Origin of the sequence: Lonepinella koalarum (genome assembly GCF_004565475.1) — a bacterium.
GTDB lineage: Bacteria > Pseudomonadota > Gammaproteobacteria > Enterobacterales > Pasteurellaceae > Lonepinella > Lonepinella koalarum.
The window spans coordinates 1-57671 of the sequence record NZ_SRHX01000012.1; the positions used below are offsets into that span (position 1 = coordinate 1).

General features: G+C 39.6%; 47 protein-coding genes and 1 other RNA gene (1 of these 48 running past the window's edge). 25 read left to right on the forward strand and 23 right to left on the reverse strand.

Annotation, left to right across the window (positions count from 1 at the left end; genetic code table 11):
* The 6 genes from E0709_RS11175 to pssA form a co-directional block, all read right to left on the reverse strand.
* Positions 1 to 7430, reverse strand: a 7430-nt coding sequence (locus E0709_RS11175; RefSeq protein ID WP_135107936.1) for a beta strand repeat-containing protein, incomplete at its 3' end; no start/stop codon positions are given.
* Between the two features lie 291 nt (positions 7431 to 7721).
* The gene (locus tag E0709_RS11180; RefSeq protein ID WP_132302601.1) at positions 7722 to 8996 is read right to left on the reverse strand and encodes a heme biosynthesis protein HemY; all 1275 of its coding nucleotides are present in this window, start codon (positions 8994 to 8996) and stop codon (positions 7722 to 7724) included.
* Between the two features lie 11 nt (positions 8997 to 9007).
* Positions 9008 to 10495, reverse strand: a complete 1488-nt coding sequence (locus E0709_RS11185) for a uroporphyrinogen-III C-methyltransferase (RefSeq protein ID WP_132302685.1) — start codon at positions 10493 to 10495, stop codon at positions 9008 to 9010.
* Between the two features lie 40 nt (positions 10496 to 10535).
* Positions 10536 to 11297 carry a uroporphyrinogen-III synthase gene (locus E0709_RS11190; RefSeq protein ID WP_132302600.1) on the reverse strand — a complete coding sequence of 254 codons (762 nt, stop codon included), beginning with the start codon at positions 11295 to 11297 and terminating at the stop codon, positions 10536 to 10538.
* Between the two features lie 5 nt (positions 11298 to 11302).
* Positions 11303 to 12241 carry a hydroxymethylbilane synthase gene (hemC, locus tag E0709_RS11195; RefSeq protein WP_132302599.1) on the reverse strand — a complete coding sequence of 313 codons (939 nt, stop codon included), beginning with the start codon at positions 12239 to 12241 and terminating at the stop codon, positions 11303 to 11305.
* A complete protein-coding gene (gene pssA, locus E0709_RS11200; protein WP_132302598.1) occupies positions 12241 to 13599 on the reverse strand; it encodes a CDP-diacylglycerol--serine O-phosphatidyltransferase in 1359 nt (452 codons plus the stop codon). Before pssA ends, hemC begins: the two co-directional genes overlap by 1 nt.
* Before the next feature lie 121 nt (positions 13600 to 13720).
* Here pssA and E0709_RS11205 point away from each other — a divergent pair, with 121 nt between their 5' ends.
* The gene (locus tag E0709_RS11205; protein WP_132302597.1) at positions 13721 to 14683 is read left to right on the forward strand and encodes a TrmH family RNA methyltransferase; all 963 of its coding nucleotides are present in this window, start codon (positions 13721 to 13723) and stop codon (positions 14681 to 14683) included.
* 117 nt (positions 14684 to 14800) lie between these two features.
* Here the strand turns inward: E0709_RS11205 and E0709_RS11210 are convergent, their stop codons facing one another.
* Entirely contained in the window at positions 14801 to 15061 is a 261-nt protein-coding gene (locus E0709_RS11210) for a YfhL family 4Fe-4S dicluster ferredoxin (RefSeq protein ID WP_132302596.1), read from the reverse strand.
* Positions 15062 to 15128: 67 nt separating this feature from the next.
* Here E0709_RS11210 and E0709_RS11215 point away from each other — a divergent pair, with 67 nt between their 5' ends.
* From E0709_RS11215 to E0709_RS11230, 4 genes are all read left to right on the forward strand, one after another.
* Positions 15129 to 15872: a ribonuclease T2 family protein gene (locus tag E0709_RS11215; RefSeq protein ID WP_132302595.1), complete on the forward strand. Its 744-nt coding sequence runs from the start codon at positions 15129 to 15131 to the stop codon at positions 15870 to 15872.
* Positions 15873 to 15975: 103 nt separating this feature from the next.
* Positions 15976 to 17151, forward strand: a complete 1176-nt coding sequence (locus E0709_RS11220; RefSeq protein ID WP_132302594.1) for a phosphoglycerate kinase — start codon at positions 15976 to 15978, stop codon at positions 17149 to 17151.
* 77 nt (positions 17152 to 17228) lie between these two features.
* Complete coding sequence (gene fbaA, locus E0709_RS11225; protein WP_132302593.1) at positions 17229 to 18305, forward strand: class II fructose-bisphosphate aldolase; 1077 nt, start codon at positions 17229 to 17231, stop codon at positions 18303 to 18305.
* Between the two features lie 187 nt (positions 18306 to 18492).
* On the forward strand, positions 18493 to 19743 hold the full coding sequence (locus tag E0709_RS11230; RefSeq protein WP_132302592.1) for an O-antigen ligase family protein: 1251 nt from the start codon (positions 18493 to 18495) through the stop codon (positions 19741 to 19743).
* Positions 19744 to 19772: 29 nt separating this feature from the next.
* Here the strand turns inward: E0709_RS11230 and E0709_RS11235 are convergent, their stop codons facing one another.
* From E0709_RS11235 to E0709_RS11275, 9 genes are all read right to left on the reverse strand, one after another.
* Positions 19773 to 20132 (reverse strand): diacylglycerol kinase, encoded by a 360-nt coding sequence (locus tag E0709_RS11235; RefSeq protein ID WP_132302591.1) that lies wholly within the window; start codon positions 20130 to 20132, stop codon positions 19773 to 19775.
* A gap of 15 nt (positions 20133 to 20147) precedes the next feature.
* Positions 20148 to 22379 (reverse strand): GTP diphosphokinase, encoded by a 2232-nt coding sequence (gene relA, locus E0709_RS11240; protein ID WP_132302590.1) that lies wholly within the window; start codon positions 22377 to 22379, stop codon positions 20148 to 20150.
* A gap of 14 nt (positions 22380 to 22393) precedes the next feature.
* Positions 22394 to 23707, reverse strand: coding sequence for a 23S rRNA (uracil(1939)-C(5))-methyltransferase RlmD (gene rlmD / locus E0709_RS11245; protein WP_132302589.1), 1314 nt, complete (start codon positions 23705 to 23707; stop codon positions 22394 to 22396).
* 9 nt (positions 23708 to 23716) lie between these two features.
* Complete coding sequence (recO, locus tag E0709_RS11250) at positions 23717 to 24430, reverse strand: DNA repair protein RecO (RefSeq protein WP_165867238.1); 714 nt, start codon at positions 24428 to 24430, stop codon at positions 23717 to 23719.
* A 141-nt stretch (positions 24431 to 24571) separates the two neighbouring features.
* Positions 24572 to 25090, reverse strand: coding sequence for a ferredoxin-type protein NapF (gene napF, locus E0709_RS11255; protein WP_132302588.1), 519 nt, complete (start codon positions 25088 to 25090; stop codon positions 24572 to 24574).
* 21 nt (positions 25091 to 25111) lie between these two features.
* A complete protein-coding gene (gene dmsD, locus E0709_RS11260) occupies positions 25112 to 25732 on the reverse strand; it encodes a Tat proofreading chaperone DmsD (RefSeq protein WP_132302587.1) in 621 nt (206 codons plus the stop codon).
* A 49-nt stretch (positions 25733 to 25781) separates the two neighbouring features.
* Complete coding sequence (locus E0709_RS11265) at positions 25782 to 26615, reverse strand: DmsC/YnfH family molybdoenzyme membrane anchor subunit (RefSeq protein ID WP_132302586.1); 834 nt, start codon at positions 26613 to 26615, stop codon at positions 25782 to 25784.
* Position 26616: 1 nt separating this feature from the next.
* Positions 26617 to 27234, reverse strand: coding sequence for a DMSO/selenate family reductase complex B subunit (locus E0709_RS11270; RefSeq protein WP_132302585.1), 618 nt, complete (start codon positions 27232 to 27234; stop codon positions 26617 to 26619).
* An 8-nt stretch (positions 27235 to 27242) separates the two neighbouring features.
* Positions 27243 to 29678: a DMSO/selenate family reductase complex A subunit gene (locus E0709_RS11275; protein WP_132302584.1), complete on the reverse strand. Its 2436-nt coding sequence runs from the start codon at positions 29676 to 29678 to the stop codon at positions 27243 to 27245.
* Positions 29679 to 30053: 375 nt separating this feature from the next.
* Here E0709_RS11275 and rsmE point away from each other — a divergent pair, with 375 nt between their 5' ends.
* The 6 genes from rsmE to glyS all read left to right on the forward strand — a co-directional run bounded on the left by rsmE (position 30054) and on the right by glyS (position 35471).
* Positions 30054 to 30785, forward strand: a complete 732-nt coding sequence (gene rsmE / locus E0709_RS11280) for a 16S rRNA (uracil(1498)-N(3))-methyltransferase (protein WP_132302583.1) — start codon at positions 30054 to 30056, stop codon at positions 30783 to 30785.
* Positions 30786 to 30852: 67 nt separating this feature from the next.
* Positions 30853 to 31761, forward strand: coding sequence for a glycine--tRNA ligase subunit alpha (gene glyQ, locus E0709_RS11285; RefSeq protein ID WP_132302582.1), 909 nt, complete (start codon positions 30853 to 30855; stop codon positions 31759 to 31761).
* A 70-nt stretch (positions 31762 to 31831) separates the two neighbouring features.
* On the forward strand, positions 31832 to 32854 hold the full coding sequence (locus E0709_RS11290) for a PDDEXK nuclease domain-containing protein (RefSeq protein WP_132302581.1): 1023 nt from the start codon (positions 31832 to 31834) through the stop codon (positions 32852 to 32854).
* Positions 32855 to 32906: 52 nt separating this feature from the next.
* A complete protein-coding gene (locus E0709_RS11295; protein ID WP_132302580.1) occupies positions 32907 to 33089 on the forward strand; it encodes a hypothetical protein in 183 nt (60 codons plus the stop codon).
* Positions 33082 to 33330, forward strand: a complete 249-nt coding sequence (locus E0709_RS11300; protein WP_243640872.1) for a type II toxin-antitoxin system RelE/ParE family toxin — start codon at positions 33082 to 33084, stop codon at positions 33328 to 33330. The genes E0709_RS11295 and E0709_RS11300 overlap by 8 nt, the downstream gene beginning before the upstream one ends.
* 74 nt (positions 33331 to 33404) lie before the next feature.
* Complete coding sequence (glyS, locus tag E0709_RS11305) at positions 33405 to 35471, forward strand: glycine--tRNA ligase subunit beta (RefSeq protein ID WP_132302579.1); 2067 nt, start codon at positions 33405 to 33407, stop codon at positions 35469 to 35471.
* Between the two features lie 65 nt (positions 35472 to 35536).
* Here glyS and pepP read toward each other — a convergent pair whose 3' ends face one another.
* On the reverse strand, positions 35537 to 36901 hold the full coding sequence (gene pepP / locus E0709_RS11310) for a Xaa-Pro aminopeptidase (RefSeq protein ID WP_132302578.1): 1365 nt from the start codon (positions 36899 to 36901) through the stop codon (positions 35537 to 35539).
* A gap of 9 nt (positions 36902 to 36910) precedes the next feature.
* Complete coding sequence (locus tag E0709_RS11315; RefSeq protein WP_132302577.1) at positions 36911 to 37456, reverse strand: YecA/YgfB family protein; 546 nt, start codon at positions 37454 to 37456, stop codon at positions 36911 to 36913.
* A 102-nt stretch (positions 37457 to 37558) separates the two neighbouring features.
* Here E0709_RS11315 and E0709_RS11320 point away from each other — a divergent pair, with 102 nt between their 5' ends.
* The 3 genes from E0709_RS11320 to E0709_RS11330 all read left to right on the forward strand — a co-directional run bounded on the left by E0709_RS11320 (position 37559) and on the right by E0709_RS11330 (position 38762).
* Positions 37559 to 37882: a cell division protein ZapA gene (locus E0709_RS11320; RefSeq protein ID WP_132302576.1), complete on the forward strand. Its 324-nt coding sequence runs from the start codon at positions 37559 to 37561 to the stop codon at positions 37880 to 37882.
* 67 nt (positions 37883 to 37949) lie between these two features.
* Positions 37950 to 38160, forward strand: a non-coding RNA gene (gene ssrS / locus E0709_RS11325) — 6S RNA.
* 20 nt (positions 38161 to 38180) lie between these two features.
* On the forward strand, positions 38181 to 38762 hold the full coding sequence (locus E0709_RS11330) for a 5-formyltetrahydrofolate cyclo-ligase (RefSeq protein ID WP_132302575.1): 582 nt from the start codon (positions 38181 to 38183) through the stop codon (positions 38760 to 38762).
* 3 nt (positions 38763 to 38765) lie between these two features.
* Here E0709_RS11330 and E0709_RS11335 read toward each other — a convergent pair whose 3' ends face one another.
* On the reverse strand, positions 38766 to 39665 hold the full coding sequence (locus tag E0709_RS11335; RefSeq protein WP_132302574.1) for a LysR family transcriptional regulator: 900 nt from the start codon (positions 39663 to 39665) through the stop codon (positions 38766 to 38768).
* A gap of 237 nt (positions 39666 to 39902) precedes the next feature.
* Here E0709_RS11335 and E0709_RS11340 point away from each other — a divergent pair, with 237 nt between their 5' ends.
* The 4 genes from E0709_RS11340 (at position 39903) to E0709_RS11355 (ending at position 44052) form a co-directional block, all read left to right on the forward strand.
* Entirely contained in the window at positions 39903 to 40898 is a 996-nt protein-coding gene (locus tag E0709_RS11340) for an enoyl-CoA hydratase/isomerase family protein (RefSeq protein ID WP_132302573.1), read from the forward strand.
* Positions 40899 to 41014: 116 nt separating this feature from the next.
* Positions 41015 to 42301, forward strand: a complete 1287-nt coding sequence (locus E0709_RS11345; protein WP_132302572.1) for an MFS transporter — start codon at positions 41015 to 41017, stop codon at positions 42299 to 42301.
* Positions 42302 to 42375: 74 nt separating this feature from the next.
* Positions 42376 to 43554, forward strand: coding sequence for an acetyl-CoA C-acetyltransferase (locus tag E0709_RS11350; RefSeq protein WP_132302571.1), 1179 nt, complete (start codon positions 42376 to 42378; stop codon positions 43552 to 43554).
* A 57-nt stretch (positions 43555 to 43611) separates the two neighbouring features.
* A complete protein-coding gene (locus E0709_RS11355) occupies positions 43612 to 44052 on the forward strand; it encodes a DUF2750 domain-containing protein (protein WP_132302570.1) in 441 nt (146 codons plus the stop codon).
* Between the two features lie 82 nt (positions 44053 to 44134).
* Here E0709_RS11355 and E0709_RS11360 read toward each other — a convergent pair whose 3' ends face one another.
* Positions 44135 to 45058 (reverse strand): LysR family transcriptional regulator, encoded by a 924-nt coding sequence (locus E0709_RS11360; RefSeq protein ID WP_132302569.1) that lies wholly within the window; start codon positions 45056 to 45058, stop codon positions 44135 to 44137.
* Between the two features lie 143 nt (positions 45059 to 45201).
* On the opposite strand from E0709_RS11360, the gene E0709_RS11365 reads away from it, so the two are divergent.
* The 6 genes from E0709_RS11365 (at position 45202) to E0709_RS11390 (ending at position 50381) form a co-directional block, all read left to right on the forward strand.
* Positions 45202 to 45957 carry an SDR family NAD(P)-dependent oxidoreductase gene (locus tag E0709_RS11365; protein WP_132302568.1) on the forward strand — a complete coding sequence of 252 codons (756 nt, stop codon included), beginning with the start codon at positions 45202 to 45204 and terminating at the stop codon, positions 45955 to 45957.
* Between the two features lie 132 nt (positions 45958 to 46089).
* Positions 46090 to 46914, forward strand: a complete 825-nt coding sequence (locus tag E0709_RS11370; protein ID WP_132302567.1) for a beta-keto acid cleavage family enzyme — start codon at positions 46090 to 46092, stop codon at positions 46912 to 46914.
* Positions 46915 to 46943: 29 nt separating this feature from the next.
* Positions 46944 to 47861 carry a SphA family protein gene (locus E0709_RS11375; RefSeq protein WP_132302566.1) on the forward strand — a complete coding sequence of 306 codons (918 nt, stop codon included), beginning with the start codon at positions 46944 to 46946 and terminating at the stop codon, positions 47859 to 47861.
* A 42-nt stretch (positions 47862 to 47903) separates the two neighbouring features.
* The gene (locus tag E0709_RS11380) at positions 47904 to 48566 is read left to right on the forward strand and encodes a CoA transferase subunit A (RefSeq protein ID WP_132302565.1); all 663 of its coding nucleotides are present in this window, start codon (positions 47904 to 47906) and stop codon (positions 48564 to 48566) included.
* A gap of 3 nt (positions 48567 to 48569) precedes the next feature.
* Complete coding sequence (locus tag E0709_RS11385) at positions 48570 to 49199, forward strand: 3-oxoacid CoA-transferase subunit B (RefSeq protein WP_207905254.1); 630 nt, start codon at positions 48570 to 48572, stop codon at positions 49197 to 49199.
* Positions 49200 to 49217: 18 nt separating this feature from the next.
* Positions 49218 to 50381, forward strand: a complete 1164-nt coding sequence (locus tag E0709_RS11390) for a thiolase family protein (RefSeq protein WP_132302563.1) — start codon at positions 49218 to 49220, stop codon at positions 50379 to 50381.
* 52 nt (positions 50382 to 50433) lie between these two features.
* Here E0709_RS11390 and torA read toward each other — a convergent pair whose 3' ends face one another.
* The 3 genes from torA to uvrA form a co-directional block, all read right to left on the reverse strand.
* Positions 50434 to 52917 carry a trimethylamine-N-oxide reductase TorA gene (gene torA / locus E0709_RS11395; protein WP_132302562.1) on the reverse strand — a complete coding sequence of 828 codons (2484 nt, stop codon included), beginning with the start codon at positions 52915 to 52917 and terminating at the stop codon, positions 50434 to 50436.
* 10 nt (positions 52918 to 52927) lie between these two features.
* On the reverse strand, positions 52928 to 54049 hold the full coding sequence (locus E0709_RS11400) for a NapC/NirT family cytochrome c (protein WP_132302561.1): 1122 nt from the start codon (positions 54047 to 54049) through the stop codon (positions 52928 to 52930).
* A 261-nt stretch (positions 54050 to 54310) separates the two neighbouring features.
* A complete protein-coding gene (gene uvrA / locus E0709_RS11405) occupies positions 54311 to 57142 on the reverse strand; it encodes an excinuclease ABC subunit UvrA (RefSeq protein WP_132302560.1) in 2832 nt (943 codons plus the stop codon).
* A gap of 149 nt (positions 57143 to 57291) precedes the next feature.
* On the opposite strand from uvrA, the gene E0709_RS11410 reads away from it, so the two are divergent.
* A protein-coding gene (locus E0709_RS11410) for a single-stranded DNA-binding protein (protein ID WP_132302559.1) crosses the window boundary here: on the forward strand, positions 57292 to 57671 show its 5' portion. The gene runs 139 nt beyond the window's last position; 380 of the gene's 519 nt are visible here — the first part of the coding sequence; its start codon is at positions 57292 to 57294; the stop codon falls past the right edge of the window.

The following is a 57671-nucleotide window of genomic DNA, read 5'->3' on the forward strand; positions in this document are numbered from 1 at the left end:
CTGCCGTTAATCGCATCTGTACTGGTGGCGGAAATATCCCCCGCCGCCACGCCGGTGACTTTCGTATTTGCCGCATCAATACCGTTTTTAGTAACACTTGGTCCGCCCACAATGGTTAAGCCATTATTGCTTACGCTGGTATTACCCACCGTTAAACCGTCATTATTAACACTCGTATTACCTATTGTCACCGAACCATTCGCCCCTAAATCAAGTTCGTTGGCTAAATCAAATGTAACGCTACCATTGTTATTAATGATATTGATATTGCCATCGGTATTGGTTAAGGCAACCGTTGCATTTGGTTTCACGGTCGAAGTGTTTGTGCCGTCAGTCAACGTCCAACCAGCGTTAGCCGTAGTATTAACTGCATTTAATTGGTTCATATTTACCGCATCGGTATCTGCGATACCGGCACTCACATTGGTAATTTTATTATCACCGTTGTTTAAACCGGTTTCGGTTAAGCTCACAGTATTTGTACCATTGGTAATGGTTACACCGTCTTTGTTAATTACGGTTTTATCCGTGTCACTGGTACCAAAGGTTGCACTATTCAGATCAGTTAGATCTTTCGCCATTTTAATTACTAACGCCTTATCTACCACATCAACACGTAAATTTTGATCAGTGACATTGGCACTTTGCGATAAATTACCTTTAATGGTTAAGGTTTCATTGAGTTTCTTACCTACGGTAACGTTGGTATCATCACCCGTGAAGAATAAACCATCATTTAAGGTTGCCACGGTCTGATTATCGTAGACAATACGGGTTATATTGGTGCCGTCAATACCATTGGTACCGTTAACCACGGTAATATTGGCACTTGCTCCGTCTTTGCCGGTTAAGCCGATCGTACCATTAGCGCCGTCTAAGCCGATAGTGCCGTTAGTCCCCGCTTCACCTTTTAGGGTGATAGTGGTGGCAGTTAAGTTAGACGCTAAAGTAAAGTTTACCGTTGAGCCGGTATGTGTAACATTAATATTGTTATCACCATTGAATGTCACTGTACTGTTTGGTGCCACATTAGCAACCGTTGCATTGCCACTGGTATTTAAGTTCCAACCCGCGCTGGCTGTGGCATTCACTGCATTTAACTGATTTAAGTTTACGGCATCGGTACCGTTTGTACCATTTGCCACGTTGGTAATATTATTACCACCATTATTTAAACCGGTTTCGGTTAAACTTACGGTATTTGTGCCATTGGTAATGGTCACGCCGTCTTTGTTAATTACGGTTTTATCTGTGTCACTGGTACCAAAGGTTGCACTGGTTAAGTTAGTGAGATTTTGTGCTAATTTAATCACTAAATTACCACTCTCACTATCCACGCGGATGTTTTCTGCCGTTGCCGCAGATTCATTCGCTAGGCTGCCTTTAATCGTTAATGTTTCACCGAGTTTTTTAGCAATGGTATCACCTTGGTTACCCGCAAATTTTAAACCATCATTTAAGGTCGCCACGGTCTGATTATCATAAACAATACGGGTTATATTGGTGCCGTCAATACCATTGGTACCATTAACCACGGTAATATTGGCACTTGCTCCGTCTTTGCCGGTTAAGCCGATCGTACCATTAGCGCCGTCTAAGCCGATAGTGCCGTTAGTCCCCGCTTCACCTTTTAGGGTGATAGTGGTGGCAGTTAAGTTAGATGCTAAAGTAAAGTTTACTGTTGAGCCGGTATGCGTCACATTAATATTGTTATCACCATTGAACGTCACTGTACTGTTTGGTGCCACATTAGCAACGGTCGCATTGCCACTGGTATTTAAGTTCCAACCCGCACTGGCTGTGGCATTTACTGCATTTAACTGATTTAAGTTTACGGCATCGGTACCGTTTGTACCATTTGCTACATTGGTAATTGTGTGATTACCCGCATTAATACCAGATTTAGTAATACTTGGACCGTTCTTAATCGTTAACCCTGTACTATTTAACAAGGTATCCCCAATAGTCACGCTACCGCCACTACTTAAATCTAAGGTGTTATTTAAATTAACTTTGATTTGGTTACCGCTTACAGTGGTATTTATATTACTGTTACCACCGATAATATCAAAGTGGGCTTGTGTTTGATTAACGGTAACATTGGTTCCTGTATTATCTGCACCAACGGTAAAGCTTTGTAAAGCTGAATCGGCATTTTTCAACGAATCCTTGGTCACTTGAGAAAGATCTAAAGCATAATTGGTATTTTGACCAGAAGTCGTAGAAGTTACCGTAATAGCGTCAGTTGTGCTATTTACGCTGGTAGTTTTTTCAGAGTCATTAATCGCTTTGGCGACTTGTTCAGCAGTGGCAAAATAATCACCAACTGTTGGAGCATCAACCTTGCCAGTCGTCGAATTAACAGTTAAATCTGATTTATTCACAGAATATTTGACAGTTGATGTCGTACCAGTCAAATCAACTGTTGCAGTGGTACCTGTTCCATTGGCAAAACTCACATTGTCGTTATTTTTTACTTGGTCTTTTTGAGTACCATTTTCTTGAATATTCCAATAGGTATTATCAGATGCGGTAGAAATGGTAGCATTTAATTGGCTCATATTAACCGCATCTGTATCTGCGACACCCGCACTCACATTAGTGATTTTCTTATTACCGGCATCAATACCTGCTGTAGTGACATTTGGACCACCCGTAATCGTTAAACCACTACCATTAATAACAGTATTACCACCAAATGTTGCCGAGGTAAATGTTGGCGTCATGGATGTGGCAATCGAAATATTTTGACCGTTTTGGGTGATATTAATGTTTTGCCCCGCATCAATAGTGACGGTATCGCCCATCTTAACATTCGTGGTGGTATTATTAGAAACGTTACCCCCTTGCGATTGGGAAGTCTTGATGTTCCAACCTTTGTTTACGGTAGTATTGGCATTATTGGCAGTATTGTTTGCCGCATTCGCTATAGTGTTAGTTGCATATAACTGTGATCCATTCACTGCATCAGTTGACGTTGAACTAACTGTACCATTGGCGACATTAATAATTTTATTATTACCATTATCCAAACCAGTATCAGTTAAACTCACATTAGCTTTACCGCTATTAGTAATGGTTATACCATCTTTATTGATCACTGTTTTATCTGAATCGGTACCAAATGTTGCACTGGTTAAATTGGTTAACTCTTTGGCTAATCTCACTTCCATTGAGTTATCATCTGTTACGATAACACCAATATTTTTATCTGCTTTAGTCGTTAATTTAGAGGCATCCCCCCCCCCCCCCGTAATATCAATCGCTTGATTTGAACTGAGAGAAATAACATTAGCATCTCCCGCTGCTGGAGAATCTGGGTTAGTAATAACGGAGTTATCACCGCCGAAACGTAATGGACGCGTTAAGGTATATAATTGACTTCCATTAATCGCATCAGTACTGGTACTACTCACTAAGCCTGCTGCTACATTTTGAATGCGGCGCTCATTACCTACCGAACCCACTGTTACGACGCCTGTTGGTGTAGCCCCTGCGAAAGTATAGGTTATACCGTCATCACTAGTAATACTATCATAGGATTCCATCCCTTTAGTGCTGGCACTCACTGCCACATAAGCAGAAGCGTTACCTAAATAAACCGAATTCTGTTGGGTTGCCGTGACATTATTACCTAAAATAAAGTAATCTGACCCAGCTGTATTAAGAGTATTATTAGCACCGATAATTGAAGAATCCGTAATTGCCACATCTTCTTCAGTGGTTGTGGTTGTTGATGTGGCATCATCAATTTGTGCCACCGTATTATGATGACCGTAAATAAATAAACCACTTAAATCTGCGGCGAGTTTTTCACTGCTACTAATGGTATTGCCATAACCGGTCACATAAATATCTTTTAAGATATTCACTGGATCCTCACCACTTGGCGTTGGCGTCGTCACATTACCGATTTCATTGGCATTACCCACAACCCGAATATTCTCTATTGATTTACTGACAAGATTACTATTACCAAAAATACCACTGGCATTCGCCGAAACCACACTATTCGTATTACCGAGTGAATAAGTACCCGTCCCACCAATCACACCAGCATAGCCAATCCCCCCCGAACTTTCACCTGTTACTCGTTGATTTGTACCCAAGGCAATGGAATTAGTACCAGAAGCTTGTGCGGATGTACCGATAGCATTAGAAGATGCCCCTGTTGCAGATGCTTGTGTACCAATAGCGTTAGAAGATGCCCCACCTGCATATGCTTCACTACCAAAGGCATTACTTTGTACGCCAGCAGCAGTCGCACGATCACCGATTGCATTTGCTTTATTGGCAGAAGACGTCGCACGATAACCAAGAGCAATCGCGCGATCAACCGGTTCATTGGTTTTTGTTGAACTCGCCGCTAAACTACCGATAGCAATAGAGTTATTACCTTCACTATTTGCGCCCGCACCAACCGCTAATCCATATTTATAATTTTGATTCTTATTATTCACATTAGTTTGGCTAGATTGTGGTACACCATCATCAAGTTCCACTGAACCTTGATAAAATGTACCCATTGCTATAGAACCTGTACCATATGCACTCGCATCATTACCAATAGCAACGCTTCGTTCACCAAGTGCGGCCACCCCTTGACCGACAGCCATAGATAGAGAACCTATTGCTTTGTTGTTGTCATAGTTACCTAACTGCGAACCATCATCATTTACGCTGAAGTAATGAACCTTATTATCAGTCACAATTTGATTAACTTGGGCTAAATTAACCGCATCAGTACCTGCTGTAGCAGCGGCAACATTGTGAATTGCAGTTCCTTTGCCAGTATCATTCTTTAAGGTTACACTTGCATCTGAACTAACATCTGGACTGGTTATTGCATCATAATTAATACCTGATGTAGCAGTAATCGCAAGATCATTAATATCGGCATTTACTTTCTTATAAACCTCATCAGATGTCTGTTTCAATTGAGCAACTGTCACTGCATCTTGATCATCTACACCATCAGCCACATTCACAACACGACGTAAAAGATTAGCATCCGAATCACCTACAGAAACCACTAAATGAGACGTGTTTCCCGTAAGATAACCACCACCTGGCTTATCCTTTGCCACAGAATTCGCTCCCAATGCAACACTATTAGCCTCCGCCATTGCACTGTAACCAATAGCCACACCGTCAGCTCCTGTTGCTTGAGAATTAAGCCCCACTGCAACAGATTGTTTTGCACTGGCATTCGCCAAATACCCGATGGCAACGGCATCATTGCCGGCTTTAGTTTGCGAACCCACGGCGGTGGCACGTTGAATTGCGGTGGCAGAACCATAAGAGTTGGCATTACTACCGATAGCGATATTCTCACCTAAAGTTTCATTTGCATTCGCAATATTTTTCCCCGCCGAAGTCCCTAACGCCACATTGTTTTTACCAACCACACCGGAACCTGCATCAAAACCAATGCCAATATTTGATTGACCTATTACACTTTGACCAGAATTTTCACCAATATTAATATGAGAACCTTTAGTCCCCGTCTCATCTAAAGGTTGCCCTTGACCTGCTTGTAAACCAATAGAAATTGTTTTCGATGTTGCTTGTGCACTATCACCAATCGCAATGCTACTTGCCGTAGAAGCAACAGAATTAACACCAACCGCAACGCTATTTGCCGCAGAAGCAGCTGAATTAGAACCAACCGCAACGGCATTGGCTCCACTTGCTTTTGACATTGAGCCAATAGCAACCGTATTTTCCTCTGAAGCGACTGCGGTATAACCAACCGCAACAGCTTTAGTTGCATTTTCTGCCACCACCGCTTGGTCGCCAATGGCTAATGATGAGCTTGCATTTTTTGCAACTGTTGTGTGATTACCAATCGCAATGGCATTATCACTCGCAATCGTTTGCGCCGATGTCCCTACGGCAATACTATTACTGGTAATAACTAGCGTTTCATCATTATTAGATGTTAACGCATTTTTACCCATAGCAATATTGTTATTACCACGCCCTGTGGCATTATCACCAATGGCAATGGAACTTTTTCCATCACCAATAACAACTTCTGAACCACCACCATAAGCAATGTCACCCAATGGATTGGTACCTACGCGGGAATCACTCCCTATCGCGATCCCTTGTTCAGCACTATTTTCAACTTTTGCACTTTCCCCGACAGCAACGGAATCATTTGCTCTAGCACTGGTATTAGCCCCTGCTGCGACAGCATCATTGCCCGTTGCCCAGGCGTTATAACCCATTGCTGTGGCATTTGTATGTGTGGCAGTCGCATTATTACCGATGGCTGTCGCACTTGTCTGATTTGCAATCGCATTATTACCGACGGCTGTCGCATTTGTCTGATCTGCAAGCGCATTATTGCCGACGGCTACCGATTGATCCCCTGCAGCGATTGCACGAGGACCCGCGGCTAAAGCATCCATACCCGTTGCTTGAGCATCATCCGCTGTAGAATTTACACGGAAATATTTAATCCCAGAATAGATAGTAGTTAAACCAAGAGTATCAACAGACGTATTTAAAGTATTAAATGAAGTATTTAAGTTGTCAAATAATGCCTTATTAGCGATAACCGTGGTATTTAATTCGTTAAGTTCGGTTTTATCTGCTTTTGTGTTGTTTAAATTAGTAACTGTGGTATTTAAGTTAGTCACATTCGTGGTTAAATTATTTAAATCCGTTTGGCTAGCTTTTGTTGCTACAGTAGCAGTTAATGTATCTACAGTTGTTTGATCCGCTTTAGAATTAACCGTTGTAGTTAACGCATCTACTGTCGTTTGATCCGCTTTAGAATTAACCGTTGTGGTTAACGCATCTACTGTCGTTTGATCCGCTTTAGTGTTAACCGTTGTAGTTAACGCATCTACTGTCGTTTGATCCGCTTTAGAATCAACCGTTGTGGTTAACGCATCTACTGTCGTTTGATCCGCTTTAGTGTTAACCGTTGTAGTTAACGCATCTACTGTCGTTTGATCCGCTTTAGAATCAACCATTGTGGTTAACGCATCTACTGTCGTTTGATCCGCTTTAGAATCAACCGTTGTGCTTAGCGTATCTACTGTCGTTTGATCCGCTTTATTAGAAATATCCGTCTCTAAAGTAGAAATCTGAGTTGAAATATCCGAGCCATTAATTGTTAATGAATTGGTTGTAATACCACCATTAAATGTGGCTGTACCGGTAAAAGTTGAAGTTCCTGATACAGTAAGATTATCGGCATTGACATCATCTGCTATAGCAGAAAATGGTGACATGAATAAAACCGTTAATGTCGCTAATTTAAAAGGTAAACCGAGTTGGGTTGTTCTATCGGTTATGGATGAAACTGGTGTAGCCTTTTTAATGGAGTTGGTTTTTCCTCTTGAGCTGGCTAATTCAGAGACTGCAATAAAAGCATTCGCCACTTGGCTCCAAATGACTTTATAAATATGGTTCATGGTAGTGATACCTAAATGTACGTAATCTCATACTTTCAAGACTTATCCTACAACCATGTTGGGTAATTCCGAATCTTACAAGTGTTACTATTTTGTTGATTACAAGAGAGATTAGTCTTCACTAAGCTTTCTAAATGCTGAATGAATGAAAAAGACACCCACTTATTGTGGAGAATGACATTGAACCATGTCAATGTCAATTATCTTTACATAAATTTACATAGGCTTAACCCCGTATTAATACGGGGTTAAGCCTAATATAATATTTGTGATAACTCGATTAGTATTGTGCTAATTTTTAGCCGGTTCCAACAACAATCGATCGGCGTTTTCCGTTGTTTTCAGCGCAACCGTATCTATTGCCATGGCGGATTTTAGCACTTCATCACGTAATTGTTTCGCTCGCTCCTGCTCGCCGACTTGTTCGAAGACATAGGTCGCCATGGTAATATCATTCGGCTCCAGTTGGTCTTTATGCGCCACCACTTTTTTAAACACGTCCGCTGCATTGTCAAACTCCGCATTACGCACATATAAATAGCCTAAGGCACGATAAGCACAACAAGCGCCACTTTCTTCACTATTTTTTACCCGTTTTTGTAATAGCTTAATCAGCTTACTGCTATCGCTGGCTTGTAAACGCGTAATTTGCGCATACAAGGCAGAATTAAGATCACTCTCCAAGGCTAATTTTTTCAAGGTTTCCACGCTCAAATCATAAGCCGATTCATGGTCGTTACAATCAATTAAACGTTGAATTAAACCGATACGCACATAGTGGTCATTATGGCGTTTACGGGGTTGATCTTGCCACCACGCGAGTAAACCATCAGCGCCCTCTTCATTCATGATTTCGTCTAACAAGCCATTTGCCACATCGCGTTGCAGTGCGGTGAATTGTGGTGAAGAATACATATTTGTGCTTTCAATCACCGGCAAGATTTGATCCAATGCTTCATAAGCTTCGGATTGTTGATAAATCTCCACGGCGAGTTTTAATACTTCTGGATTTCTGTTATCCATCACTAATAAACTGTCCACCGAACTGCGCGCGGCGGGCAATTTGTGCTGTAATAACAAAATTCGAGTACGAGCTAATTCTACGGCTAAATTATCTGAACCTGCTAATTGGGTAGCTTCCATTAGGTATTTATTGGCATTGAAATCATCACCGTGTTGTTGAGCGGCTTCAGCTGCCTTGATAAAATTAAGGATCGGTTCATCAGAATGTTTGGCATTTTTAGCAATTAATTTTTCCGCTTTGGAATAATTGCCTTCATCCATTTTAATCAAGCCTTGTAAGGTTTGTTTTTGCGCTTTCACACGTTTACGACGTGAAAACCAGCCATAAGTGCTGTTGCTCAAACGGAAGAATTTTCGCACCAGCCATTCAATCACATAAACCACCGCCATGGCGATGACGAAAAATACCACTAAGGTCACCAGTGATAATTCATAATTGGTATTGACTGTTTGAATCAACACATAGCCTTGTTTGCCGGCTAAATAAGGACCTGCAATTAAGCCTGCCAGTAATACAAGCATTAGGAATAAAATTCTAAACATTGTATTGCTCCTTATTGTTGTTCTGTGTTAGCCGGTTTTGCACCATTATCTGCATCTGCGGGTGTTTCGGTCATGCTTTCTGCTGCATTACTTTCTACTGCTTCTACTGCGTTATTTTCTTCCGCCGATTTTATTTCTTCCACCGCCACTTGATTGGATTCAGTCAAGGTTTTATCCGCTGAAATCTCAATTTTTTGTACTTCTTGTGGTGTTTTATTGAGTAATTTATCCAACGCATTCAAACTGTTTAATTGATTTGGCACTTCAATATAAATAGATTGTTCTGCTAATTCATCCAGCGATTTTAAGAATGCGGTAGCCGTTTCCGAATTAGTATCAAAATAACTTCTAATCCATGCGGCAACGGTTTCAAGGGACTGTTTATACAATTCATTTTGTTGCCGTGGCACCGCTAAAATGGCAATTTGTAACCGTAAGCGAATATTTTCACGTAAGTAAATATCTTGATTCGGTGCCAATAAGGCTTGAGTGGCATTTTCCGAACGTGGGGTAATGCGAATAAAATGATTCATGAATGATATGGCACTTTTCTGAATATTTTTCTCCCAATCATTCACGTCATCGGACACTTTAGTCTCTTGATTTTGTTCATCGCCAAAATTCACGTTAGCAATCACTAATTCATCCACATTATTTGCCAACTGTGATAAACGTTGCATAATCGCATTTTGATCCACGCGATTGACTGAAAGCAATTGCTTTAAATCTTGGTTAATTGTGGCACGAATTAATTTAACTTGTGGCTCATCGACCTTAGTTAATACCTCATCTGCCACTTTTAATAATGAAATACTGGTATCAATATCGTTATCCAATACGAGTTTACGTAACGCATTGGTGAGTAAAAAATCGGCTTCACTCAGTAGCCACTCACTTGGTTGTGCATTATTTGCTTTCGCCAGCTTGTTCACTTCTGCCTTTAAGTTTGTATAAGCAGTATCTTGTGCAGACAAGTTTTGTGCTAGGCTGGCAAGTTTTTGATCATGCGCGTTTAAGCCAGCCAGTAACTGCTCAATTTGCGCCCGTTCTTGTGCAAAGTTTGGCATTTCCAGCGGGGTATTACTTGTATTCGCCACATGCGCTACACTATTGGAAATTTTTTGTTCAAGTGCGGTGATTTTTTGGTTAATTTTATCCACTTCCAGTTGACCGAAATAATATCCCGCGCCGCCAAGTCCTAATGCCACTAATAAAGCGAATACACCTAATGCGGAACTGCCTTTTTTTATCACCACGGTTTCGGTTTGTTGTGGTTTAATTTTTTCCGGTTCGGTGTGTTGCGGCTCGGTTTTAACACGGTCTTTAGCCGACTCTACCTTGGATGTTTCGACTTTTGCAGAATCTAACGTCGGCTCAACATTGACTTGTTTGCCTGCCTTGTCAGTGATGTTTTTCTTCACTTCACCAGCATCTGTCCCCACCGTTTTCCCCTCAGTTGTCCCCGTAGCGCCTTGGTTCTGAACGCCATCAGATTGCATTTCTTTTTTATTACTCATACCAACTCTCTCTCGCTTAAAATTAAGATGTTAATAACCTGCTTGCTAATGTCTCGACCAAAGTGGCATTATCTGCTTTCGGTGCAATAATAATATTTTCTTTTTGCCAACCCACTGCCACCGCTAAATTCGCAATACGGCGACTAATGGTAACCAATTGACAACCTTTTAACCAAGTTTGTTCTCTTACTGGCACAAAGTCAACCAACGCATTTAAAATTTCCGCACTGGTGACTAAAACACAGTTAATGCCAGCACGTTTCCATAAATCAATTTGCTCGTCATTATTATAGTCTATTGGCAAGCGTTGATAACATTCTAGCACATTTATTGTCGCACCACGTAATTTTGCTTGTGCTGCAAAATGCTCACGCCCGCCATTGCCGCGTAAAATCAGGATGTTTTTATCCTCTAAATCTTGCATTAAGGCTAAATTTAACACTCCCTCGCTGTTTTCTTGTTGAAATGGATAATGTACAGTAATTCCGCATTGGCTTGCCAAATATTCCGCAGTGCCTTGCCCCACAGCAAAATAATCAATATCTTCTCGCCATTGAAAGCCGGTGGCTAATAAGGTTTCTACGGCAAAATTCACCGCACTTTTGGAGACACAAAAAATATAATCACCCGATTTTAACTGGTTAATTTTATTCGGTAATTGATTGAGCTCTCGTCCGGCAGAAATGGAAAAAAACGGTAAATGAATATTGGCTATGCCAACTTTATTCAGCCTCTCCGCTAATTGTTTGCCCGCTTGATCTGGGCGCGTAATTAACACTGCCATAACGCTTAATCCTGATAAATTTCCGCTAAGATTTTATCTGCCCCTTGCGCCAATAATTGCTCAGCAATTTGTCGCCCTAAAACTTCCGCATTTTGCACCGCACTTTTGCCTTCGGCGCGGATAATTTGCGAACCGTCTAATGAACCTACCAACGTTCGTAAATAGAGTTCATTTTGTTGTATTACGGCAAAGCCAGCAATCGGCACCTGACAACCACCTTGTAAATGGCTATTCATCGCTCGTTCAGCCAGTACGCACGCGGTGGTGTCTGCATCGGCAAGCGGCGCAAGTAATTGTTGTACACGTTGATCATCCACTCGGCATTCAATCCCAACCGCCCCTTGTCCTGCTGCGGGTAAGCAATCGGATACATCAATAAAAGAGGCAATACGTTGTTCTAATCCTAAACGGATTAATCCTGCGGAGGCTAATATAATTGCCGCATAATCGCCATTGTCTAACTTGCTTAAACGCGTTCCCACATTGCCACGCAAGGATTGAATTTGCAAATCGGGGTGTAAATGCTTTAATTGGCACTGACGGCGTAAACTGGATGTGCCAACTATCGCACCCTGTGGCAATTCAGCCAAATTTTTATAATGATTTGACACAAAGGCATCACGTGGATCTTCACGCTGGCAAATCACACTTAAACCTAAACCAGTCGGAAATTGCATCGGCACATCTTTCATAGAATGCACGGCAATATCCGCTTCGCCATTTAACAATGCATGTTCTAATTCTTTGACAAACAAACCTTTTCCACCGATTTTAGCTAATGGTGTGTCTAAAATCACATCCCCTTTGGTCATCATTTTAACCAGTTCAATGGTTAACTCAGGATAAAGGGCTTGCAAGCGATGTTTAACATAATTGGCTTGCCATAATGCCAGTGGGCTTTGTCTGGTGGCAATTTTTAAGCTGTTATTCTTACTATGCGACATTATAAAATCATCTTAATTAATTTATCCGCTTTAATACGAGCAAAACGTTTTAATAAGCGTTGCACTGGCTCCGGATAGTGTTCCATGGTGTCGAGTTCCGAATAATGTTTTACGATTGTGGTATATCGACGAATTTCACTTAATTCTTGTTGTATTTTCGGTTGTAGTTGCTGCTTGGGATCAGAAATAAACAACCCATTTTCAGCATCTAACCGCCATGCGCGTGGATTTAAGTTATTGCCGGTTAATAACATATATTTTTTATCTACCCAAATACCTTTTAGGTGATAACTATGATCTTGATCTTTCCATAAACGAACGGTCAAATGTCCATTATTAATTTCATGTTCGAATTTTTTACAGAAAGCACGTAAATTTTTCTCATATAAATAAGGCAATCCACCCGCCATTTTAAAGGGTTCTGATGGCGGAATATAAAAATCGTTGGCGGTTTTATCACCGACAATAATTTCGATCTGTTTACCATCATTTAACAGATCACGAATCTTAATTTGCAATGTGCGTGGAAAGTTAAAATACGGCGTGCAGATGATCAGTTTTTGTTCGACCAGCACAAATAAATCTTGGATGGTGCGGTTTAATAAATTATCTCTCGCCCCTAAACCGAATAAAGGCGAAATTAATAAATTATCCTGAAATTGCACCGCACTTTCTAACTGATAGTTTGCATAAGCAATTAAATAACGACGAAAAGACTTAATCTGATGCTTAATTTCTTTAGTTTTTGGACGCTGTTTATCATCTAGTGGTAAAACCACATTAGGATCACTTAAATATTGTTGGATAAATCGCACGAAACTATCAGCTAACCGTGGATTTTTAATTTTTTGATAGCGGTCATAGCGATATTTTTCTTGCTGATATAAATAGACATTGTTGATACTCGCACCACTGTAAAGCACCGTATCATCAAATACGAAACCTTTAATATGTAGCACACCAAACACTTCTCGGCTATTAATCGGTACCCCAAAGAACATGGGATCATTGTGGTGTAACGCTCGCTGTTTTGCATACCAATCCGCATTCGTGGTGCTTTCTTCCGCACCAATTAAATTACGTTGTGCGCGATGCCAATCAATTAAGATTTTAACATCTAAATCTGGATTGTTCGCTTTAGCTTGATAAATTTCCGCCAAAATTTCTTCGCCAGCTTCATCAAATTGCCAGTAAAGTGCGGTGAAATAAATGCGTATTTTAGCATGACGGATCAATTCAATAATGGCTTGTTTAAATGCTTTCGGACCTGAAATAAATTCAATATCATCCGCAACTTGTGGCACATAGTTCATTTTCTCAAGATGTTGTTTTGCTCTTTTTAGTCGATTAATAAACATAATATTTCTTTATATTACTCAGCATTATTCTGGTAGTTTACAATATTTATGAATGAATAGGGTAGAAAAAAGCATTTTTTTGCTATAATAGCCCGAATCTTCCTTTATTAGTGACTACATTATGAACAAATCTAAATCTTCCAATTTCAGTAAACCTATTTTTTCACCACTTTCTGATCAAAAACGTTTTTCTGATCGCCGTTCAAGCCAGACAAAACGCCCAAGTTATCGCCAACCTGCATCAGAACCACACCTCACTGAAACGACTTTAGGTGGGGTAAAAGTCGTCGTCAAGTCCAGTCGCATAAGTGATAAGCCCAACAAGAAAAAAACCGGTGCGTTATCACCAAGAGCGCCAGAAAAAATCAAGAAAAATCGTGCGGAAGAAATGAAAATCTTCGGTGAAAATGCTTGTTTGAGTTTATTTGAGCAACGACCAGAAAGCATTGTTCGTGTATGGGCGACGGTGGAAGTGGCACATAGAATTGGAGAGATGTTGAGTTATTTAGCCACCAATAAAAAAGTCTATCACGTGGTGGATCGTGAAGAATTAGAGCTTGTCAGTGGTTCAGAACACCATGGTGGTATCTGTATGTTAGTCAAAAAGCCACGCATATTTACGCTTGCTGGTTATGTGGATTTACCCCGTAAAGCCGATTGTTTAATCATGTTAGACGGTGTAGCGAATAATCCACAAAATCTCGGCGGCATTTTGCGTACTTGTGCCTTTTATGGCGTGAAAGGCATTGTTACTAGCCAACCAGATATGTTACTCAACGCCAATACCGCACGCGTTGCTGAGGGCGGTTTGGAATATGTACATATTTTACAATCCCATGATGGTGAAACTGCATTACAGCAATTACGCCAAGCTGGTTATCAAATTGTGCATATTAGCCATGAAAAACAAGTACAGAGCATTAATAGCCTACAATTACAAGATAAAGTGGTGTTTGTGTTAGCCAACGGCTGGGCGACAAAAGAAGATGCTAAGGTCAATTTAAGTTTAGCCAATCCGTTAAAAAGTGGCTTAAATGTGGCTGTAGCTACTGGGGTGTTGTTGGTAAAATGGGTAGGAAGATAGCGATGCCCCGCACTGGCGTACAGGGTTAAGCATGGTAACGATGCTCCGCATCTTGTGTTGCCTAGCTACGGAATAGCGTTATATTCGTCACCTCGTAGGCGAGTATGGGGGTAGTTATTATAATTTATCGGCGTGATGAATTAATACAAAGCGTTCCCAAAGTTCTTCTTGGCTTTCTATGTGGTCGGGATCGAGAATAATACATTTGGTGATCGGGCAAACTTTTTGGCAGGTTGGGGTATCATAATGTCCGACACATTCGGTGCAAAGGTTTGGATCAATTTCATAAATATCATCACCAATAGAGATCGCATCATTCGGACATTCCGGCAGACACATATCGCAATTTGTGCATTTATCCGTGATGAGTAACGCCATAACAATCTCGTGAGTGAACTAAAGTTGGCGATTATATAGAATTTTAATAACAATTTAAAGGTTAAAAATGACACAAAAACAGCAGAAACAACTTGTTCAACTCATTATTGTCGCTATCGGCTTGCTTATTTATTTTGCCATAAACTGGTTTAGCCGTGATGTTCAACACCAACCAACTCAACCGACCACCACAAAACAAGCTCAAAAACAAAATAATAGCAATGTAAAGGTGAATAAAAGTGCGGTGAATTTTGATTATGATTTTGTCATGTCTAACGATCCTATCGGATCCAATAAAAATGCCAACACTGATTATTATATGCTTGCATTATCTTGGTCGCCTGCATTCTGTCATAACCAACAAGAAAAATATGGCAAAAACCTACCTCAGTCTGCTCTTATGCAATGTGGCACACAACAAAAATATGGTTGGGTAATTCATGGGTTATGGCCACAAAATGCGAACGCTCAAAGTACGATTGATCATCCAAGATTTTGTCAAGGGGATTTGCCAGCAGTAGATTATACCATTATGCAAAAATACTTAGCGGAAAGTCCCAGCCTGAATTTACTCCAAGGCGAATGGGAAAAACACGGTGCCTGTGCCTTTGATTCGGCGGAACAATATTTTAAAAAACAACAAGATTTATACCGCAGTTTAGTGTTACCCACAGAACAAATGAACAAAAAAGAGTTGTTTCGTTGGATAAAACAGCATAATCCTGCCTTAAAAAATGCCTATTTAGGGGCAAGCCGTACTGAATTGTTCATTTGTTATGATTTAACATGGCAAGTGATAGATTGCAAATAACTCACAATAATTTGATCTAAAGCAGTTACAATAGCGAAAAGATCTCGTTATAATAGGATAGATTTACCGTTTTATATTATTTTTAACACAAGAAGGAAAAATTATGTCAGTAATCAAAATGACCGACCTTGATTTAGCAGGTAAACGTCTTTTTATTCGTGCGGATTTAAACGTACCTGTCAAAGATGGTAAAGTAACTTCTGATGCTCGTATTCGTGCCACTATTCCTACCTTAAAATTAGCCTTAGAAAAAGGGGCGAAAGTCATGGTCACTTCTCACTTAGGTCGTCCGACCGAAGGTGAAGCATGCCAACCAGAAGATTCATTACAACCTGTAGTTGATTACTTAAACAAGGTTTTAGATGTACCTGTTCGTTTAGTAACCGATTATTTAAATGGCGTTGATGTTAAAGAAAATGAAATCGTGGTGCTTGAAAATGTACGTGTTAATAAAGGCGAGAAGAAAAACGATCCTGAATTAGGTAAAAAATACGCCGCACTTTGTGATGTATTTGTAATGGATGCGTTTGGTACTGCTCACCGTGCGCAAGCATCCACTTATGGTGTGGCAGAATATGCACCGGTAGCTTGTGCTGGTCCATTACTAGCAGCAGAATTAGATGCCTTAGGTAAAGCGTTAAAAGAACCTCAACGCCCAATGTTGGCAATCGTTGGAGGTTCAAAAGTCTCCACTAAATTAACCGTGTTAGATAGCCTTTCAAAAATCGCTGACCAAATCATTGTTGGTGGTGGTATCGCCAATACCTTTATCGCAGCTGAAGGTAAAGCAGTCGGTAAATCCCTTTACGAAGAAGATTTAATCCCTGAAGCTCAACGTTTAGCTAAACAAACCAAAATCCCTGTACCCGTAGATGTACGTGTCGGTACAGAATTCTCTGAAACCGCACCAGCGACTGAAAAATCAGTTGATGATGTAAAAGCTGACGAATCTATTTTCGATATTGGTGACAAAACCGCTGAACAATTAGCACAAATCATCAAAGCATCAAAAACTATTCTTTGGAATGGTCCTGTTGGTGTGTTTGAATTCCCTAACTTCCGTAAAGGGACTGAAGTGATTTCCAATGCGATTGCTGAAGCCACTGCAAACGGAGCATTCTCCATTGCGGGGGGCGGTGATACGCTTGCGGCGATCGATTTATTCGGTATTAAAGATAAAATTTCTTATATCTCAACTGGTGGCGGTGCTTTCTTGGAATTCGTTGAAGGCAAAGTGTTACCAGCGGTTGAAATTTTAGAGAAACGTGCGAACGGTTAATTCATATTCACGGTAATGGGCGTATGCAATACGCCCCTACAAAAACTTGATTTTAAATTTAAAGAAGGAAAAACAACATGGCATTATTAGATATCGTAAAACCGGGCGTTGTGACTGGTGATGATGTTCAAAAAGTATTCGCTTACGCAAAAGAACATAACTTCGCTATTCCTGCGGTAAACTGTGTAGGTTCAGACAGTGTAAATGCAGTATTAGAAACCGCGGCTCGTGTCAAAGCCCCTGTTATTGTGCAATTTTCAAATGGCGGTGCAGCGTTCTATGCAGGTAAAGGTATCAAACCAACTAGCGGTACTCGCCCTGATGTATTAGGTGCTATTGCTGGTGCGAAACATGTTCATTCGCTTGCCAAAGAATATGGTGTACCAGTGATTCTTCACACTGACCACTGCGCAAAAAAATTGTTACCTTGGATTGACGGTTTATTAGATGCAGGTGAAAAACACTTTGCTGAAACAGGTAAACCATTATTCTCATCTCACATGATCGATTTATCCGAAGAACCTATTGCAGAAAATATGGAAATCTGTAAACAATACCTTACTCGCATGGATAAACTAGGCATGACCTTAGAAATTGAAATCGGTATTACGGGTGGTGAAGAAGATGGCGTTGACAACAGCGATGTTGATGAATCACGTTTATACACTCAACCAGAAGATGTGTTATTCGTTTACGACAGCTTAAACCCAGTTAGCCCACGTTTTACTGTGGCGGCTGCTTTTGGTAACGTACATGGCGTTTATAAACCGGGTAATGTAAAATTAAAACCATCTATTTTAGGTGCATCACAAGATTTCGTAGAAAAAGAACGTAATCTACCGAAAAAACCAATTAACTTCGTATTCCACGGTGGTTCAGGTTCAAGCCGTGAAGAAATCCGTGAAGCGATCGGTTACGGTGCCATCAAAATGAACATTGACACTGATACTCAATGGGCGGCGTGGGACGGTATTTTACAATTCTATAAAGCCAACGAAGCCTATCTTCAAGGTCAATTAGGTAACCCAGAAGGTCCAGATTCACCAAACAAAAAATACTACGACCCTCGTGTTTGGTTACGTAAATTAGAAGAATCAATGTCTAAACGCTTAGAACAATCTTTTGAAGATTTAAACTGCGTGAATGTATTATAATTGTTTAAAGTAAGTTAAAATATCACCGTACTTTTTCTTATTTGGGAAAAGTGCGGTTTTTTATGCCCTGCACTGGCGTACAGGGCTAGGCATGGTGACGATGCTCCGCATCTTAATAAACTGACAAGCCACAGCGTGGCGTAATATGCTTAACCCCGTACGCAAGTACGGGGGGAAAATCGGAAAAATGACAATATTAACTTTTATCAAACAAAATAAAATGCTTGCCTTAACCAACTCTGCGGTTGGGCTTTATTTTTTAATTACCTTACTATTTAAAGGCTCACATAATATCGGCTTTGCGTTGTTAGTCGCCACAGGAATTATTTTTGCCATTTATCATGTTGTAAAAAAACAGCCTGTTGATTTTATTCCACAAGATAAATGGATAACGACCAGCTTTGTATTTTATGTTTTAGTATTTTTGTTATCACTATTGGTTAATGGTGGCAAAATGAGTGAACTGGATAATCCAAGCCGCGCTTTATTAGTTTTACCCCTCATCTTATTATTTATTAAATATCCCCCTAGATTGACTGTTTTGTTAGTTTGTATTCCTATTGGTGCAGTGATTGCTGGCATTGTGGCATTAATTCATCGCTTTGTGTTGCATTATATCAGAGCATTTGAACACCAAATGCAGATTCAAGCCGGTGATATTGCCATGTCATTAGGTATGTTTAGCTTTGCTATTGCCTTATATTTTGCTTATAAAAAACAAACAAAATTGACCGCACTTTGCTTTATTGCTTCATTATGCGGTATTTTAGCCAGTTTACTTTCTACCGCTCGTGGCGGTTGGGTTGGTGTACCTTTTATTTTAGGCATGATCTTTTGGGTTTATCGTAAACAGCTATCGAAAAAAGTCGTCGGGATAGTTTCCACGGTGTTAGTGGTATTAATTGCCGTAGCCGTAATGATTCCACAAACCCGAATTACACAACGTCTTCAACAAATGGAACGAGATATTTCCGTTTATGTCGATAAAAATAACGCGGGCACTTCCCTCGGGGCTAGATTTGAGATGTGGAAAAGTGCAGTGTTAATGGCGAAAGAAAAACCCTTATTAGGTTGGGGAGCCGAAGGAAGTAATCAACAACGTAAAGAACAAGCGAAACAAAAATTAGTCCATCCTGTGGTAGGGAATTTTACCCACACCCATAATCAATATTTAGATGATCTTTCTAAGCGTGGTATTTTAGGATTATTCGCATTGTTCGGTGTTTTATTTGTGCCACTTGGTTATTTCTGGAAAAACATGGCATCACAACATGCTACGATAAAATTAACCGCACTTTTAGGCTCAATTCATATTATTTCAGTGATGTTTTACTGTTTAAGCCAAGGATTTCTTGCGCATAACTCGGGGACGATCTTTTATTTTCTTGTGACTATCATTTTTTATGGCACATTAAAACAGCAAATAAAACAAGCCTAACATTACGGCGGATAACTCTCCGCCTAATTTTAGCCCAAAATCATCAACGCCCACACGATGACAAAATTCACCATTGCCATAAACACCGCGGCAGATCCTTGATCTTTGGCTCTGCCTGATAATTCATGGCGTTCGGAACCAATGCGATCAACCGCACATTCCACCGCACTATTCAGCAATTCTGCCACCAATACGATTAAATATGCACCAAGCATTAAAGCAATCTCAAATTTATCTTTACCCAGCCCAAAAGCAAGGGGAACAATAAAAATCCCTAAAAACAATTCGTGGCGAAAAGCGGCTTCATTTTTCACCGCACTTTTTAAACCTTGCAAGGAATAGCGAGTAGAATTCATTAAATGGGTCAACCCCGTAGTTTTGTCTGTCATTTTTATTTTCTTTGTTTAAATCCGTTTAACATCAATTACATCATCCAGTTGAGCTAGACGAGCTAAGACTTTGCTTAACATTTCCACATTGCCTAATTCCAATTCAAGATCAATGGTTGCTACTTGACGTTTTCGGTCGGTACGACTTGAAACGCCACTGACGTTAATTTTATCATTGGCTAATACAGTGGTAATATCACGCAACAAGCCATTGCGATCACTGGCAAGCAATCGCACATTAATACTAAATGAACCTGAAAGTTCCGTTCCCCAACTGGTTTCAATCACACGTTCTTGATTTGCCATGCGTAATTTTTTGAGCTGCTCACAGTCGGCACGATGAATGGAAATACCACGCCCTTGCGTAATATAACCGACAATTTCATCACCCGGAATCGGTTGACAACAACGAGCAATATGGTGCATCAAATTGCCAACCCCATTAACCACCACATAGCCTTGTTTTTCCGATTTTTGGTTAGCATTAACCGTACTTTTTTGGCTGCTCTTTTGGCTAACATGGCGTAAAATTTCTTCATCCGCTTGCTCTGCCGTTGGCTTGATTAATTTGCTTTGCAAGAAATTAATCAACTGATGCAATTTAATATCACCACTACCTAAACCATTATATAAATCATCAATTTGTTTTAAATTATAACGTGGCAAGGCATACTGTTCCGCTTGTTTAAGGGTAAGATTTAAGCGGCTCAGTTCTGCCTCCAACATTTCTTTACCGAGTGGAATATTTTTATCCCGATCGAGTTTCTTAAACCACGCGGTAATTTTTGAGCGTGCCTTTGGCGTATGCGTGAAACCTGAATTTGGATTGAGCCAATCTCGGCTTGGATTTGGATTTTTTTGGGTGATAATTTCGATCTGATCGCCCATTTGTAGCTGATACGTAAACGGCACAATACGACCTGCTACTTTCGCGCCAATACAACGATGCCCTACATCACTGTGAATCGCATAAGCAAAATCCAGTGGGGTTGAACCTGTTGGCAAATCCACCACTTCACCTTTTGGGGTGAACACATACACACGGTCATCAAACACTTGTGTCCGCATTTCATCCAGTATTTCACCACTATTGGCAATATCTGATTGCCACGCTAACAATTTACGCAACCACGATATTTTTTCTTCGTAAGCGGAGATTGAACCTGTGGTACCTTCTTTATATTTCCAGTGCGCAGCTACGCCTAATTCCGCATCATTGTGCATTTGGCGGGTACGAATTTGTACTTCGATTGGCTTATCACCCTCACCCAACACAACCGTATGAATGGATTGATAACCATTCGGTTTAGGATTGGCAATATAATCATCAAACTGCTCTGCTAAATGCTGATAATGGGTATGCACAATACCAAGTGCGGTGTAACAATCCTGTAAATTTGGAACCAAAATTCGCACCGCCCTAATATCATACAATCCTTCAAATGCTAGATGTTTTTTCTGCATTTTGCGCCAAATACTGTAAATATGTTTCGGTCGTCCATACACATCTACACAATCAATAGCTTCGTGTAAATAACCCAACAGTTGATTGACAAAATCTTGAATATATCGCTCGCGGTCTAAACGGCGTTCAGCTAATTTATGTGCAATAATCCGATATTGTTCTGACTGTAAATTACGGAAACAATAATCTTCCAACTCCCATTTTAACTGACCAATTCCCAAACGATTGGCAAGGGGAGCATAAATATTGCTACATTCTTTGGCAGCGGCAATTTTTTCCGCTTTTGAATAGCGTTTATCTGCATCACGCAAATAAGTAATCCGTTCCGCTAATTTGATGATCACACAACGGAAATCGTCCACCATTGCCAACAGCATACGGCGGATATTGTCGATTTGTAGATTATTATTGGACTGGTTGGCGTTCAGTTGGCGAATATTATTCATTTCCAACACACCTTTGACTAGCTTACTAATTTTGCTGCCAAAATCTTCTTTTACTTGATCTATGGTGACAATCTTGGCATGCACCACAGGGAATAACATGGCGGCGAGTAAAGTATCCCCATCCATATTCAGACCATGTAGAATTTCCACCATTTCGACTCCGTCACGCAAATACCAATGACTATTTAAGAAAAGCAGCTCGGCATTCGCTCTTGCATATTGCCATGCCTTAGTGAGATCCTGTTCGATTTGTTCAGGTAAATCCAAGTTTTCACACCAATGGTGAATATTGAAATCTTTTGGATTTAACAAGTGAGAACCACGCACAGCAACCATAGTTTTTCCTTTCCTTATTTTTTCTCAAACAGCGAAATACTTTCTAAATGTCCCGTATGGGGAAACATATCAATCATTGCGACCTTGCTTAGGCGATAACCTGCGTTTAGTAAACTTTCCGCATCACGCACTAATGTGGCAGGATTACACGAAATATACAAAATCTTATCTGCTTGCAACTGACAAATGCTTTCAATCGCAAAAGCCGCACCACTACGGGGTGGATCGAGCAAAATTTTATTGAACGGTGTTTTCGCCCAATGTTGACTTAAAAACGGCTGATCCAAATCCCCTTGCTCAAATTCGACATTACAACAGCCATTTTGTTCCGCATTTTTGCGAGCTTTCACGACCATTTCTGCAACCCCTTCCACCCCCACTACTTTTCGTACCAACTGACTTATCGGTAAAGTGAAATTACCCATTCCGCAGAATAAATCTAGCACGTAATCAGTTTTGTTCAACGCCAACCAATGCAACGCCGTTGCCACCATCTGCTGGTTTAATAAGCGATTAATTTGAATAAAATCCCGAATATCAAACTGGAGCAACAAATCGCCAATTTGATAATAAGGTATCTCGCCACAAAGTTGTTGAATTTGCTGATCATCTTGAACAAACAACATCAATTTTTCCTGTTCCGCAAAATTTAACAGCAAACTGCGGTCTTTTTCACTCAAGTTTTTACTATAACGTAGTAACATGGCTATACCATTGTCTGCTAAAGTTAATTCAATATGCCCGAGTAATTTGGGTTGAGAAAATTGACGTAATAATGTGAGAAGTTTCGGCAATAAGTGATCCAGTGCTGGTTCAAGTACATCACATTGCTGAATATTCACTATTTGCGATGAGCTTTTTTGCCGAAAGCCGATGTCAAGCTGCTTAGTTTTGGGATTTACGTTCACACTCAACCGCACCCGACGACGATATTGCCAGCCGTCACCGACAATCATCGGCATAAACATAATGCCCTGCGGTTGCAATTTTTCTAAACGAGAAAACAACGCCTGTTGTTTAGCCAGCCTTTGCATGTCAAGCGGAATATGTTGACTCTGACAACCACCACAAGCCTGATACACTGCACACTGTGGTGCTTGCCGCCGTGAATTGGTATGTAAAATCTTCTTCGCGACCGCTCGCCCATATTGACGTTTTTCTTCTATAATTTCCGCTTGCACGGTTTCATTTGGCAACGCATTTTCTACAAACCACGTCTTACCATTCACTTTACCCACACCCAATCCCTGATAATCCAAGGATTGAATGGTCAATTCAAAGTGCGGTGTTTTTTTCGCTTTTTTTTCTGGGGTGTAAAATAATGCCATGCTGTTAAGTTATTTTAAATATAAAATATTTTGGCTAAACAATTCCCGACTTTTCAAAGGATTATTGCCAAGATAGGGTTTCAACGCCATTCGAGTAAATCGTTTCGCCGCTTTCAGTACATCTGCATCGGTAAATTCCAACGCCTGAAATGCTAATAAATCTCGTCCATAAAAGGTTTGGTTATTCTTTATCAAGGATGCAATAAAACCCTTTTCTTGCCGATATTGATAGGTCATTGCTACATCAATAGGTAAGCCAGATCCCGCACAATGTCCAAAATCTACGCCATAACCTAAAATTTGCAACAACTGAAATTCAAAGGTTCGCAACGCAGGTTCAACATTCTCGGCTTGAGCCAACATCATTAAACATTGCAAATAATATTGGAATAATAAGGGATTAGGTGTTTCCTGTTCAATCACCCGACAAAGTAGTTCATTCACATAGAAGCCACTAAACAACGCCGTTTGTTGCAACGGCAAGGCAATCGCCGCAGGCTCGGCTTTAGTCAAAGTTTTCAATTCCCCCTTGCCCGCCCAGCGTAACAACAGCGGTGTAAAAGGTTGCAATACACCTTTCCACGCTGACTGTTTCCGTCTTGCCCCTTTCGCCAACACCGTTAACCGTCCCGTTTCTTCAGTAAATAAATCCACTAACAAACTGGTTTCACTATACGCTCGGCGGTGTAAAACAAAGCCACGTTGCCAATTTTCGATGATCAAATCTCCCGATAAAAAAGTCACTCCATTTTAGCAGATCCTACAGAAAATTCATTGTAGTTTTTTTATCGCTAAGCAGCAAAGTTAGGGATCATTATGGTTAATGATTTTTGCCAACTGGACGACGGCTTATTTTATGATGCGTTACATACCTAACCGAATTGCATTCATAAAACAAGCTGACTGACATTCGCCACAGCCATTGCAACGGTTGTCATCAATGGTTAAATCAGGAGTAATTGCCTGTTGCGGGCAAGATAGTTGGCAGGTGGTGCAGGCTTGTTGTTGCTTTAATAAGCAGTCTGCATTGAAAACAGGGCGTAAGCCTGTATCTGCTTTAAAAGAGATATGTAATGCATTAGTCGGACAATGCTTGGCACATTCCCCACAGAAGGAACAACTGGTATAGCTTAAATCTAATACGGCTTTTTGATTTGCTACGGAAATTAGCCCTAAAGAACAGGCTGTTACACATTCACCACAACCGGTGCAAGCTGTCAAGAAAAGACTTTCTTTGGCTGCAAAAGGAGGACGAGCTATCGTCCGTTTGTTTGGCTGATCATTTTTTTCGATGGCATGCCACATGCTACGCAGCAGTCCGCGACGAGAAATCTGTTGGTGCGAAAGATAAGCCTGATAATAGCGTTGGTCTTTTGTTTGCATAATGATTATCCGCCAAAAGTTTTAAAAAAATAACCGCACTTTATTTGTCGTTAAACCAAGCTGCTGTTGCCAATAAGATAAAGTTTGCTGGCAAAGCTGAGCAACACCTTGATAGAAAAGAGAATCAGAGCTCGCCAGCAATTCAAAATAACGTGTTGACCAAGGCAATAAATGCTCAGTTAAATATTCTGCCAATAATTCGGGTTGTTGCTCTGCCAAGTAAGCTGTCAACATAAGCATTAAGCCAATGTGATCTTCGGGTTCTTCTGATGGCGCAATAAAGTTTATTCGATGCTGCCGCAAAAATTGACGTAATGTTAATAAAGATGAACCAAAAATCACCGCTTCAGGATCGAGATATACCGATCCCCATGGTGGAGCAAGCAACGTATTTGGACCAATAAATAACATCTGATATTGTTGCACTAACTCTTCTTCAGTGCGTTGTAAGCCTTGTTCAATATGGCTTACACTCGTTGAATTTGCTGTCACGCCGGTGGCTGGTTGCCATTCTTTCGCCCAATCAGCTTGTTGAAAAAAGGCCAAAATTGACCGCACTTTTGCATCATCAGGTGAATAATAAAGCAATGCACCGAGCATTTTACTGGCAATATTAATTTGCGTTAACAATTCTGTTTGCATAAAGTTATCCCACACCACCCACTAGAGAGCGGGTGGTGAATATTAAAAACTAACCACCCACTGCCATACCTGCAGTCATATGTAAGCTATAAAAAATAATCCGTCCGATCATTTCCGCTACCAATACGATGACAGCAGATAAATACCAATGCATGGTATTTTTGCCAACATACAGCAAACCACCACCAATAGCCAACAAACTGAATCGGCTGATTTGCCAAACCGCATAATGTGGCACTAACGCGGTTGCTTGCTGTACCGACGTGGTTATATGATTTAATTCCATGCCTTGATAAATCGCGACGATCATTGCTAAAAAGACAGCAAACAGATAAAGTTTCGGTGAGTAACGTAATACATAGCTTTTGTGTGGATTAGGTTGCCATAATGCATAACCTAAAGCACAACCACCAATGACAATAGTCAAGTAAAACTGCCAAGAAGTGAGTGAACTATTCCAAGTTGGTACCGTATCAATATGATAGACATTATTCATCATATACATAAACACCAACCCGCAAAGTGCGGTTAAAATTCGCAAAAATCTATCCATCGGTTCAGATAGCTTATTCAGTAAACTGAGCAACCAATAAATACCGGCAAAAGCAAAAAATACCGCACCACTGGCAATTTCATTGCTCAGCATGGATTCACCCACTCGGTTAAGGCTGTTAAATGCGCGTATTGGTGTGCCTAAATGAAGAATGGAAGCAATAAAACCGATGCCTAATAAGATCAATAAAACCAATAAGGCTTTATTTAAATATCGGCGACTAGATTGACTTTGGTTATTGGCAATCACACAAAAAATCAACCAAGCGCCTACCACACTTTGAGCGAGCACCGTAAAGATTACTAAGGGTAATTCGTGTAATCCGTTCATGTTACACCTCCCGTGGATTAGCTAAAAAGCCTGTTCGGTCACCCGTTAAACGCGCATTTTTATTGACTTTGATGACCAAATTAGGGTGCGTCAATTCAGCCGGTGGTAATGGCGCAATCGCCGCTTGATTGCCATATTTGGCACGTAATTCATCAATCGGCGCAAAATCCAATGCCCGCAACGGACAGGCCTCAACACAAATCGGTTTATAGCCGGCTTTAATGCGAGAATAACAGCCATCACATTTCGTCATATGCCCTTTTTTAGCATCAAATTGCGGTGCATCATAGGGGCATGCCATATGACAATAACGACAACCAATGCAAGTTTCTTCATCAACGATAACAAAACCGTCTGCATTTTTGTGCATAGCGCCCGTTGGACAAACTTTAGTACAAGCAGGATCACTACAATGATTGCAGGAAATAGACATATAATAAGCAAACACATCTTGATGCCAACAGCCATCATTATCTTGGGTCCAATTTCCTCCAGCATATTCATAAATACGACGGAAATTGACATCTGTGTCTAAATCTTTGTAATCTTTGCAAGCCAGTTCGCAAGTTTTACAACCTGTGCAACGCTCTGAATCAAAATAAAAACCATATTGTTGCATAACTCCCCCTAAATTTTCGCAATTTGTACCAGATTAGAATGTTGTGGATTACCTTTTGCTAGTGGTGATGGACGTTGTGTGGTAAGCACATTGATACAACCGGAATGATCGACGCGATTGTTATCAGGGGCATACCAAGCACCTTCTCCTAATGCCACCACACCGGGGATAATTCTCGGGGTCACTTTAGCATTAATATGTATTTCACCACGATCATTAAAAATACGAATTAAATCACCATTTTTAACACCACGAGATTGTGCATCAATTGGGTTAATCCAGATTTCTTGTGGATTAGCAGATTTTAAAACATCTACATTACCATAAGTGGAATGGGTTCGAGCCTTGTAATGAAATCCACTTAGTTGTAACGGATATTTTTCCATTAATGGATCACCATAATGCTCGAAGCTATCCACGTGAATAGGCAAAGGATGAATGACTTCATCTTTTGCCAACTTCCACGTTTGGGCGATTTCAGCAAGGCGTTCAGAATAAATTTCGATTTTTCCAGACGGTGTTTGTAATGGATTTTGTTCAGGATCTTCTCGAAAATCTTTATAGGCAATTTTAAAACCATTTGGATCGACTTTCTTGAAAATACCTTGTTGACGAAATTCTGCGAAAGTAGGCAATTCGGGGAGATTTTCCCGAGATTGCTGATAAAGATGTCTTAACCATTCTTCTTGTGTTCGCCCTTCGGTAAATTGTTGTTTAACGCCTAATTTCTCAGCTAACGCACTGAGCATATCGTAAAGATTACGACATTCAAAAGATGGCTTAACCACTTGATCTGCAAAAATAACGTAATTCATATTAGCCACATAGGCATCTAAACAAAAATCCATTTGTTCTGACGTCATACAGTCTGGCAATAAAATATCACTATACTTGGCAGTAGATGTCATGTGATTGTCAATGGTAATAATTAACTCACACTTGGATTCATCTTGTAAAATATCGTGCGTACGGTTAATTTGCGAATGTTGGTTAATTAAACAATTACTAGCATAATTCCAGATCACTTTGATCGGAGCAGACAATTTTTCTACACCACGAATGCCGTCTGTGGTAGCGGTCATTTCAGTTCCCCGTATGATGGCATCTGTCCACAAAAACATCGGGATACTCGCTTCAATGGGATTGGTTAAAGTTGGCATTCTCACAAATGGTACACCATAAGCACTTTCTCTTGCCCCAGTATTTCCGCCACTGATCCCCACATTACCCGTTAAAATTGGCAACATCGCGATTGCTCGAGAGATTATTTCTCCATTGCTACGGCGTTGCGGTCCCCAACCTTGCGCAATATAAGCGGGTTTAGTTTGACCAATTTCACGTGCAAGTTTAACAATGCGATCTGCCGGAATTCCCGTAATTTTGGCTGCCCAATCAGGGGTTTTAGCAATACCGTCATCACTTTGCCCTAAAATATAGGCTTTGTAATGGCTATTAGAAGCGGCAGATTTAGGGAGTGTTTTCTCGTCATAGCCTACGCAATATTTATCTAAGAAAGGCTGATCAACCATATTTTCAGTGATTAATACATAAGCCAAAGCAGAGACAAGTGCGGCATCCGTGCCGGGCCGAATTGGAATCCATTCATCTTCTCGTCCTGCCCCTGTATCGGTATAACGCGGATCGATAATAATCATCTTCGCTTTAGATTTTTCTCTGGCTTGTTCAATACAATAGGTTAAACCACCGCCACTCATACGAGTTTCACTCGGATTATTACCAAATAACACCACAAGTTTGGTATTTTCAATATCGGCTAACCCATTACCTAACACCCAACCACCACCATAGGTATAATCTAATCCTACAGCAATTTGTGCCGTACTATAATCGCCATAATGATTTAAATAGCCACCGATACAGTTCATTAAGCGAGCAATCAATGTCGAACCGGGAGGCCAAGACTTAGTTACGGTTCCCCCCAATGTGCCAGTACCATAATTTAAATAGATACTTTCGTTACCATATTCAGCAATATTTTTTTGCAAAGATTGAGCAATTTCAGTTAAAGCTTGGTCCCAAGAAATACGTTTAAATTTTCCTTCACCGCGTTTCCCTATACGTTTCATCGGATATTTTAATCGATCGGGATTATACACGCGTCTTCGCATTGAACGCCCACGTAAACAGGCTCTGACTTGATGATCTAAATTATAGGTTTCCGTACCAGTATTGTCTGTTTCAACATAGATAATTTGATTATCTTTGACATGCATACGCAAAGGGCAACGGCTACCGCAGTTCACCGTGCATGCACTCCATACAATTTTTTCTTCACTTTGCGTAGATTGAACATCTTTGGCTTGAGTAGTAAAAGGAATGGATAACCCACTGGTTGCTGCCAACGCAGTTAATCCGCTGGCTTTCACAAAATCACGCCGCTTTATTTGTGGCAAATTTTGCCCTGCTAATTTTGTTATGTCCATATTGTTTGTCCTAATAGATATAAAGGTAGATAAGTAAGATAAAAATAAAAACGTTATAAAAAGTAACGTTATTCTAAATATGGCATAATAGAACAATAAATGTTCTGATCTAGATCAATAAAATTGTGATATTTTATAATAAAATCATAATGTTAACCTTATTAATAATCGTTATCCTTTATATGTTATTTTTTTATTACAATATTTTTAATTTCAGTTAAAAATGCGGTGTATAATGTTAAAAATTTTTTCTCCACTTATATCATTGATTGCTTAAACTTCGTTTTATCCACTCCAGCAATCTTGAAAAAACCTTGTTTTTTTTCACCGCACTTTGCTTTATCATAATCATCACTTTTTTAATTTTGAAATATTATGAGAATACCCAGAATTTATCACCCCGCCCCCTTAGAAAACCAAACCACTTGTCAACTCAGCGAAGATGCTGCCAATCACGTTGGGCGAGTATTGCGTATGCAAGTGGGCGAAAAATTAGAGCTATTTGATGGTTCAAATTATATTTATTCCGCTCAAATTACCGAAAGCAACAAAAAAGCGGTAGTGGTAGAACTTTTAGATCGTCAACTTGATAACCGAGAAAGCCCATTGAACATTCATTTAGGGCAAGTGATCTCTCGTGGCGAACGGATGGAATTTACCATTCAGAAGTCGGTAGAATTGGGGGTAAATGTGATTACACCCTTGTGGTCAGAGCGTTGTGGGGTGAAATTGGATGCGGAGAGGATGACGAAAAAAATTCAGCAGTGGCAGAAAATTGCTATTGCTGCTTGTGAACAATGTGGACGGAATGTGGTGCCTGAAATTCGTCCAATGATGAAGTTGCAAGATTGGTGTGCGGAGCAAGATGGGGCGTTAAAGCTCAATCTGCACCCAAGAGCGAAGTATTCCATTAAGACCTTGCCTGACATTCCTGCGGCTGGCGTACGGTTGTTGATTGGATCAGAGGGCGGTTTATCGCCCCAAGAAATCAGTCAAACCGAACAACAAGGCTTTACCGACATTTTGCTAGGCAAGCGAGTGTTACGTACGGAAACCGCGGCGTTGACCGCCATTACCGCATTACAAGTGTGTTTTGGTGATTTATAACCGTTTTATCTTCATCAATTTTCCCGTATAATGCGGTGCAAATTTTCATTATTTTTTGAGATAACTTATGACAACAACTTTTAACGTAAAAACATTCCAAGGGATGATTTTAGCCCTGCAAGATTACTGGGCGAAACAGGGAGCAACCCTTGTACAGCCTTTTGATATGGAAGTCGGTGCAGGCACTTCGCACCCAATGACCGCTTTGCGTGCATTAGGGCCTGAGCCAATGGCATTTGCTTATGTACAGCCATCACGTCGCCCGACTGACGGTCGCTATGGCGAAAACCCAAACCGCTTACAACATTATTATCAATTCCAAGTAGTCATCAAGCCGTCCCCTGATAATATTCAAGAACTCTATTTAGATAGCCTAAAAATGCTCGGTTTTGACCCAACGCAAAACGATATTCGCTTTGTGGAAGACAACTGGGAAAACCCAACCTTAGGGGCGTGGGGCTTAGGTTGGGAAGTGTGGTTGAACGGAATGGAAGTCACCCAATTTACCTATTTCCAACAAGTGGGCGGTTTAGAATGTCGTCCTGTCACAGGCGAAATTACCTACGGTTTAGAGCGTTTGGCGATGTATATTCAAGGTGTGGACAGCGTGTATGACTTAGTTTATTCAGACGGTTCGTTAGGCAAAACCACCTATGGCGACGTGTTCCATCAAAACGAAGTCGAGCAATCTGCCTACAATTTTGAATACGCCGACACTGATTTCTTATTTCAATGTTTCGATCACTACGAAAAAGAAGCCAAAGCCCTGTTAGAATTAGAAAAACCGTTACCACTGCCCGCTTACGAACGCATTTTAAAAGCTGCACACAGCTTTAATATGCTCGATGCACGCAAAGCAATTTCGGTAACGGAACGTCAGCGGTATATTTTACGCATTCGTACCTTAACCAAAGGTGTGGCGGAAGCCTATTACGCCAGCCGTGAAGCGTTGGGATTTCCGGGGTGTAAGAAGTAGGTGAGATTCGGGACGCAGTGCGTTCCGAATTGTGCAGTCACTGATTGCAAAATCTAAATAGAGAAACAAAATGCCGAATTTGCCACAAACCAACAATACGCTATTTAGCCAAATTGCCGAAATTATTCATCAGGCAAGAAACCAAGTTCGCCAAACGGTCAACGTAGCGATGGTGCAATCTTATTGGGAAATCGGTCGGTTAATTGTTGAGAATGAACAACAAGGTAATCAAAGAGCCGATTACGGTAAATATGTATTGCAAGATTTGTCAAAACGCTTAACAGAAATGTTTGGAAAAGGGTTTGGCGTATCTAACTTACGCAATATGCGTCAATTTTTCTTGGCGTTTCCAATTCGCCACGCAGTGCGTAGCGAATTAAGTTGGACACATTATCGTAGTTTGATACGGATTGAAAATAATCAAGCACGTCAATGGTATTTAAATGAGGCTATTGAACAACATTGGTCGGCTCGAGCCTTAGAGCGCCAAATTTCTGTATTGTATTACGAACGTTTATTAGCAAGTCAAAACAAAACGCCAGTGATTACCGAAGCGGAACAAAAAACCGAAGAACTAAAAGAAACCATTGAAGATTATTTGCGTGATCCTTATATTTTGGATTTCTTAAATCTACAAGATGGCACTTATCAAGAAAATGATGTTGAGCAAGCCATTATCAACAATTTGCAACTGTTTTTGTTAGAGCTTGGCAAAGGTTTTGCTTTTGTGGAACGCCAAAAACGAATTCGTTTTGATGATGAAGATTTTTATATTGATTTGGTGTTTTACAATTTCAAACTCAAATGCTTTTTGTTGATTGATTTAAAAATCGGCAAATTAAAACATCAAGACATAGGGCAAATGGATACCTATGTTCGCTTATTTGATCAAGAAATTAAAGGAGCAGATGATAATCCAACTATCGGCTTAGTATTATGCAGTGAAAAAAGCGAAGCAGTGGCGAAATATTCAGTTTTGGCAGATCGCAAGCAGTTATTTAGTGCCAAGTATTTACCGTTTTTACCAACGGAGAAAGAGCTGGAAGAACAGATTACTAAGGCGAGATTGGCTACACAGTGCATGGAGAATTAGTGAGTGATATAATTTACATATGTTGTCATCTAAAATTTAAGGGAGAATACAAATGTTATTCCAAAAAGAAAAAGGCTACGATGAATTTTTAGCAGAGCAAATCAAACAAGCACGAGAAGATATTCAAGCAGGTAAAGTGCTTACACTAGCCGAATCAAAGGCTCGTACCCAAGCTTTGCTTGAGCGAAAAGCAAGAGAATTAGAGCAAACTCAGCAAGGTACGATTTATGCCTAAATTGATTTTGACTCAAAAAGCACAGAGTAATTTAGACAAAATAATTGAAAACATTGTTGATTATACAGGCTATGAACTTAGCGGCATAAAACTATCAAATGATTTATATGAGAAAATGGAATTAATTGCTTTTATGCCCACCATTGGGCGTTGTCGAGATGATGGTTCACTGGAAACATTTTGTCGAAATTATCGGATGTTTACGAAATTATTGATGATATTGTTTACATTGAAACCATAATTCATTGTAGTAGATTATATCCTAGACCTTAATAGAACGTATTTATAAAAATAAATTAAAGAGAATAAAACCCAATGACAACCCAAAACTTCATAGTAGAAATCGGCACTGAAGAGTTGCCTCCGAAAGCGTTAAAAACCCTTGCTACGGCTTTTGCGGAGAATTTTACCGCAGAACTGAATCAAGCTGGTTTAACATTCAGTCAAATTAAATGGTTCGCCACTCCACGCCGTTTAGCGTTGAAAGTGGCGGATTTAGCCACCGAACAGCCAAGTAAGCAAATTGAAAAACGAGGGCCTGCAGTAGCGGCAGCCTTTGATGCCAATGGCAATCCAACCAAAGCCGCTGAAGGTTGGGCGAGAGGTTGTGGTATTACTGTGGATCAAGCGGAGCGTGTGGCAACCGATAAAGGCGAATGGCTGGTGCATCGTGCGGTGCAACAAGGGCAAGCCACCAAAAATCTTTTACCCGATTTGGTCGCAGTCGCACTGGCGAAATTGCCAATTCCAAAACCAATGCGTTGGGCGGATAAAACCGTGCAGTTTATTCGTCCTGTGCATACGGTAACAATGTTGCTCGGTTCAGAACTGATTGACGGTGAAATTTTAGGTGTGAAAAGCGGTCGTACCATTCGTGGACACCGTTTTTTAGGCGAGCGTGAATTTGATATTCAACACGCTGATGAGTATCCGCAAGTTTTAGCCGAACGTGGTCAAGTGATTGCCGATTTTAATGAGCGTAAAGCGATTATTTTGGCAAAATCGCAAGAAAAAGCCACCGCACTTGGTGGCGTGGCAGATATTGATGAAGATTTGTTAGATGAAGTGACTTCATTAGTGGAATACCCGAATGTGTTAACCGCCAAATTTGAAGAACGTTTCTTAGCCGTGCCAGCGGAAGCTTTAGTTTACACGATGAAAGGCGACCAAAAATATTTCCCGATTTACGATAAAAATGGCAAATTATTACCGCACTTTATCTTCGTTTCCAACATTATTCCAGCGGATCCAACAGCGATTATTGAAGGCAACGAAAAAGTGGTGCGTCCACGTTTGACGGATGCGGAATTTTTCTTCAAAACCGATTTAAAACAACGTTTGGAAGATCGTTTACCACGTTTGGAAACTGTGTTATTCCAACAACAGCTTGGTACATTGCGTGATAAAACCGCTCGTATTGAACAGTTGGCAGGTGAAATTGCCGCTCAAATTGGGGCGGATGTGGCAAAAGCCAAACGGGCAGGTTTATTGTCAAAATGCGACTTGATGACCAATATGGTGTTTGAATTTACCGATACGCAAGGCGTAATGGGAATGCACTATGCTCGCCATGATGGCGAAGATGAAGAGGTCGCAGTGGCGTTAAACGAACAATATATGCCACGTTTTGCAGGCGATAATTTGCCAAATTCTTTAGTGGCGTGTTCGGTGGCATTGGCGGATAAAATTGATACCTTAACAGGTATTTTCGGCATCGGACAAGCCCCAAAAGGCAGTGCTGACCCATTTGCATTACGCCGTGCAGCTCTTGGATCGCTTCGGATTATCGTGGAGAAAAATCTTCCGCTTGATTTAACTATTTTAGTTGAAAAATCCACCGCACTTTTTGGCGACAAACTGACCAATAAAAACGTGGTGAATGACGTAGTAGACTTTATGCTCGGTCGTTTCCGTGCGTGGTATCAAGATGAAGGTATTGCGGTGGATGAAATTCAGGCTGTACTGGCTCGCCGTCCAACTCGTCCTGCGGATTTTGATGCCCGTGTTCGTGCGGTGTCGCATTTCCGCACATTGGATTCAGCGGAAGCCTTAGCGGCAGCCAATAAACGGGTGAGCAATATTCTAGCTAAAGCGGATATTGAAATTGGCAAGATTGATTTATCTGCCTGTGTTGAGACTGCGGAAAAAGCACTTGCCGAAAATGTGGTTGCTCTTCAACAAGCAGTGCAACCATTAATTGCCAAAGGCGATTACAGTGCGGTGTTAGATGAATTAGCCAATCTTCGCCAGCCAGTAGATAATTTCTTTGATAACGTGATGGTAAATGCTGACGATCAAAAATTGCGTCAAAACCGTTTAGCTATTTTGCAAACTTTACAAGATTTATTCTTGCAAGTGGCAGATATTTCAGTATTGCAGTAATTAAAATAGCGCTACAGCGTAGCGAAACCATGCTTAACCCCGTACCAAGTACGGGGTCTTTTGTATTATCTTTCCGCCATTAATGCCTCAATCTCATCAACTTCTTTTGGTACAGCTGACGTAAAAATTTTATTCCCCGTTTCGGTAATTAAAATATTATCTTCAATGCGTACGCCGATACCTTTATATTGTTCCGGCACATCAGATTTTGACGAAATATATAAGCCCGGTTCAACCGTCAACACCATACCAGGTTGTAACGTACGGTCTCTTACTTTAGAATTTCTATCTACATTATGCGAGCCGTTGCTATAACTGCCGACATCATGCACATCTAAGCCTAACCAATGCCCTAAACCATGCATATAAAATTCTTTGTAAGCCTGATTGGCAATGAGTTCTTCTACATCACCTTTTAAAATGCCTAAACGGACTAAACCTTCGGTTTTAATCCGCACTACTTCATCATTAGCTTGTTGAATCGAATTGCCAGCGACTAAGATTTCAAGGGCGCGTTTTTGCGCTTTTAGTACAATCTCATAAATTTCCCGTTGTGCTGGGCTAAATTTGCCGTTGATCGGGAATGTTCGCGTAATATCGCCCGCATACATGGCAAATTCACAACCCGCATCAATAAGTAATAAATCACCATCTTTCAAAGGTTGATCGTTTTCAACATAGTGCAAAATACAGGCATTTTCGCCACCACCGATAATACTATTATAGGACGCATATCTTGCCCCAAAACGATTAAATTCATGCAACATTTCACTTTCAATTTCATATTCAAAACGATTGGCACGAGCTTCTTTCATTGCTCTAATGTGAGCCAACGCCGAAATTTGTCCAGCTTGTTGCATAATGCGAATTTCATTTTCAGATTTGAATAAACGCATTTCATCTAATATGGGTTGTAATGGGGTGAATTCTTGTGGTGCAAGATATTTTCGACCAGCAATAGCTCGCAAATCTGGTAGTAAACTTTGCATAAATTCATCATCTGCTGATCGCCCGTCTAATCCCTGTAAGAAATACACGGTTTTTGCTTCAAACAATAAGGTAGGTAACTGTTGTTTCAACTCACTAATATTAAAAGCCTGATCAATTTGTAAGGCTTGTGGCGCTTTTTCAATACCTAATCGTCTGCCGTCCCAAGTTTCTCTTTCTGGATCAGAAGGACGCAAGAAAAGTGCAGTGGAAATTTGCTGATTTTTTTTACTTAACACTAAAACACTTTCAGGTTCATTAAATCCCGTGAGATACCAAAAATAACTGTCTTGACGGAATGGGTAGGTACAATGGCTATTACGAAATTGTTCTTTTGATGAAAAAATAACTGCACTTGAGTTATCCTCCATTTGTGCTAGTAATTTAGCACGGCGTTGAATAAATTCTTCTTTTGGAATGACGTTCATATAGGCTAAATCCATAATTATCTCCTAGTGAATAGTTGGTTTTGCTGTTTCAAACGGACGAAAATGCGTATAAAACAACGTAGCAATCGTCCGAACATATTCAATAATTTCTTCTAAGGCTTCGGCTAATTCTTCGGGATCATCTTGATCATCATAGCCTAATTGACAAATATCGTGTAGATCATCAATGGCTTCACCAATTTCGCCCTTTTCATGATCTAATTGGGTTTGGACCAAGCCTAAACCCAATAAAAAGTGATTTGCCCACTCGCATAAAGCATCAGCTTGAGCAAAAATATCTGCTTCTTCATCTGGTAATAATAATTCAAAATTAAAACCGTCAATATCGCTTAAAGTGTGGTTAATTTTAGTGTAGATTTCCGTGACTTCTTTTAATAAATCCGTAGGATAGGCGTGATTATCATTGGTAAATTGATAGAGCAAGGGCTGCCAACTTTGATCGTCTAATCCACCACAAATTAGCCCACTGAGAAACCCGTGTAATTCGGCGGCAGAAAGGGCTACACTGGCAGATTTAAGTTTTTGGTTCAGTTGAAAATAATCGATCATATTTTTTCCTTTAATGAATATCCGTTAATTCTAACAGATTATTCATGACATAAAATCTTTCTCTGTGGCATAATAACAAAAATTTCAACCAATGGTGAAAAAATGGCATTAAAAAAGATTGAATTAAACTTTTTGGGGCAAGTTTATTTACTCAATGTTCCAGAAGAACAGCATGATGAATTACGTGAAGCAGCTAGACTGTTAGATTTACGAGTCACAGAAATGAAAGAGCGTATGCAAACGGTAAAAGTAGATCGCGCGGTAAATGTAGTGGCATTAAATTTAAGTTTTGAATTATTACAAGAAAAGCACAAAAATGCCTTAATGGAAAAAGTGTTACAAGATCAAATTCAGCAATTATCGGCATCCTTAGAAAATATTTTGACGAGGACAACAAATCAACAACCAGCGTACGAAATTCAATAAACGCGGTGTTTTGTCAAAATAAATACTAGTTAATTTTGCTGATTTGCGTTAGTATAAAGATTCTAAAGATTACCTGAGATGTTCGCCAAAGGGTTACGTCCCTGAGCCGATACTTATATACTTCGAGTTGGTTCTCTATGTTGTTGGTGTGCAAGCTTAGTATGCTCTTGTAGCTGAGCGATAAGACATAATTAAGAAGCCTAAAAATGACTATAACTAACTCCCTTGAACCGTCGGGTTCAAGGACCGACCACCCGCAACGGCATCTCGGGGCTTTTCTCAAATTCAACTCATAATTATGCACAGTACTACACAAAAAACCATTCAAAGTCGTCATAATATACGCCAACAAATCCGCAAAACTCGGCAAAATTTAACCGCGCTTGAGCAAACCCAAGCGGAACAAAATATTACCCAACAAGCGATGGATTTAATTACTCTGCGACAAGCTCAAAATATTGCATTATATCTGGCTTTTGATGGAGAAATCTCCACACAATTACTGATCGAAAAACTCTGGCAACAAGGTAAAAACGTCTATTTACCAGTATTACACCCGTTTTGTCCGGGATATTTATTATTCTTGCAACATCGTCCTAATATTCCATTAATGAGAAATAAATTTGGTATTTTGGAACCGCAGTTAAATGTGCAAAATGTATTGCCAGTAGAGCAACTTGATATAATTTTTACTCCATTGGTCGCTTTCGACCAACAGGGTAATCGTTTAGGTATGGGCGGTGGATTTTATGACCGTACTTTACAGGGTTGGCAGCAAAAATCTTTCATCCCTGTCGGATTGGCACATCAATGCCAACAGGTAGAATCACTTCCAATAGAAAGTTGGGATATGCCGTTGTTTGGGATTTTGGTAGCATAAATATCATTTTTCTGACAAGATATTATTTTTTAATACCTGAATAAATTTCTTGAGATTCGGATTCGCATTATTTTTATTCCAAATCAGTTCCAGAATATAGTAACAGTTACCTTCAATTTCAATACCGACAGTATTCTCTGTTACTAAGTGCAAGCGATGTTGTGGTAACAAAAAGACAGCTTGTTTATTTAATTCAATATTAAATAAACAAGTTCTGAAATTGGGATATTCTTTATATAAAGTAAAATCAATATTATTTTTTATAAAGTAATTCGTACTACACATTTCAGCATAAGAGACCTCTTTAGGATCTTCTCGAATAATCGGATATTGAGCGACTTCTTTTAATGAAATAGACTGACGACCTGCAAGCGGATGAGCTTTGTTCACAATGGCACAAAGTTGATCTGTTTGTAATGGAAGTGTGTTGAAACTGTCAAATTTATCAATAATATTAGGACGCAGAATCAATCCTACATCATACTCATTGGAATGAATAAAATTAATAATTTCATCAAGCTCACCATCCCGATAATCAATATTGACTGAATGATATTTTTCTCTGAATTCATCAATGGTTTTAACTAAAAGATGGCTAAAAGCTTCACCTAAATAACCAATCGACAGTTTTTGTTTGGCTTTTCCAGTGAAATTATGTATGGTAGAAACTGAATTTTCAAATTGTTTAAGAATCTTTTTTGCTTCACTAAATACTAAAATTCCCGTCGTAGTCAGTTTTACGTTATGCGTATCTCGAAAAAATAATTCATCACCAAAGAAGTCTTCTAATCTTTGAATATGCCGACTTAGAACAGGTTGTGTTAGGTTTAATGCTTGTGCGGTTTTAGTAAAATTAAGTGTTTCAGCAAGCATAATATATTCTTTTAATAATTGAATTTTCATTGTTTTTCTAATTCTACCTAGTTGTTAATTCTACCACGATTAGCCAATACTTAAAAATATACTATACCTTGCTGTATTCACTATCAAGTGTTTGTTATGTAAAAATTGAATAACTATGAATAAAAAAAGAATTTCTCAAGTTTTTATGTGAAATGTATCTTTAGCACCAGTTCAGCAATTCAGACTGATTCTAAAAAATTAATTTTATTTCATAATAAACAACTCAAGGAGTTCTCTATGGTTATTAAAGGCAACTACGAAAATGATTCAGGCAAACGCAAAGAGTTATCTCATGAAGAATTGAAAACAATTCCTCATATGCCTTTTGAACAATATTCTGAAATCTTAAAAGGCTGCATTAAAATGAAACGTGAACGTGGCATTCTAGAAGCTCGTATGCACACCAATGGCGGACCTGTACAATGGAGTGCGGAATTACACCAAGGATTACATTATTTCTTTGACTGGGCTGGTCGTGACCCAGATAACGAAGTCATTATTTTAGGCGGTATTGGTCCAGATACATTTAAAGGTATTGGTCGTACCGATGAAAATGGTGAATGGCAACCAGCCATTGAATTTGGTTCTTCCCCTGAAATTGCATGGCATATGTATAACTATCAATACTATGATGGTACTAACGATATTGAAGGTCAAATCTTTGACGTTGAAGTACCGACCATCGGTGTTTGGACTGGGGCGACATTCCACTCTGACTTAGTATTATTCAGCGATATTACGTTAGCCACTGAAGACGCTTGGACAACAGAAATGCACTTCCGTACTAATATGGTACCGGGTGACGGAGTACAAATTGCTTGGCGTGAATTAATGGGCCGTAAACGTTTTGCTTACGCTGAATTAACCGGTGAAATCATTACTGCTCGTAAAGCATTAGCGTTAGGTATGATTAACGAGATTTGTGAAGATACTGAAGCTGCTTATAAACGTGCTTGGGAAATTGCCGATTTAATTATGCAAACAGGCACACGTGTGACTCGTCGTATCACCACTCAAATCTTACGCCAGCCTTGGAAAGAAGATATTTCTAAAGAATTGCGTGGTTCCTTTGCAACAGAGATGTTTGTAACCGCAACAGAACACAGCCCACACGAAGCAAGTTTCTGGGATCAAGCGAAAGAAGAAGCGGCTCTTGTGCGTGCTGCAGAGAAAAAAGGTAAAGTGGTTCGCCCTCGTATTGGTGGTGGCTACGAAGAAGATGAAATTAAGTAGTTTTTTCTGAGGCTTACAATAAAGTAATAAAAGGAGATGCTCATGTTTGTTAGGGTTACAGGGCATCTTCTTTTTCAATTTTTTCTCAGTTTTTTCTTTTTTATTAAGGAGAACTAATGATGAATAGTTCAACCGTTGCGGCAAAGGGAAAACTAAATTTTGGTAAACAAGGTTGGATGGTTGTGGTATTACAAGCCTGTATCTTTTGGGTGGTGGCAGGCTGTACCACGCATGGATTAAATATCATATTACCTGGTTTATCAGAAAACTACCATTTAGATTACAATCAATTATTAATGGCAGCCACACCAGCTGCTTGGTTAGCCATTCCAGCCGCCCCATTTTGTTCTTGGTTGATTCAAAAAAAAGGCATTAAGTTTAATTTAATTTTCTGTTTGATAGGATGCATTATCAGTTATGGATTATTAGGGTATTGTAGTAGTATCACCAGTTTTGTCATTTGCTTTGGTTTAGAATCTTTTTTTGCTACAGGATTTGGCTATATTGGTGGTACCGCACTTATCGCAAACTGGTTTGTAAAAAAACAAAGTTTAGCATTAGGATTTTGTACTTTCGGTCAAACATTTTCCTCCGCTTTTTTTGTGCCTGTATTAGCTTGGTCTTTTGCAACATTCACTTTTCAAAATGGTTTTTGGCTGATGTCTGTGCTGATGGCAATCATTTTATTTGTGGTGATTTTCTTTGTAGCAAATCGTCCCGAAGATGTGGGTTTGCTGCCAGATAATGAAGAACCATCTCTTCTTTCTCAATCTGAACAAGAAAAAGTTTCAGATGAATATCCTGATTTAAATTTCCGAACATTGCTAAAAATGAAAGATATTTGGCTGATTGGTACAGTAAGAGGGTTTATTTATATTGTATTGGTTGGTGTAACCGCACAGATTATTCCACGTTTGGTCTCTTTGGGATTAGAACTTAATCAAGCTATTACTTACATGTCAGGTGCTGCTTTGTTTGGTACTTTTGGGGCTTATACTTGGGGTTGGCTAAATGATAAGTTAGGGATCAAAGTCGCTTTTAGTTTCTACACTATTTGGTGGATTATTGCCATCATATTAAACATTATCCCCGAATCGCAAACAGCGTTATTAGTTTCACTTGGGATGATTGGTTTAGCATTACCGGGGGCGACCAATTATTGTACTGCATTTACTTCTGCCAAGTTTCCACGTTCAGCCTATGCTAAGGCAATGGGGATAGCCCATCCAATTGAGTCAGTTCTTCGTTGTTGTGCTTTTTCTATTGTGGCATTTGGTTTAGCTTATTTGGGTGGTTATACCGGCGCTTATTTATTACTTATCGCTATTGGTGTGATCACTATTATCTTGATTTGGCTAACAAATTTAACGCCTCTCGGTCCCGTTCAATCAAACCGAAAGTAAGGATATATTTATGAGATTACGAAATAAAATCGCTATTCACTTTAGCAAACGTATTATATTGTAGGAGAAAAAAAATGAAAGACGTAGTTATTGTTTCCGCTGCAAGAACACCGATTGGCAGTTTTGGTGGTTGTTTTAAAGATGTTAGTGCGGTGGAATTAGGTAAAATTGCAGTTCAAGAGGCCATTCAGCGAGCTGGCATTAATCCTCTAGAAATTGATGAAGTTATTTTTGGGAATGTGCTGTCTGCTGGCTTAGGGCAAAATGTGGCAAGACAAGTGGCTATTAATGCGGATATTCCCGAGCAAGTGCCTTCCTTTACGGTGAGTAAAGTTTGTGGTTCAGGATTAAAGTCGGTTATTCTTGGGGCACAATCTATTATATGTGGCGATGCTGATGTGGTGGTTGTCGGTGGTACGGAAAGCATGAGTAATGCGGCTTACGTCTTACCGTCTGCTCGCTGGGGAGCCAGAATGGGAGAGGCTAAACTGATTGATACAATGATTAAAGATGGTTTAGTAGATGCGTTTTCTAGTGTTCATATGGGGATTACGGCAGAAAATTTAGCTGAACAATTTAATCTTAGCCGTGAAGAATTAGATCAATTTGCATTATCTAGCCAATTAAAAGCGGAACAGGCTCAAAAATCAGGTAAATTTAAAGACGAAATTGTGCCAGTAGAAGTGAAAAGTAAAAAATCTTCGGTCTTAGTTAGTGAAGATGAACATCCTCGGCATGGTTCAACCCTTGAGGGGTTAGCAAAACTAAGACCGGCTTTTAAACCTGATGGTGTGGTAACAGCAGGTAATGCTTCTGGTATTAATGATGGAGCCGCCGCATTAATTCTAATGAGTAAAGAAAAAGCACAATCTTTAGGTTTAAAACCATTGGCAGAACTTAAATCTTGGGCAAGTGCAGGCGTGGATCCACAACGTATGGGCTATGGACCGGTACCATCAACTCGTAGAGCATTGGAAAAAGCTCAGTTAGCTATTTCAGATCTTGATGTGATTGAAGCCAATGAAGCATTCGCGGCTCAGGCGTTAACTGTGGTTAAAGAATTAGGGTTAGATCCAGATAAAACCAATGTTAATGGTGGGGCAATTGCATTAGGACATCCAATTGGTGCATCAGGAGCCAGAATTTTGGTGTCTTTGCTGTATGAAATGCAAAAACAACAGGCAAAAAATGGGTTGGCAACGCTCTGTGTGGGTGGTGGTCAAGGCGTTTCTGTGGTGTTAAGTGCGGTGTAAATTTAAGGTATTTTGCCTACAAAATTTTTTGTAGGCATTTTTATTTTAGGGGGAAAAATGAGCTCAAAAGAATTACAAACCTTATTCAACAATAAAAATGATAATGAAAAATACGATCTTGTCTTAAAACGAATGATCAAACAGGACAATTTATGGTTTTTAGATAAAGAAGGGGAGTTAGTTTTTTACACTAATGAAGAAAGGAAAAATTTTGCCCCTTTATGGTCAGATGAAGAATTAGCTCTATCTAATCCACCTACAAATAGCAACATTAAGGCTGTAGAAATGGACGTGGAAACATTTTTATTGCAATTTACCGTCTTTTTATTTAATAGTCAAACACAATTGGTCATTTCTCCAACACCAAATGATGAACAGATGATTATACAAAACGCCTTGGCGTTTGCTCGTGATTTAATTGAAGTTATTCGGGTAGAGCAAAGCGAAGAAAAAGCCTTATATTATTTAGGTGAATTAAAGAAAATTATAAAAATGTAAGCCCAAGTACCACAAAGTGCGGTAAAATTTTTGAGAATTTCTACCGCACTTTGCTCACAAAATATCAGATGAATTTGTAAACTTAAATATTGTTTTTTAGCACCTGAATAAATCTTTCCAAATTTGGATTTAAATTATCTTTATTCCAGATTAATTCTAAAATATGAAAACAGTTATCTTGAATCAAGACACCAACCGTATTATGGGTTAACAAATGTAAACGATGTTGAGGAACTAGAAATACTGCCATTTGATTAAGTTCTATTTCAAATAAACAAGTGTTGAAATTGGGATATTCTTTTTGCAAGGTAAAATCAATATGATTTTTGATAAAAAAATTCGTGCTAAAATTTTCAGCGTAAGAATGTATTTTTGGGTTTGTCCGAATAATGGGGTAGTTGGCGATTTCTTTTAAAGATGTAAATTGTTGTTTAGCAATAGGGTGAACGCAATTTACAACGGCATAAAGCGGATCTTTTTGTAACGCTAACGTATGGAGATCATCAAATGTATCAACGACATTAGGACGGAGAATTAAACCAAAATCATATTCATTCGCTCGAATAAGATCAACAATTTTACCCAGTTCGGTTTCTTGATAATCCACATTAATGGAATGATATTTTTCCCTAAATTCATCAATGGTTTTAACCAAAATATTGTTAAAGGCATCACCTAAGTAAGCAATAGACAGATGTTTTTTGGCTCTTTCAGTAAAATGATCAATCACTGAAACGGAATGATCAACTTGTTTCAGAATTTTCATCACTTCTTGTTGTATCAATTTTCCCATGGTTGTCAGCCTTACATGACGCGTGCTTCGGCGAAATAATGTACCTCCAGCATATTCTTCAAATTCTCGAATATGCCGACTTAATACAGGCTGTGGAATATCTAATTTTTTAGCTGCCTGCGTAAAGTTTAAACTCTCTGTCAATACAATAAATTCTCTTAATAAGGCGATTTTTATTTCATTGAATGAATTGTCTAAATTGTCCATTGCCATAATCACTCTCCTGAAAAGTACAGAATATAACAAATTATATGAAAAATGAATAAATCAAAGCAAATAAAGAATTTCTACTCTATGCTTAGTTTTGCTATTTTTCTCATCAGTAACAGCCAATCAAATCAATAAATTAGGAGAAAATGATGAAACTACAAAATAAAATCGCCATTGTTACTGGAGCGAGTTCTGGCATTGGAGAAGAAACAGCAAAACTCTTTGCTAAAGAGGGAGCTACGGTCATTCTCACGGCTCGTCGTTTAGCTGAATTAGAACGAGTTGCTAATGAAATTAAACAAACTGTACCCCAAGCAAACCTAAAAATTATTCAAGCGGATATTACCATTGAAGATGATTGCAAACGTATTGTTGAAGAAACCGTGAACGATTTTCATCATATAGATATTCTCGTTAATAATGCAGGTATTGCGGATAAACATATGCCTATTACCAAATGTTCTACGGAATGGTGGAATGAAGTCGTTTTAGTTGATCAAACGTCTGTTTTTTATATTACGAAGGCCACTTTAAATCACATGAAACAAGGAACAATCGTTAATATTTCTTCCATTGGCGGTGTTTTTGGCTCTGCTGGAATTTCGTATTCTGCAGCGAAAAGTGCCATGTTAGGCATGACAAAAAATATTGCTATGCAATTTGCGGGCAAGGGAATCCGATGTAATGCCATTTGCCCTGGTCCCACACCAACACCATTAAATACACCAGAAAAATTAGCGACTTTTGATGAGTTTGCTCAGCAATGTGCTAAACATATGAATATGGGTATACCACATACACCAGCAATACAACAAGCACAAGCTATTTTATTTTTTGCATCAGATGATTCTGATGGCATAACAGGTCAAGTGCTGGTGGTGGATAATGGGATTACTTTGTAAAGATCATAGTCTCATTATGTGATATTGACATAACAATAACTTAAAAAAGAATTTCTATGACTTTCTGTTGAATGTTAAATTTCAATCATAAAACAATCCTAATGCTTAAACATTTTTAATGAGGTATTTATTATGGCAAATAAAGTAGTATTAACAGCAGCACTAACTGGTGCGGTCACCCCAAAAGAAATTGCTCCATATATTCCAATCACACCAGCAGAAATTGCGGAAGATGCGTATAAATGTTGGAAAGCGGGGGCATCTGTTGTACATCTTCATATGCGTGATGATGAAGGTCTAGGCACAATGGATAAATATAAATTTAAAGAAACTATTGATCGTATTCGTGATAAATGCGATGTGGTGATTAATGTAACGACCGCCGGCGATCATCGAGCAACAGATGATCAACGTATGGAACATTTAGCATTTGTTCAACCTGAAATAGCTTCATTTGATGCGGGTTCATTTAACTGGATGCCTGGTGGTGTATTCGTTAATTCACCACAATTTTTATCTAAATTAGGTTCAACCATGTTGGAACTTGGTATCAAACCTGAAATTGAGATTTTTGATAGTGGTATGATCCATGCTTGTAAATACTATTTAGAAAAAGGTCATCTTGCTGCCCCAATGCATTTTCAATTAGTCTTAGGTGTGCTTGGTGGGGCAATGGCAACCGTAGAAGATTTAGTCTATCTCAAAAGTTTATTACCAAAAGATTCAACTTGGAGTGCCTTTGGTATTGGACGGGCTCATTTACCGATTTTAATGAGTACATTGGCAATGGGCGGTAATATTCGTGTAGGTTTAGAAGATAACGTCTATTACAAAAAAGGTGTTCATGCAACGAATGTGTCCCTTGTTGAACGTGCTATTCGTATTATTAATGAAGCGGATAAAGCTGTTGCGACACCTGATGAAGCTCGTGAACTTTTAGGGTTGAAAAAAAGATAAATTAGATTTTTAAACTAAGAGGTGGGAGTATGGCACGCAATAGTTTTAAAACTTCTTTATTTGTTATGGCATTAATGACAAGTTTTGGTGTTAATGCTCAAGAGGGTGTATCACCATTACAACCCGGAACTACAACGGGTAATCCTGCGGGTGCTTTACCTCCACCAGGTGTCTATTTCGGTTATGATGTGGACTATGAATGGGGTAAATTACATTCACAAAATGTTCATATTAAAGCCCGTAACGTGAGTATGGTAGCCTCATTAGTATGGTCAACCCCCTATAAAGTGTTAGGTGCTAATTATGCAATGGGTATTGCTCAACCCTATAAATTTGCACATACCACGTTAAATACACCAGTAGGTGAAAGCAAATATTCTAATAATGGTTTAATGAGTACAACTATTATGCCGTTATTGCTTTCTTGGGATTTGGGAGAAGGATTTCATTTAGGCACTGGAGCTGCATTTGTATTTAAAAATGGTAAACATGCCACAGAATGTACTGGTGGAGATTGTAGCAATACACCGAAGAATTTAGCCAATCGCTATTATACTATTCAACCTAATCTTGCTTTAACTTATTTTAAAGATAACTGGACATTCACAGTTAATAATATCTTCGACTTCAATTCTAAAAATAAGAAAACAGATTATCGCTCGGGTAATACCTATTATTTAGATTTAACTGCGGTCAAACGTATTGAGAAATGGACAGTAGGAGCTATTGCGAATTGGACAAAACAATTTACCGACGATAAAAAATCAGGTGTTGTAGTTCAGGGGCTTCATTCGGAGGGAAGTCGAATTGAACACGTTATGTTAGGTCCAATGGCGGGTTATGATTTTGGCGCATTTTCCATTAATGCAAGATTCTTAGCATCCGTTCATTCTAAAAATGATCCTAAAATGCGGTTTTTCCATGTAGGTGTATCTGTTCCCCTATAGAAATAACATATTGTAATAAATAGATAAATTAGGAATTTTTATATGATAAAAAATAAAATCTATTCAAAAGCAGAAATTGCGGAAAAGTTCTACGATGGTATGAAATTAATGGCAGGTATTTTTGCTTGTAAAGGTTGTGCCGATAAATTAGTAGATATTATTGTCGAAAAAGGCTGCAAAAATATTGAACTCATTGCCAATGATGCAGGTGATCCCGGAATTGGTTTGGGGAAACTTTATGATGCACATTTAGTCTCTGTGGCAAATCATTCACATATTGGTATGAATCCCTATGTGACAGAATTAGTTAACCAAGGAATTGTAAAAGTAAACTTAATTCCACAGGGTACTCTGGCTGAAAAAATTCGTGCTGGTGGCTCAGGTTTAGGCGGTGTATTAACAAAAACAGGCTTAGGTACGATTGCACAAGAAGGCCGTGAAATAATTAATGTGGATGGTCAGGATTATATTTTTGAAAAACCATTCCGCGCTGAAATCGCAATTGTTCGTGCAGCTAAAGCAGACAAAATGGGAAACCTAGTTTACAAAGGAGCAGCTCGCAATTTTAATCCTTTAGTCGCAATGGCAGCTGATTTAGTTATTGTTCAAGCGGATGAAATAGTTGAAATTGGAGAAATCGATCCTGAAACAGTCATTACCCCGGGTGTATTTGTTGATATGATTTTGAGTAATGAGGAGGAATAAATTATGGCAGATTCAAAAATACTTATTGCACAAAAAATTGCTAGTTTTTTTAAAGCAGGTGATGTTGTTAATTTGGGGATTGGTATTCCTGGATTAGTTAGGGAATATATTGTTGATGGTGTCCAGCTTCACGCTGAGAATGGTTTGCTTGGTTATGGTGGATCACCAAAACCGGGCGAGGAAGAACCTAACTATGTGAATGCGGGTGGGCAAATCGTGACTTTATTGCCCGGAGCTTCGGTATCAGATAGCGCTGGGGCGTTTGCTCTAGTACGGAGTGGGAAATTAACCGCCGTTGTGTTAGGCGCATTACAGGTAGATAGTGAAGGGAGCATTGCTAACTGGAGTATCCCCGGTGGTCGTATTATGGGGATGGGCGGTGCAATGGATTTAGTATCAGGTGCAAAACAAGTCATTGTTGCGATGGAACATAATGCCAAAAACGGTACAAGTAAAATTTTAGATGTATGTACTTGGCCATTAACCGGTTATAAAGTAGTGGACATCATTGTGACAGAACTTGGTGTTTTTGATGTGACACCGGAAGGTTTGATGGTTCGTGAATTATTTGAAGGCGTAACCAAAGAAGATGTCATCAAACGTACTGAAGCAAAATTAATTTTTAAAGCATAATTAATAGGGGAAAATAAAATGCGTGAAGCAGTCATTGTATCAGCAGTAAGAACACCTGTCGGCCGTTGTAGAGGAGCATTAGCACCTGTTAAAGCATGGGAACTTGGCGCCTTAACCGTTAAAGAAGCCGTTAAACGTTCTGGCATTGATCCAAATGAAATTGATGAAATTATTTTTGGTAACTTATTAAATACAGATTGTGTAAATATGGCTCGCGTAGTAGGACTAGCGGCTGGATTACCGATTACAGTCCCCGGAATTACCTTAAATCGTCAATGTGCCTCTGGAATTAATGCGATTGCTTATGCAGCGGCATTAATTCAAGCCGGTTATGGAGATGTCATGGTGGCCGGTGGAGTGGAAAGTGATTCAACCCGTTGTTATATTATGGATAAACCAACTGATGGTTATCAAGTACGCCCGCCATCTTGGACAATCCCAATGTCAGCGCCCAAAGAAGTTGATGTCCCCATGGGAATAACAGCTGAAAATTTAGCTAAAAAATATGGCTTAACTCGCCAAGAATGTGATGAGCTTGCAGTAGAAAGTCATCGTAAAGCCGCAATTGCTTGGGATAACGGTTATTTTAATGAGCAAATCGTACCTGTTACGGTCAAAACTCGTAAGAGCGACATGATTTTCAGTAAAGATGAGCCATTACGGATAGATTGCAATTTAGCATCTTTAGCAAAACTTCCACCAGCTTTTATTAAAGATGGGATTGTTACAGCTGGTAATAGTTCTCCTATGAGTGATGGTTCCGGTGCAGTGGTTGTAATGGAACGTAAAAAAGCAGAAACTTTAGGCTTAAAAATCTGGGCCAAAGTATCTAGCTTTGCAGCTGTAGGCGTTGATCCTTCTATTATGGGTATCGGTCCTGTTTATGCAACACAAAAATTGTTGAAAAATTTAGGTATGTCTCTTAATGATATTGATCTTATTGAAATGAATGAGGCTTTTGCAGCTCAGTCTATTGCCTGTATTAAAGAGCTTAATATGGATATTAATAAACTCAATGTCAATGGTGGAGCGTTAGCCTTAGGACATCCATTAGCAGGCACTGGTGGTATTTTAGCCACCAAATTAGTTTATGAATTAGAACGTCAGAATTTAGGTACCGGTTTAATTACATTCTGTGCTGGTGGTGGACAAGGGTTTTCTGCATTACTTGAACGTGTTTAAGTTTTTAATAAAAAATTGAGTTCCCTTACAGAACTCAATTTTTATTATCTCATTATGCTACCATCTTCGGCTGTTTAAATACCGTTACTTCCGGTGGTGTTCCGGTAAATTTTTCTACTTGCACAATACAAGTATTCGGTGAATTACCTTGAGCCAGTTTGGATGTACCTTCATCTCGAGTCAATACATTCGGACAACCATTTTTGCATAATGGTTTGTCGGATTTTCCCAAATCTAACGGATCATACCAAGCCCCTTCATGTAAGGCTAATGTCCCTTTAATTACGCCATCAGTCACTACCGCTCCAGCTAACACTTGTCCACGTGGGCTTTCAATTCGTACAATGTCACCATCCACAATACCACGTACTTTCGCATCATCAGGATGAATTAACACTGGTTCACGATCATTTACTGTATATTTTTGACGTAAGGATGTGTGAGCTAATTGACTGTGTAAACGATAATATGGATGTGGTGTCACCAATGCTAATGGGTATTGTTCAGTCACATTACCAGCAAATTCTTCTGGCTCAAACCAATAAGGATGCCCTTTGCAATCATCGTAATTCATTTTAGCAATCACATCAGAAAAAATCTCAATTTTACCTGATGGTGTACCCAACGGATTGAGCAATGGATCCTGACGGAATGGCTCATAACGTACCCATTTTTTCGCTTTTTCACTCACAGGGAATGTAATAGGCTGATTTTCTTCCCAAAATTTTTCGAATCTAGGCATGACAACGCGGTTTTGTCGAGCTGCCGTAAAAGCATCCATATAGAACGACTTCAACCAAGCCATTTCAGATTTTCCTTCAGTAAATTTTTCTTCTACCCCTGCTCTTTTGGCTAATTCGTGGAAAATATCATAATCACTTTTCGCTTCAAATTGTGGTTCAACCACCTGTTTCATTGGATAAATATGTAAAGAAGAATAATCACCGCTCATGGTTAAATCATTACGTTCATAGCTTGTCGTCACAGGTAATACAATATCAGCCATACGAGCAGTTGGTGTCCAATTAATTTCATTCACAATAATAGTTTCTGGTTTTTGCCATGCTTTCACCATTAAATTAGTATCTTGATGATGTACTAATGGATTCCCTCCTGTCCAATAAATTAATTTAATATCAGGGTAAGTAATTTCAGTGCCATTATATTGAATAGTTTTACCTGGATTGAGTAAAGCATCTGATATTCTCGCTAATGGAAAACTAATACTTGCAGCTTTGGTTAACCAAGATTGCCCAGTATTCGAGCTGTTTTCTTCTAACGTCCCAGAAATAGAACTTAAATTTCCTCCTGTGGCAGTGGGTACCCCGCCATTGGAATAATGGTAACTTAAACCAAAACCGCCTCCCGCTAATCCAATTTGACCGAGCATAGCCGCTAGAGTTACTAACATCCAATGGGTTTGCTCTCCATGACGTTGACGCTGCATCCCCCATCCTGCCATTAACATTGTACGTTTTGAACTAAAATCTTGTGCGAGTTGTTTAATAACTTCTGATGGGATACCTGTAATGTTGGCTGCCCACTCTGCATTTTTAGGTTGTCCATCCGTTTTACCTAATAGATATGGTTCAAATTTATCATAACCTTTAGTATATTTTTTAAGAAAGGCAAGATCATGTTTTTGTGTTTCAACCAATGTATAAGCAATACCGAGCATTAATGGCACATCAGTGGCAGTATTGATTGGAATCCATTCTGCACCTAAATAATCACAACTTTCACTACGTACAGGATCAATACAAATAATACGCTTACCTGTCTGTTTAAATTTTTGGAAATATTCAATCCCTTTTTGATCGGTGGATGTCCAAGCAATTCGCATCGTACTAATTGGATTAGCGGACCAAAGTACGATAATATCGGTACTTTCTAAGATAGTTTCCCACGAAGTTTGTTGTTCATAAACCTCAATGGTACCTAACACGTGGGGCATAATGACTTGAGCTGCCCCAGTGGAATAGTCTCCTTTATGACCAACAAACCCACCTGTTGCATTTAAATAACGGTGTAATAGCGTACGGCTTGAGTGCAATGAACCCGAGCTTTTCCAACCATAAGACCCGCCGAAAATATTTTCAGCGCCTCCTTCTGTTCGCACGCGTTTCATTTCACTCGCCACTAAATCAAAGGCTTGCTCCCAAGAAACACGTACCCATTCATCGTGACCACGTAAGCTAGTATCTTTGTTGCCATCTAAATAACCTTTGCGTACCATCGGATATTTTACTCTGGTTTCGCTATAAAGCTGATCCGGCACAACGGATTGCAATTCATTAACCAAGGCAGGTTCAATAGCGGGTCCTGATTTTACCGCTTTACCATTTTCTACCACGACTCCTAGTGGTCCCCAATGAGCGGCGGTAACAATGGTTTTACTCTCTGTCACAGCATGAGCCTTACCGCTAAAAATAGCATTAACCGTACCACCACTTAAGATAGTTGCGCCAGCCATGCTCAATGAAGAATTTTTCAGGAAATTACGGCGATCGTTATCAATTTTGTGTTGTTTTTTCATCATTTTCACCTTATTTTTCGCTTTTATCTTTAGCATTACGTTGTAAATAAATAGTAACGGCTCGCACATCGTTTTCGGTCATAGAAGTACGATCTTTCATAGAGTTAACGACACCAATCCATTGATTAGCCGTATAATGCTCCGCACCAATAGCCGCGTGACATGTACTACAATGGGTTTGATTTAAGTTATTACCAAGCGCATTTAAAGAATTACTATCTGATGTCACCGCACTTTTGGCTACATTTACCACTAAACTCACTTCTTTCCATTCAGAATCCGTCACCTCATCATGTACGCTTTTAACTACTTGCACTTTTTCTTTCGCTTCATCACTTAATACTGCCACATTAATACGTTTACCCAACTCCATATAGATTAAACTTTCAGCACCTGCCTGTTGCCAACCTTTCACTGTTGCAATTAACTGCTCACCTTGTTCTTGCCAATCATTGAGTTCTGCATAAGGCATTAAACGAATTTCTTCACCTGAAACCAGCGTAGCATTGGTTAGTGTTAATGCATAAAGTGTTTTATCTGCTACATTAAATTGTCCAGCATGTTTGGTTAATTCCCCTAAAGCGGCTCCATTATCAACAGGCATTTCAGGCATAAAATGTGCAACACCCTTATGGCAATCAATACAGGTCTGATTATTTTGTTGAGCTTGCAAGTGCATTTTTTGGGCGTCTTCTTTTTGTTCAGAAAACTCCATTGCATCAAAGCTATGGCAACTACGACAAGTGGCAGAATCATTGGATTTTAAATCATCCCATACTTTTTGGGCCAATTCTAAACGATGGGTTTCATAGGCTTCTTTATCCGGCAATTTATTAGTAATGGTGTACCATACATCTTTTAACGCAATAAATTTGGCTTTGACATAATCTAATCCATCATGCGGAACATGGCAGTCAGAACACTCTGCGCGAATCCCTTTACTATTCATAAAATGCACCGAGCCTTCCCATTCTGCTTTTGGATGCTCCATTGAGTGACAACTCACACAAAATTCCGTTGAGCTGGTAGCTTTCATAATGGATTGCACGCCAAACAGAGCTACCGCTCCTACAATCATTAACCCAATTGCGGTTAACCAAGCTACTTTTTTCTTTTTCTGTCCTTGTGACATAGTTCACCCCCATATTTAGTTATATAAAAAATATTATAACGAAACCACATTAATTGTAAGGTTATTATATTAACCTTAATTATTGATGGCAAAAGGGATGTTTAGTAAAGAAGAATAAAAGAAAGAATTGATGATCCAAATCAATAAAAATAACGATTGCGTTATAAACATCAAGAAATAGCGAAATCTTATGCTATTTTAATAATGAAAAGAAATAAAAACACATCGCACTTTAACGCAAAAGTGCGATGTGTTTGCTTGCTATGACATTTTCAAAATCCCTTGCAAAAATCTCGCCGTATGCGATTTTTTATCTTTCATCACTTGTTCTGGCGTGCCTTTGGCGATAATTTCACCGCCACCACTACCTCCTTCTGGACCAAGATCTACAATCCAATCAGCAGTTTTGATCACGTCTAAATTATGTTCAATCACCACAATGGTATTGCCTTGATCACGTAAGCGGTGCAATACTTCGAGTAATTGTTTAATATCCGCAAAATGTAAACCCGTAGTGGGTTCATCTAGAATATACAAGGTTTTCCCTGTATCTCGCTTAGACAATTCGGTGGCTAACTTTACTCGTTGGGCTTCGCCACCAGATAGCGTGGTAGAAGATTGCCCTAAGCGAATATAAGACAAACCTACATCCATCAGGGTCTGCAATTTACGAGCAATTACAGGGATGGCATCGAAAAATTCGCGGGCTTCTTCCACAGTCATATCTAACACTTGATGAATGGTTTTACCTTTGTAGCGGATTTCCAAAGTTTCACGGTTGTAGCGTTTTCCTTTGCAGTGGTCGCACGGCACATATACATCAGGCAAGAAGTGCATTTCTACTTTTAATACGCCATCGCCTTGACAGGCTTCACAACGCCCACCACGCACATTAAAACTGAAACGACCCACGTTATAACCCCTTGCTCGGGATTCTGGCACACCTGCAAATAGTTCACGAATGGGGGTAAATAAACCGGTATAAGTCGCTGGATTGGAACGCGGAGTACGTCCAATCGGGCTTTGGTTAATGTCGATCACTTTGTCGAAATGTTGCAAGCCATCAATGGATTCATAAGGCGCGAAGTTAATATTATCTGCACGGTTTAATGCATTTTGTGCTAACGGGAATAAGGTATCATTAATTAAAGTGGATTTACCCGAACCTGACACCCCCGTAATACAAGTAAACAAGCCCACCGGAATTTCTAAATTTACCGATTTCAGATTATTTCCTGTGGCACCGTTTAAGCGTAAAATTTTGCTTGGATCAAGTGCGGTGCGTTTTTCGGGAATTTTGATAGTTTCGACCCCTGACAAATATTTGCCTGTAATGGAATGGGGATTTGCCATAATTTCTTGAGCGGTACCTTGTGCAATGACTTCACCACCATGAACCCCCGCCCCCGGTCCAATATCAATAATATGATCTGCTGCTCGAATGGCATCTTCATCATGTTCCACTACGATCACAGTATTGCCAAGATTCCGTAAATGAATCAACGTGTTAAGCAAACGTTCATTATCTCGTTGGTGCAACCCAATGGACGGTTCATCTAACACATACATCACACCCACTAAACCGGCACCAATTTGGCTGGCTAAACGAATCCGTTGTGCTTCGCCACCGGAAAGGGTTTCTGCCGAACGAGAAAGGGAAAGATAGTTCAAGCCTACATTGACTAAGAAAGAGAGACGTTCTTTAATTTCTTTCAAAATTTTTTCCGCAATTTTAGCTTTTTGTCCAACTAATGTCAGTTTCTCAAAAAACTGCAAGGCTTCGCCAATGCTCATTTCTGATACATCCGGCAAGTTGGTTTGTCCGATATAAACATGGCGAGCTTCTGGTCGTAAACGTGAACCATCACAATCTATACAAGGACGAGTGCTAATATTTTTGGCTAATTCTTCACGTACAGACATTGATTCCGTTTCTTTATAACGGCGAGCCATATTATTTAAAATTCCTTCAAAAGGATGACGACGGATAACTTTATCGCCCCGATCATTTAAATAACTAAACTCAATTTCTTCTTTACCCGAACCATACAGCACAATATCGTGAATTTTTTTCGGTAGTTTTTCAAATGGGGTTTCTACATCAAAATCATAATGTCTGGCTAAAGATGTTAACATTTGATAATAATAGAAATTACGCCGATCCCAACCTTTAATAGCCCCACCGGCTAAAGAAATAGACGGATTTTGCACGACGCGTTTTTCATCAAAAAATTGTTGTACGCCTAAACCATCACAAGTGGGACAAGCTCCGGCTGGATTATTAAAAGAAAATAACCTCGGTTCTAATTCTGGTACGGAATATCCACAATGGGAACAAGCAAAATTTGCAGAAAAAACCCATTCTTCGGCTTTTTCATCTTCCATATTAGCGACAACAGCGGTACCACCGGATAATTCTAGAGTCGTTTCAAAGGATTCTGCTAATCTGGTGGCTAAATCCGGTCTGACTTTAAAACGATCAACTACCACTTCAATGGTGTGTTTTTTCTGCAATTCTAATGTCGGAGGATCGGATAAATCACAAATTTCACCGTCAATTCTAGCTCGAATATAACCTTGAGCAGCAATTTGTTGTAAAATCTTCACATGCTCACCTTTGCGAGCTTTCACTACTGGGGCAAGCAACATCATTTTGCTATTTTCAGGCAAACTCAATACCTTATCTACCATTTGTGAAATAGTTTGAGCCGCCAATGGTTCATTGTGCGTTGGACAACGTGGTTCGCCCACTCGAGCAAACAGCAAGCGTAAATAATCGTGAATTTCCGTTACCGTTCCTACCGTTGAACGAGGATTGTGCGATGTGGATTTCTGTTCAATGGAAATTGCGGGTGAAAGCCCTTCAATGCTGTCCACATCTGGTTTCTCCATTAAGGAAAGAAACTGCCGAGCATACGCCGACAAACTTTCTACATAGCGACGTTGCCCCTCTGCATAGAGTGTATCAAAAGCTAAAGATGATTTTCCCGACCCCGATAATCCGGTAATAACGATTAATTTATCACGTGGAATGGTTAAGTTAATATTTTTTAAATTATGGGTTCTTGCCCCTCGAATGTCTATTTGATCCATTGTCTGCCCCATAGCAGTACGAAAAAAGTAAAATTTTGGAAAGCATATCACATATTTTAATCTCTGTTAAAATAACCAGTAAAAAATATGGATTTTTTTTTTATTTTAGGGCAGAATATTGTCTAAATTAACCATTAATCGAGGAAATTATGGCAGGAGTTAATAAAGTCATTATCGTTGGTCGCTTAGGTAACGACCCGGAAATTCGTACCATGCCAAACGGCGATGCAGTCGCCAATATTAGTGTTGCGACGAGTGAAAGTTGGAATGATAAAAATACTGGTGAACGGCGTGAAATCACTGAATGGCATCGCATTGTGTTCTATCGTCGTCAAGCGGAAGTGGTGGGTGAATACTTACGCAAAGGTTCACAAGTTTATGTCGAAGGTCGTTTACGTACCCGGAAATGGCAAGATCAGAGCGGACAAGATCGTTACACCACTGAAATTCAAGGCGATGTCATGCAAATGTTAGACAGTCGCAATACAAACCAAGGTGGATTTAACCAAGATAACGGTGGCTTTGCCGG

What these genes read in the sequence shown, in the direction of transcription:
- E0709_RS11180 (WP_132302601.1), bottom strand. Translation starts at nt 8,996, where the DNA reads ATGTTTAGAATTTTATTCCTAATGCTTGTATTACTGGCAGGCTTAATT.
- E0709_RS11185 (WP_132302685.1), bottom strand. Translation starts at nt 10,495, where the DNA reads ATGCAATCTGATGGCGTTCAGAACCAAGGCGCTACGGGGACAACTGAG.
- E0709_RS11190 (WP_132302600.1), bottom strand. Translation starts at nt 11,297, where the DNA reads ATGGCAGTGTTAATTACGCGCCCAGATCAAGCGGGCAAACAATTAGCG.
- hemC (WP_132302599.1), bottom strand. Translation starts at nt 12,241, where the DNA reads ATGTCGCATAGTAAGAATAACAGCTTAAAAATTGCCACCAGACAAAGC.
- pssA (WP_132302598.1), bottom strand. Translation starts at nt 13,599, where the DNA reads ATGTTTATTAATCGACTAAAAAGAGCAAAACAACATCTTGAGAAAATG.
- E0709_RS11205 (WP_132302597.1), top strand. Translation starts at nt 13,721, where the DNA reads ATGAACAAATCTAAATCTTCCAATTTCAGTAAACCTATTTTTTCACCA.
- E0709_RS11210 (WP_132302596.1), bottom strand. Translation starts at nt 15,061, where the DNA reads ATGGCGTTACTCATCACGGATAAATGCACAAATTGCGATATGTGTCTG.
- E0709_RS11215 (WP_132302595.1), top strand. Translation starts at nt 15,129, where the DNA reads ATGACACAAAAACAGCAGAAACAACTTGTTCAACTCATTATTGTCGCT.
- E0709_RS11220 (WP_132302594.1), top strand. Translation starts at nt 15,976, where the DNA reads ATGTCAGTAATCAAAATGACCGACCTTGATTTAGCAGGTAAACGTCTT.
- fbaA (WP_132302593.1), top strand. Translation starts at nt 17,229, where the DNA reads ATGGCATTATTAGATATCGTAAAACCGGGCGTTGTGACTGGTGATGAT.
- E0709_RS11230 (WP_132302592.1), top strand. Translation starts at nt 18,493, where the DNA reads ATGACAATATTAACTTTTATCAAACAAAATAAAATGCTTGCCTTAACC.
- E0709_RS11235 (WP_132302591.1), bottom strand. Translation starts at nt 20,132, where the DNA reads ATGACAGACAAAACTACGGGGTTGACCCATTTAATGAATTCTACTCGC.
- relA (WP_132302590.1), bottom strand. Translation starts at nt 22,379, where the DNA reads ATGGTTGCTGTGCGTGGTTCTCACTTGTTAAATCCAAAAGATTTCAAT.
- rlmD (WP_132302589.1), bottom strand. Translation starts at nt 23,707, where the DNA reads ATGGCATTATTTTACACCCCAGAAAAAAAAGCGAAAAAAACACCGCAC.
- napF (WP_132302588.1), bottom strand. Translation starts at nt 25,090, where the DNA reads ATGCAAACAAAAGACCAACGCTATTATCAGGCTTATCTTTCGCACCAA.
- dmsD (WP_132302587.1), bottom strand. Translation starts at nt 25,732, where the DNA reads ATGCAAACAGAATTGTTAACGCAAATTAATATTGCCAGTAAAATGCTC.
- E0709_RS11265 (WP_132302586.1), bottom strand. Translation starts at nt 26,615, where the DNA reads ATGAACGGATTACACGAATTACCCTTAGTAATCTTTACGGTGCTCGCT.
- E0709_RS11270 (WP_132302585.1), bottom strand. Translation starts at nt 27,234, where the DNA reads ATGCAACAATATGGTTTTTATTTTGATTCAGAGCGTTGCACAGGTTGT.
- E0709_RS11275 (WP_132302584.1), bottom strand. Translation starts at nt 29,678, where the DNA reads ATGGACATAACAAAATTAGCAGGGCAAAATTTGCCACAAATAAAGCGG.
- rsmE (WP_132302583.1), top strand. Translation starts at nt 30,054, where the DNA reads ATGAGAATACCCAGAATTTATCACCCCGCCCCCTTAGAAAACCAAACC.
- glyQ (WP_132302582.1), top strand. Translation starts at nt 30,853, where the DNA reads ATGACAACAACTTTTAACGTAAAAACATTCCAAGGGATGATTTTAGCC.
- E0709_RS11290 (WP_132302581.1), top strand. Translation starts at nt 31,832, where the DNA reads ATGCCGAATTTGCCACAAACCAACAATACGCTATTTAGCCAAATTGCC.
- E0709_RS11295 (WP_132302580.1), top strand. Translation starts at nt 32,907, where the DNA reads ATGTTATTCCAAAAAGAAAAAGGCTACGATGAATTTTTAGCAGAGCAA.
- E0709_RS11300 (WP_243640872.1), top strand. Translation starts at nt 33,082, where the DNA reads ATGCCTAAATTGATTTTGACTCAAAAAGCACAGAGTAATTTAGACAAA.
- glyS (WP_132302579.1), top strand. Translation starts at nt 33,405, where the DNA reads ATGACAACCCAAAACTTCATAGTAGAAATCGGCACTGAAGAGTTGCCT.
- pepP (WP_132302578.1), bottom strand. Translation starts at nt 36,901, where the DNA reads ATGGATTTAGCCTATATGAACGTCATTCCAAAAGAAGAATTTATTCAA.
- E0709_RS11315 (WP_132302577.1), bottom strand. Translation starts at nt 37,456, where the DNA reads ATGATCGATTATTTTCAACTGAACCAAAAACTTAAATCTGCCAGTGTA.
- E0709_RS11320 (WP_132302576.1), top strand. Translation starts at nt 37,559, where the DNA reads ATGGCATTAAAAAAGATTGAATTAAACTTTTTGGGGCAAGTTTATTTA.
- E0709_RS11330 (WP_132302575.1), top strand. Translation starts at nt 38,181, where the DNA reads ATGCACAGTACTACACAAAAAACCATTCAAAGTCGTCATAATATACGC.
- E0709_RS11335 (WP_132302574.1), bottom strand. Translation starts at nt 39,665, where the DNA reads ATGAAAATTCAATTATTAAAAGAATATATTATGCTTGCTGAAACACTT.
- E0709_RS11340 (WP_132302573.1), top strand. Translation starts at nt 39,903, where the DNA reads ATGGTTATTAAAGGCAACTACGAAAATGATTCAGGCAAACGCAAAGAG.
- E0709_RS11345 (WP_132302572.1), top strand. Translation starts at nt 41,015, where the DNA reads ATGATGAATAGTTCAACCGTTGCGGCAAAGGGAAAACTAAATTTTGGT.
- E0709_RS11350 (WP_132302571.1), top strand. Translation starts at nt 42,376, where the DNA reads ATGAAAGACGTAGTTATTGTTTCCGCTGCAAGAACACCGATTGGCAGT.
- E0709_RS11355 (WP_132302570.1), top strand. Translation starts at nt 43,612, where the DNA reads ATGAGCTCAAAAGAATTACAAACCTTATTCAACAATAAAAATGATAAT.
- E0709_RS11360 (WP_132302569.1), bottom strand. Translation starts at nt 45,058, where the DNA reads ATGGCAATGGACAATTTAGACAATTCATTCAATGAAATAAAAATCGCC.
- E0709_RS11365 (WP_132302568.1), top strand. Translation starts at nt 45,202, where the DNA reads ATGATGAAACTACAAAATAAAATCGCCATTGTTACTGGAGCGAGTTCT.
- E0709_RS11370 (WP_132302567.1), top strand. Translation starts at nt 46,090, where the DNA reads ATGGCAAATAAAGTAGTATTAACAGCAGCACTAACTGGTGCGGTCACC.
- E0709_RS11375 (WP_132302566.1), top strand. Translation starts at nt 46,944, where the DNA reads ATGGCACGCAATAGTTTTAAAACTTCTTTATTTGTTATGGCATTAATG.
- E0709_RS11380 (WP_132302565.1), top strand. Translation starts at nt 47,904, where the DNA reads ATGATAAAAAATAAAATCTATTCAAAAGCAGAAATTGCGGAAAAGTTC.
- E0709_RS11385 (WP_207905254.1), top strand. Translation starts at nt 48,570, where the DNA reads ATGGCAGATTCAAAAATACTTATTGCACAAAAAATTGCTAGTTTTTTT.
- E0709_RS11390 (WP_132302563.1), top strand. Translation starts at nt 49,218, where the DNA reads ATGCGTGAAGCAGTCATTGTATCAGCAGTAAGAACACCTGTCGGCCGT.
- torA (WP_132302562.1), bottom strand. Translation starts at nt 52,917, where the DNA reads ATGAAAAAACAACACAAAATTGATAACGATCGCCGTAATTTCCTGAAA.
- E0709_RS11400 (WP_132302561.1), bottom strand. Translation starts at nt 54,049, where the DNA reads ATGTCACAAGGACAGAAAAAGAAAAAAGTAGCTTGGTTAACCGCAATT.
- uvrA (WP_132302560.1), bottom strand. Translation starts at nt 57,142, where the DNA reads ATGGATCAAATAGACATTCGAGGGGCAAGAACCCATAATTTAAAAAAT.